This is a genomic window from Pseudomonas sp. NPDC090233, assembly GCF_044772285.1.
In the GTDB taxonomy this organism is placed as follows: domain Bacteria; phylum Pseudomonadota; class Gammaproteobacteria; order Pseudomonadales; family Pseudomonadaceae; genus Aquipseudomonas.
The window spans coordinates 56,861-112,977 of sequence record NZ_JBIVYQ010000010.1 but is presented as its reverse complement, the minus strand read 5'-3'; the positions used below and the strand labels follow the sequence as shown (position 1 = coordinate 112,977).

Sequence of the window (56,117 nt, the reverse complement as noted above, 5' to 3'; positions counted from 1 at the left end):
GCCAAGGTCGATGCACATCACTTGATGTTCAGCATCTGGGCGGCGACCCAGACCTATGCCGATTTCGATTGGCAGATTTCGGTGATCACCGGCAAGGACAAGCTGGCCGACAGTGATTATGAAGCGGCGGCCGAGACCATCATTCGGCTGGTGCTCAAGGGCTGCGAGCCTGAGGCGGCCTGAGCCTCGGCGGTGCCTGCTTCGCGGATGAATCCGCTCCTACCGGATCCGTGTAGGAGCGGATTCATCCGCGAGAGGCCAGTACAACCAATAGAGATTTAGGCAGCCACCCCCGAATCCGCCTTCAACCCCACCTCCTCGATCGCACTGATCGCACACTGCTCGTCGATATCCGACGTATCGCCGCTGATCCCGACCGCACCCAGCACCTTGCCGTCCTGATCGCGAATCAGCACGCCACCCGGCGCCGGCACCACCGGCCGCTCTCCCAAACCATTCAACGCAGCAAAAAACGCCGGCCGCTGTTGCGCATCCAGCGCCAGCAGTCGCGAGCCCTTGCCCAGGGCAATCGCGCCCCAGGCCTTGCCCGTGGCGACTTCCGGACGAATCAGGCTGGCACCGTCTTCGCGCTGCAATGCCAGCACATGCCCACCGGCATCCAGCACCACCACCGTCAACGGCGCGGCATTGATCTTGCGGCCCGCCGCCAGCGCGGCGTTCACCAGGCTGACAGCGACTTTCAGGTTCAAAGCGTTCATGGAAAGGTCCTCTTCTTGTTGTGAGAAGCCCTGAGGGCAGGTGAAAAATGGATAAGCCAATAGAACACAACTGAATCTGTTTTTGTATACAATAAATTGAAACGATCGTATGCGAGTTCGCAAACAGCCGTTTTCACGGGCGCTCGAACGAAAGCATCCTTGCCCGACGAAAACCCGTTGACCTGAACCGCCAGCCGTGAATACACTCTGGCACAAAGCAAGTTGTATACAATTACAAAATCGATGAGGCACAACCCATGAGCAAAATGAGAGCAATCGATGCAGCCGTTCTGGTCATGCGCCGTGAAGGTGTAGATACCGCGTTCGGCATTCCAGGGGCTGCCATCAACCCGTTGTACTCGGCCCTGAAGAAAGTCGGTGGCATCGATCACGTCCTCGCTCGTCACGTTGAAGGCGCCTCGCACATGGCCGAGGGTTACACCCGCGCCAACCCGGGCAACATCGGCGTGTGCATCGGCACCTCCGGCCCTGCCGGCACCGACATGGTCACCGGCCTGTACAGTGCGTCGGCCGACTCCATTCCAATTCTCTGCATCACCGGCCAGGCGCCGCGCGCCCGTCTGCACAAGGAAGACTTCCAGGCAGTCGACATCACCAGCATCGTCAAACCAGTCACCAAGTGGGCAACCACCGTGCTGGAGCCGGGCCAAGTGCCATACGCCTTCCAGAAAGCCTTCTTCGAAATGCGCAGCGGCCGCCCAGGCCCAGTGCTGATCGACCTGCCGTTCGACGTGCAGATGGCCGAAATCGAATTCGACATCGACGCCTACGAGCCGCTGACCGTCAGCAAGCCGTCCGCTACCCGCGTGCAGGCTGAAAAAGCCCTGGCCCTGCTTAACGACGCCGAGCGCCCTCTGCTGGTTGCCGGTGGCGGCATCATCAACGCCGACGCCAGCGACAAGCTGGTCGAGTTCGCCGAACTGACCGGCGTTCCGGTTGTGCCGACCCTGATGGGCTGGGGCATCATCCCGGACGACCACGCACAAATGGTCGGCATGGTCGGCCTGCAGACCTCGCACCGCTACGGCAACGCCACCCTGCTCAAATCCGACATGGTGTTCGGTATCGGCAACCGCTGGGCCAACCGCCACACCGGTTCCGTCGATGTCTACACCGAAGGCCGCAAGTTCGTGCACGTGGACATCGAACCGACTCAAATCGGCCGTGTGTTCACCCCGGACCTGGGTATCGTTTCCGATGCCGGCAAGGCGCTGGACGTGTTCCTTGAAGTGGCCCGCGAGTGGAAAACCGCTGGCAAGCTGAAGTGCCGCAAGGCCTGGCTGGAAGACTGCCAGCAGCGCAAGTCGAGCCTGCAGCGCAAGACCCACTTCGACAACGTGCCGGTCAAACCGCAGCGCGTGTACGAAGAAATGAACCAGGTATTCGGCAAGGACACCTGCTACGTCAGCACCATCGGCCTGTCGCAGATCGCTGGCGCGCAGTTCCTGCACGTGTACAAGCCACGCAACTGGATCAACTGCGGCCAGGCCGGCCCGCTGGGCTGGACCATCCCTGCCGCTCTGGGCGTGGTCAAGGCCGACCCGAAACGCAAGGTTGTCGCGCTGTCGGGTGACTACGACTTCCAGTTCATGATCGAAGAGCTGGCGGTGGGCGCGCAGTTCAACCTGCCTTACGTCCACGTACTGGTGAACAACGCCTACCTCGGCCTGATCCGCCAGGCGCAGCGTGGCTTCGAGATGGATTACTGTGTACAACTGGCGTTCGAGAACATCAACTCGACCGACGCCGCCACCTACGGTGTCGACCACGTCGCCGTGGTCGAAGGCCTGGGCTGTAAAGCCATCCGCGTGTTCGAGCCAGGCGAGATCGCCCCTGCCCTGCTCAAGGCGCAGAAGATGGCCGAAGAGTTCCGTGTGCCGGTGGTGGTCGAAGTTATCCTCGAGCGTGTGACCAACATTTCCATGGGCACCGAGATCAACGCGGTCAACGAGTTCGAAGACCTGGCCCTGGTCGGCAACGACGCGCCAACCGCCATCTCGCTGCTGGACTGATCGCCTGACGCCCCCAGGCTTGCCTGGGGGCCTTCATCGCAAGGAGACACCTCATGCCTCGCTTCGCTGCCAACCTGTCCATGCTGTTCACCGAACAGGACTTCCTGGCCCGCTTCAAGGCTGCCGCCGATGCTGGTTTCAGCGGCGTCGAATACCTCTTCCCGTACGATTTCAGCGCCGCTGAAATCAAGCAGCAGCTCGATGCCCACGGCCTGACCCAGGTGCTGTTCAACCTGCCGGCCGGCGACTGGGCCAAGGGTGAACGCGGTATCGCCTGCCACCCCGACCGCGTCGAAGAATTCCGCGCCGGTGTCGACAAGGCCATCGAATACGCCAAGGTACTGGGCAACACCCAAGTCAACGCCCTGGCCGGTATTCGCCCGCAAGGCCTGCAGTGCGCCGACGTTCGCAAGACCTTCGTCGACAACCTCAAGTTCGCCGCCGACAAACTGAAGGCCGCCGGGATCCGCCTGGTCATGGAAATGATCAACACCCGCGACATCCCGGGCTTCTACCTGAACACCACCCAGCAAGCGCTGGAAATCCAGGCCGAAGTCGGCAGCGACAACCTGTTCCTGCAGTACGACATCTACCACATGCAGATCATGGAAGGTGACCTGGCTCGCACCATGGAAGCCAACCTGAAACTGATCAACCACATCCAGCTGGCCGACAACCCAGGCCGCAACGAGCCGGGTACTGGCGAGATCAACTACCGCTTCCTGTTCGAGCACCTGGACCGCATCGGCTACCAGGGTTGGGTTGGAGCCGAGTACAAGCCGCTGACCACTACCGAAGCAGGTCTGGGCTGGCTGAAAACCCATAACGCGATCTGAATCACCGCTCCCCTCGGGACCGCGAACAACTATAAAAGAGGTAATTTCTCATGGCTAAAATCGGTTTCCTCGGCACCGGCATCATGGGCAAACCCATGGCCCAGAACCTGCAAAAAGCAGGTCACAGCATCTTCGTTTCCACCCACCACGACGCCGCCCCGGCCGACCTGATCGCCGCTGGCGCAGTGGCCCTGGCCAACCCGAAAGAGGTTGCCCAGGAAGCCGAGTTCATCATCATCATGGTGCCGGACACCCCGCAGGTCGAAAGCGTCCTGTTCGGTGAAAACGGCGTCGCTGAAGGCGTAGGCCCGAACAAAGTCGTGATCGACATGAGCTCGATCTCGCCAACCGCCACCAAAGCCTTCGCCGAGAAAATCAAAGCCACTGGCGCCGCCTACCTGGACGCCCCAGTCTCCGGTGGTGAAGTCGGTGCCAAGGCCGCGACCCTGAGCATCATGGTCGGCGGTTGCCCGAAAGCCTTCGAACGCGCCCAGCCGCTGTTCGAAGCAATGGGCAAGAACATCACCCGCGTCGGCGGCAACGGCGACGGCCAGACCGCCAAAGTGGCCAACCAGATCATCGTCGCCCTGAACATCCAGGCCGTCAGTGAAGCCCTGCTGTTCGCCGCCAAGAACGGCGCCGACCCTGCCAAGGTGCGTGAAGCACTGATGGGTGGCTTCGCCTCGTCGAAGATCCTCGAAGTGCATGCCGAGCGCATGATCAAAGGCACCTTCGACCCAGGCTTCCGCATCAACCTGCACCAGAAGGACCTCAACCTGGCCCTGCAAGGCGCCAAGGAACTGGGCATCAACCTGCCCAACACCTCCAACGCCCAGCAAGTGTTCAGCACCTGCGTGGCGCTGGGCGGCGGCGACTGGGACCACTCAGCGTTGATCAAGGGCCTGGAGCACATGGCCAACTTCTCGATCCGCGGCGATAAATAAACTGATTTTCGGGGGCTGTTGCTCAGCCCCTGCACAGAGCAACACCCGCCCCTGGTTCGGCCTGCACGGAGGCAGTTCCAGGGGCGTTTTTGATTCTGCAGAACAACAATAATTGGGAGCCTGCCATGTCGGTCGATCCGCAAAAACTTCTCCGCGACCTGTTCGACACAGCCATCGCCGCCGCCCACCCGCGCCAAGTCCTCGAACCCTACCTGCCCGCCGACCGTAGTGGCCGGGTGATCGTCATCGGCGCCGGCAAGGCCGCAGCCGCCATGGCCGAAGTGGTCGAAAAAAGCTGGCAGGGCGAAGTCTCCGGGCTGGTGGTCACCCGTTACGGTCATGGCGCCAACTGCCAGAAGATCGAAGTGGTCGAAGCCGCCCACCCGGTCCCTGATGCCGCCGGCCTGGCCGTGGCCAAACGCGTGCTGGAGCTGGTCCGCAACCTCAACGAAGACGACCGCGTCATCTTCCTGCTGTCCGGCGGTGGTTCCGCCCTGCTCGCACTGCCGGCCGAAGGCCTGACCTTGGCCGACAAGCAACACATCAACAAGGCGCTGCTCAAATCCGGCGCCACCATCGGCGAGATGAACTGCGTGCGCAAGCACCTCTCGGCGATCAAGGGCGGCCGCTTGGCCAAGGCCTGCTGGCCGGCCACTGTCTATACCTACGCGATTTCCGATGTGCCTGGCGACCTCGCCACGGTCATCGCCTCCGGCCCCACCGTGGCCGACCCAAGTACCTCGGCCGACGCCCTGGCGATCCTCAAGCGCTACAACATCGAAGCGCCGAAAGCGGTCATCGACTGGCTCAACAACCCGGCTTCGGAAACCGTCAAGGCCGACGATCCAGCCTTGGCGCGCAGCCACTTCCAGCTGATCGCCAAGCCCCAGCAGTCGCTTGAAGCCGCCGCGGTGAAAGCCCGCCAGGCCGGCTTCAGCCCGCTGATTTTGGGTGACCTGGAAGGTGAGTCGCGCGAAGTGGCCAAGGTGCATGCCGGCATCGCTCGGCAGATCGTCCTGCACGGCCAGCCACTCAAGGCCCCTTGCGTGATCCTCTCCGGCGGCGAAACCACGGTCACCGTGCGCGGCAATGGCCGTGGCGGACGCAACGCCGAGTTCCTGCTCAGCCTTACCGAGAACCTCAAGGGCCTGCCGGGTGTGTTTGCCCTGGCCGGTGACACCGACGGCATCGACGGTTCGGAAGAGAATGCCGGCGCCTTCATGACGCCCGACAGCTACGCCCGCGCCGAGGCCCTGGGCCTGTCGGCCAGCGATGAGCTGGACAACAACAACGGCTACGGCTACTTCGCCGCGCTCGATGCGCTGATCGTCACCGAACCGACCCGCACCAACGTCAACGACTTCCGCGCCATCCTGATCCTCGAGACTGCACAACCATGACGCCTGATAAAAAAGTCAAAATCCTCGCCACCCTCGGCCCTGCGATCAACGGCATCGACGACATCCGCCAGCTGGTCGAAGCCGGGGTGAACATCTTCCGCCTCAACTTCAGCCACGGCGAACACGCCGACCACGCCCTGCGCTATCAGTGGATCCGCGAAGTCGAGCAGCAGCTGAACTACCCGCTGGGCATCCTCATGGACCTGCAGGGGCCGAAACTGCGCGTCGGCCGCTTCGCCGAAGGCAAGGTCCAGCTGCAACGCGGCCAGGCCCTGCGCCTGGACCTGGACAAGACCCCCGGCGACAGCCGCCGGGTCAACCTGCCGCACCCGGAGATCATCGCCGCGCTGGAACCCGGCATGGACCTGCTGCTCGATGACGGCAAGCTGCGCCTGCGGGTCACCGCCAAGCACAGCGACGCCATCGACACGGAAGTGCTGAACGGTGGCGAGCTGTCTGACCGCAAAGGCGTCAACGTGCCACAAGCGGTGCTCGACCTCTCCCCGCTCACCGAGAAAGACCGCCGCGACCTGGCCTTCGGCCTGGAGCTGGGCGTGGACTGGGTAGCCCTGTCGTTCGTGCAGCGCCCCGAAGACATCGTCGAAGCGCGCCAGCTGATCGGTGACCGCGCCTACCTGATGGCCAAGATCGAGAAGCCTTCGGCGGTCGAGCAACTGCAAGCCATCGCTGAACTGGCGGATGCGATCATGGTGGCCCGTGGCGACCTGGGTGTGGAAGTACCGGCCGAGAGCGTGCCGCAGATCCAGAAACGCATCATCGGCACCTGCCGCCAGCTCGGCAAGCCGGTGGTGGTGGCCACGCAGATGCTCGAATCCATGCGCTTCTCGCCGGCACCGACCCGCGCCGAAGTCACCGACGTGGCCAACGCCGTGGCCGAAGGTGCAGATGCGGTGATGCTATCGGCTGAAACCGCCTCGGGCGACTACCCGCTGGAAGCCGTGCAGATGATGAGCAAGATCATCCGCCAGGTGGAAAACGGCCCAGACTACCAGGCCCAACTCGACGTTGGCCGGCCAAAAGCCGAGGCCACCGTGTCGGACGCCATCAGCTGCGCGATCCGCCGTATCAGCGGCATCCTGCCGGTGGCGGTGCTGGTCAACTACAGCGAGTCGGGTGCCTCGACCCTTCGCGCCGCCCGCGAGCGACCACGCGCGCCGATCCTCAACCTGACGCCGAACCTGGTCACCGCCCGCCGCCTGAGCGTGACCTGGGGCGTGCACTCGGTGGTCAACGACCGCCTGCGCCAGGTCGACGAGATCTGCTCGACGGCGCTGGAGATTGCCCAGGCACAAGGCATGGCCAGCCGCGGCGACACGCTGTTGATCACTGCCGGTGTGCCTTTCGGCAAGCCGGGTTCGACTAATACGCTGCGGATCGAGACCTTGGTCTGAGATCAACGGGGGCACTCTGTGCCCCCTTCCAAACACCTGCGGAAAACCGAGGCCCAAAGAGGCCCACCGCTCTTCCATCAACCTTACCGACTGCCCATGTACACCAAAAATTTCGTCAACCCGTGCCCCGACTGGGCCACGGCGCTGCTCAACGGCTTCAGCCAGGTGCTGCTGCTGCGCAACCCCTTGTGCGGCCTGTGCTGCCTGCTGGCCATCCTGCTGACCGCCCCCAGCCTGGTCGGCGGCGCCCTGCTCGGCGCACTGGCGGGCCTGCTCACGGCCCAACGCCGCAACTACGACCGCACCGACCGCCAGGCAGGCCTGTACTGCTACAACGGCGTACTGATCGGCATCCTGATCAGCGCGGTGCTGCCCTGGTCGGCGATCATGCCGCCGCTGATCATCGCCGCTGGTGGCCTGTCCAGCATCATTACCCACCAGTGGCGCAAGCGCGGCGGCAAGCTGCTGATCGCCTATACCGCACCCTTCGTGCTGCTGGGGTGGGCCACGCTGCTCGTGGCCGAACCCGGCGCATCGGTAGTTGCGGACGCCGACCCGCTTTACGCCCTCGCGCGCGGCGTCGGGCAAATCTTTCTGCTCGACCATCCTCTGGCCGGGCTGCTGATCATCATCGGCATGTTCATCGCCAACCCTTTCGCCGCGATGTGGGCGGTGCTTGGTTCAGCCATCGGCGGTGGCGTGGCACTGCTGACCGACCAGGCGCCAGCGGCCTGGATGGGGCTGTACGGCTTCAATGCCGCCCTCGCGGCGCTGGCCTTCAGCCGCCAGGGCGAGCGGCCTTGGGTGACCTTGCTGGCCATCGCCCTGGCGCTGCTGCTGCAGCCGCTGTTCAAGCTGATGCCGATTGCCGGGCTTACCGCGCCGTTCGTGGTGGCCTGCTGGTTGATGCACCTTGGCAAGCACCTGGTATCGCTGAACCAAGGCGGCAATACCCGCCGCTTGCACAGCTGAAAGACAGCCCCTAGGCTCTGCCCATTGCACAACGGACCGAGCCCATGAACAACCCTGCGAGCCTGCGCGAGCGGCTCTACGTCATCGTCTTCCAGACCGACACCGAGGCTGGAAGACGTTTCGACAAGATCCTCCTGCTGATCATCCTGGCCAGCCTGGTCACGGTGATCCTCGACAGCATCAATGAAATCCATCAGAACTACGCCGGCCTGCTGGCGGGTATCGAGTGGGGCTTCACGGCGATTTTCCTGGCCGAGTACATCACCCGGCTTTATTGCTCGCCCAAACCCTTGCGCTATGCGTTCAGCTTCTACGGCCTGGTCGACCTGCTGGCAATCGTGCCGGGGATCATTGCCCTGTACTACAGCGACGCCCAGTACCTGTTGATCATCCGGGTGGTGCGGATGCTGCGGATCTTCCGTGTGCTCAAGCTCAGCCCCTACCTCAAGCAGGCCCACTACCTGCTGGAGGCCCTGCGCGGCAGCAAGCAGAAGATCATCGTGTTCCTGGTCAGCGTTTCGACCCTGGTCACCGTGTTCGGCACCCTGATGTACGTGATCGAAGGCCCCGAGCATGGCTTTACCAGCATCCCCAAAGGCATCTACTGGGCTATCGTCACCCTGACCACCGTAGGCTTTGGCGACATCGTGCCGAAGACGCCGCTGGGCCAGGTACTGTCGTCGCTGGTGATGATCACCGGTTACTCGATCATTGCCGTGCCCACCGGGATTTTCACGGCGGAGCTGGCCAATGCCATGCGCGGCGAACAGCTGCAGCATGACTGCCCGACGTGCCGCAAAAAGACCCACGAACACGGCGCGGCATTCTGTTCGCGGTGTGGCAACGTACTGTTCCCGAAAACCGAATAAGCAAAGAGCCATTTGGTCTTTAAGCGTCCAAGAACGAAACGCTATAGTCGCTGGCAAATTGCCAAACACTTGAACTAGAACAAGGAAGCATCGTGAAAAAACTCTTCAGCGCCTCGCTGCTCGCCGCCGGCCTGGCCTTGGGCAATCTCGCCCAGGCCGCCCCGACCCTGCTCAACGTGTCCTACGACGTGATGCGCGATTTCTACAAGGACTACAACCCAGCGTTCCAGAAGCACTGGGAAGCCGAGCACAACGAGAAGGTCAATGTGCAGATGTCCTTCGGCGGTTCGAGCAAACAGGCGCGTGCAGTGATCGATGGCTTGCCTGCCGATGTGATCACCATGAACATGGCTACCGACATCAATGCACTGGCCGACAACGGCAAGCTGGTACCGGACAACTGGGTCACGCGCCTGCCGAACAACAGCGCGCCGTTCACCTCGGCCACCGTGTTCATCGTGCGCAAGGGGAATCCCAAGGCGCTGAAAGACTGGCCAGACCTGCTCAAGGACGGCGTGCAAGTGATCGTACCCAACCCCAAGACATCGGGTAACGGGCGCTATACCTACCTCTCGGCCTGGGGCTATGTGCTCAAGCAGGGTGGTGACGAGACCAAGGCCAAGGACTTCGTCGGCAAGCTGTTCAAGCAGGCGCCGGTGCTCGATACCGGTGGCCGCGCTGCAACGACTACCTTCATGACCAACCAGATCGGCGACGTACTGGTGACCTTCGAGAACGAAGCCGAGATGATCGCCCGCGAGTTTGGCCGTGATCAGTTCGAGGTGGTCTACCCGAGCGTGTCGGCCGAAGCCGAGCCGCCGGTAAGTATTGTCGACAAGGTGGTGGCGAAAAAAGGCACTCAGGCCGTGGCCGAGGAATACCTGAAATACCTGTGGTCGCCAGCGGCCCAGGAAATCGCCGCGCAGAACTACCTGCGCCCGCGTGACGCAACGGTACTGGCCAAGTACACCGACCGCTTCCCGAAAGTCGATTTCCTGTCGGTGGAGAAGACCTTTGGTGACTGGCGTACCGTGCAGAAGACCCACTTCAATGACGGTGGGGTGTTTGACCAGATTTATACCGGCCAGTAATTGATGTAATCAGTCCCGGCCTCATCGCGGCTGAAGCCGCTCCTACAGGCTCCGCGCGGTACCTGTAGGAGCGGCTTCAGCCGCGATGAGGCCGACATTAACACCAGATACCATCGAACTTTCCACCCTCACCACCAATCAGTTCCTTGAGTAACCCTGCCCCGCTCACCCCGGCCCAAGGAGTACTCCAGTGCTGCGCTACTTATCCACCCTGCTGCTCGGCTGCCTGCTGAGCACCCACCTGCTGGCCGCAGACCCCGCCCCCACCGAAGAACAACCCACTGAACCGGAAGCGGTCCTGCAAGGCGGCCTGCTGGGTGCCCTGGCCGACGGCCTGGACAGCGCCGCCCAGGAGCTGGACCTCGACGCCCACCTGGTCGACGCCTGGCGCCTGCGCACCGACCGCGCCGCCAAGGAAATGGAACGCCTGGTCGACCGCCATTCGGCCACTGATTCGCTGCAACTGGCGGGCAACTTCATCCTGCTGACCCTGACCTGGGCCGCCAGCTTCGCCGTGCTCACCAGCCTTGGCCGCTGGCTGTGCAAACGCGTCACCGCCAACCCCTGGCTGCGCCAGCGCCAACGCGCCAGCAGCCTGCTCGGCTACCTGTTGCCGTATACCTTGCCGGCGTTGGCCAGCCTGCCGCTGACGCTCTATGCCAGCCGCTTCCTCGACCCGTCGGTGGCCCGTGCGCTGGGCCTGAGCCTGGCCTATGCGACCAGCAGCGGCCTGTTCTCGACCTCGATCATTCTGTGCCTGATCACCCTGTTCGATGCCGGCCACAAGCGCTCGGCCGTGGCCGTGATCAAGCGCCTGGCGCCGCGCCCGCTGTTCCTCATCGGCTTCCTCGCGGCCTGGAGCGACGCCCTGACCAGCCCGCAGATCGCCCGCCAACTGGGCGGCAACATCACCGCCAGCATCGCGGTATTCACCGGCCTCGCCGCGACCTTCATCTTTGCCAGCCTGGTCATCCGCCTGCGCCGCCCGGTCGCCCACCTGATCCGCAACCGCGATTACAAGGACCGCGTGCAGCACCGCGCCGTGCAGGAAACCCTGCGGATTTTCTCGGTGGTGTGGTATCTGCCGATCCTGCTGATGATTCTAGTGTCGGCCATTCACTTGATCGGCGCGGGCGAAGAAAGCCAGAAGGCGCTGCAGAACGCTCTGCTAACCACTGTGCTTCTGGTCTCCACAGTGTTCCTCAGCACTTTGCTGCAACACCTGCTGGCGCCACGTGAAGCCGAGGCCGGGCAACGGGTACGTCCCTACAAGGAATTGCTGCGCAGCCTCGCCCATGCGCTGCTGCGCATCGCCATGGCGATTACCTTCATCGAACTGCTGGGTCGCATCTGGGGCGTTTCGGTGATCAGCTTTGCCCTGAGCAACAGCCTGGGCCAGGCCATCAGCAATTCGCTGTCGAGCATCGGCCTGATCCTGCTGGTGACCTGGCTGCTCTGGGTGGTGCTCGACACCGCTATCCAGGAAGCGCTCAAACCTGCCGTCGGGCGCCGGGCATCGCGGCAACCGAGTACCCGGGTGCGGACCATCCTGCCGATGCTGCGCAACGCCATCAAGGTCATCCTGATCGTCATCTGCACCATCACCACGATGGCCAACCTGGGCATCAATGTCGCGCCACTGCTGGCCGGTGCCGGGGTGATCGGCCTGGCCATCGGCTTTGGTTCGCAACAGCTGGTGCAGGATGTGATCACCGGCCTGTTCATCCTGATCGAGGACACCATCTCGATCGGCGACTGGGTGGTGCTCGATTCCGGCCACGCCGGTACTGTCGAGAGCCTGACCATCCGCACCCTGCGCTTGCGCGATGGCAAAGGCTTCGTGCACTCGGTGCCGTTCGGTCAGATCAAGGCCGTCACCAACCAATCGCGGCAATTCGCCTATGCGTTCTTCTCGGTGCAGTTCACCTATGACAGCGATGTGGACGAGGCACTGGCGCTGATCCACGAGGTGGGGCAATCGATCAGCGACGACCCGCTGCTGCGCATCAACCTGCAGGGGCCGCTGCAGGTGTTCGGGGTCGACCGCATGGACTTGAACGGGTTCGTGCTGACGGCCCAGTTCCGCACCATTTCCGGTGGGCAGTATGCGGTGAGCCGGGCGTTCAACGAGCGGCTGAAAAAGCGCGTGGACCAGACGGAGAATGTGAGTTTTGCCCAGGTGTATCCGCTGCCGGTGCGCGCTGTTTCGGCTTGAATCAACTTTGGCGGAATACCAAAGCCTTCAACCCCCCCGCCGGATCCGCATCAGGAAACTCCGGCGGATTCTCCAGTCGCTCAATGAAGGCCAAGGTCGGCGCCTGCTCGGCCATCCCTTCGATCAAGAACTCCGGCCCGATGCCCGGGTCATTCACACACGCCAGCACCGTCCCTCCCTCGCTCAACAACTCCGGCAAACGCCGCAAGATCTTCGCGTAATCCTGGGTCAGTACAAAGCTCCCCTTCTGGAACGTCGGCGGGTCGATGATGATCAGGTCATACGGCCCGTACTTGCGCACCTTGCCCCACGACTTGAACAGCTCATGCCCCAGGTACGCCACCCGCGATGCATCGTGGCCATTGAGCCGGTGGTTGTCGCGGCCACGGGACAGCGCCGACTTGGCCATGTCCAGGTTCACCACCTGCTCGGCACCCCCGGCAATCGCTGCCACGGAGAAACCGCAGGTGTAGGCGAAGAGGTTGAGTACCCGCTTGCCGGCTGCCTGTTCACGCACCCAGCGGCGGCCGTAGCGCATGTCGAGGAACAGGCCAATGTTCTGCCGCACGCCCAGGTCGAGCAGGTAGGTCAGGCCATCCTCGACCACCTCGCGTTGCTGGCAGGGCTCGCCCCACAGCCATTGGCCGGGGCTGTCTGGCAGGTAGCGGTGCTGCAGCAGGATCGCCTGACCCGTCCACTGCGGGTGCTGGGCAAGGTTGCACAACATGGCTTCCAGTTCCGCGAGTTGGCCTTCTGGTGGCTCACGGAACAACGCCACCGACAGCACGCCTTGCAGCCAGTCCACGGTGACCTGTTCCAACCCCGGCCAGCAACGGCCGCGGCCATGGAACAGGCGCCGGGTCTCCTGCGGGGCGGGGTCGAGGGCGGTGAGCAGATGCTGTTCGAGGGTCTGGATCGGCGAAGTCATGGCGGGTCGCAAGCTGGTAAAAGGGAGCATTCTACCCTTTGACCATAACCTGCGCCGAACGGAACCACCAACCCTGCTGCATCCCCGCCGCCGCCAGCAGGATCAACGCCACGCCCAGCCACTGCAGCGGCGCCAGCCGATGCCCGAATGCGATCCAGTCGACCAGGATCGCGGCAATCGGGTAGATGAACGACAATGCGCCGGTCAATGCCGTCGGCAAGCGCTGGATGGCGCTGTACAGCAGCACATACATCAGCCCGGTGTGGACGATGCCCAGTGTCAGCAAACTGGCCAGCGCCGAGGGCTCGCCAGGCAGGCCACCGAGCTTGACCCATGGCGCCAGCAACAGCACTCCGGTGGCCACCTGAATCAGAGCGATCAGGTGGGGCGGCGTGCCTTTCAGGCGTTTGATGATGAGCGCGGCGACGGCATACAGAAAGGCCGCCCCCAAGGCCAGGCCGATGCCCAGCAGGTAGTCCTCACCACTGCCCTGCCCCGCGCCATGGGCGCTGACGATCGCCAGCATGCCGAGGAACGCCACGCTCAGCCAGGTGACTTTGGCAGCGGTGATCTTCTCGCCAAGAAACACTGCCGCCAGCCCCACCAGCATGAAAGGCTGGACGTTGTACACCGCCGTACCGATGGCGATCGAAGCCCGCGAGTAAGAGGCGAACAGCAGCACCCAGTTGCCGACGATGGCCACGCCGCTGACGATTGCCAGGAGGAAGGCCGTGCGGCTGATCACACCCGGTTTGAGAAAACCAAAGGCTGCGCAAATCACCAGCAAGGCGCCGGTGCCGAACACGCAGCGCCAGAACACCACCTCCAGCACCGGCTGCCCGGACACCAACACGAACCAGCCGATGGTCCCGGAAATCAGCATGGCGGCGACCATTTCCAGCGAGCCACGGCGCAATGAACTGTCCATCTCACACCTCCAATCGAAGATGGCCACAGTATGCAGAGGCTGACCGCCACCCTTCCAGCGGATAACCAAGGCGGTTTTGCCATTCAACCTTTACTATCAAGGCAAATCTCTGATTCAACCTGATGAGGCGCACATGACCGATGCCATCGACCAACTGCTGATCAATGCCCTGATGGAAGACTCCCGCCGCTCGCTGAAAGCGCTGGCGCAGATCAGCGGCCTTTCCGCCCCCAGCGTCAGCGAACGCCTGCGCCGTCTGGAAGAACGCGGTGTGCTGCGCGGTTACACCGTGGATGTGGACCCGCGCAGCTTCGGTTATCAGCTGCAGGCGATCGTGCGTATCCGCCCGCTGCCTGGGCAGCTGCAGGAAGTGGAGCGGCAGATCGTGGCCATTCCACAGTTCACCGAGTGCGACAAGGTCACGGGCGAGGATTGCTTCATCGCCCGGCTGCACGTGCGTTCGATGGAGCAGCTCGACACCCTGCTCGACCGTATCAATGTGCTCGCCGAAACCAACACGGCGATCATCAAGAAAAGCCCCGTTAAGCGACGTCTGCCACCGATGGACTGAACCGAACAGGAGCCTGACTATTTTTTGTACACATTAATGTCACCTTAGGTGCCATTTTTGTGTGCACGATTGCTAGCAATGCACCGATACGTTACACAACGTTTCCAACTAAATCTGACCGCAAGATCAAGTAAATCCATACTTAAAAATTAAACCTGTTCATTTGGTCAAGTTATAGTTATTTGATTTCATCGACTTATCTTCTAGCAGTGGAGATTCAGATTAGTGGCAGTCTGATTACTGGTTTCGGCCTGGCATGGAACTCGCTTTTGTGTGTTCGTGTTTTGTATACACGTCGAACAAAACATAAATACACAAGAACCCGCGGCGCTGGCCCAACCCCCGGCAGCCGCGCCCAGAACCCAGTGATGCCAACGCTGCACCGACGAGATGGCGAGCCCGTGCGCATGCCCGCTCATCGCAGTCCACGTGCATCAGGAGCCTGCAGGAATGAGCCTCGACCTTGCCCCTGAATTATCCGTCGCCAGCACCCATCCCTCCTCCCCATTGGCCGGCCATGCGCCACAACTTGAACTCAGCCCGCGCCTGCATAACCGCGATCTCGCCCCGACCAAGGTCGAAGGTCGCCGTTGGGGCGGTTACAGCATCTTCGCGCTGTGGACCAACGATGTGCACAACATCGCCAACTACTCCTTCGCCATGGGTTTGTTCGCTTTGGGATTGGGTGGCTGGCAGATCCTATTATCGCTAGCAATCGGTGCGGCGCTGGTGTACTTCTTCATGAATCTGTCCGGCTACATGGGGCAGAAGACCGGCGTGCCGTTCCCGGTGATCAGCCGTATCGCGTTCGGTATTCATGGAGCTCAGATCCCGGCACTGATCCGCGCGATCATTGCCATCGCCTGGTTCGGCATCCAGACCTACCTGGCCTCAGTGGTGCTGCGGGTGCTGCTCACGGCGGTGTGGCCGCACCTGGCGGCCTACGACCATGACAGCATCCTCGGCCTATCAAGCCTTGGCTGGGTCTGCTTCGTGGCGATCTGGCTGGTGCAGCTGGTGATCCTCGCCTACGGCATGGAGATGGTGCGCCGCTACGAGGCTTTCGCCGGCCCGGTGATCCTGCTGACCGTGGCCAGCCTGGCGGTGTTCATGTACTTCAAGGCCGATGCACGCATCGCCTGGTCAGTAGCCGAGCCGCTGACCGGTTATGAGATGTGGCGCAACATCTTTGCTGGCGGTGCGCTGTGGCTGGCGATCTACGGCACCCTGGTGCTCAACTTCTGCGACTTCGCCCGCTCTTCGCCGTGCCGCAAAACCATCCGCGTCGGCAACTTCTGGGGCCTGCCGGTGAACATCCTGGTGTTCGCGATGATCACCGTGGTGCTGTGCGGCGCGCAGTTCCAGATCAATGGGCAGATCATCGACAGCCCGACCCAGATCGTCGCCAGCATCCCCGACACCGCGTTTCTGGTCCTCGGCTGCCTGGCCTTCCTGATCGTCACCGTGGCGGTGAACATCATGGCCAACTTCGTCGCCCCGGCCTTCGTGCTCAGCAACCTGGCGCCGCGCCACCTGAACTTCAAACGCGCAGGCTTGATCAGCGCCACCCTGGCGGTGCTGATCCTGCCCTGGAACCTCTACAACAGCCCGCTGGTGATCGTCTACTTCCTGTCCGGCCTGGGCGCACTGCTCGGCCCGCTGTACGGGGTGATCATGGCCGACTACTGGCTGTTGCGAAAAGGCTGCATCAACGTCCCGGAGCTGTACAGCGAACACCCGGCCGGCGCCTACCACTACAGCAAAGGGATCAACCTGCGTGCCGTGGCCGCCTTCGTGCCGGCTGCGCTGCTCGCCATCGTCCTGGCGCTGGTGCCCAACTTCCATGCCATCGCGCCGTTTTCCTGGCTGATCGGCGCCGGGATCGCCGCCGCGCTGTACCTGCTGATCGCCCCGCGCAACCGCCAATACGCTGATGTCAGCGGCGAATGCATCGCCGTCGACCACAGCAGCCACTGATCAAGGAGCAGAGCCCATGCGTATTCTGATCGCCAACGTCAACACCACCGCCGCCATCACCGACGCCATCGCCGAACAGGCCCGCAGCGTCGCGTCGCCCGGCACCGAGATCATCGGCCTGACGCCGTGGTTCGGCGCCGAGTCGGTGGAGGGCAATTTCGAGAGTTACCTGGCCGCCATCGCCGTGATGGACCGGGTGCTTGCCTACGAAGGGCCGTACGACGCCTTGATCCAGGCCGGCTATGGCGAACACGGCCGCGAAGGCTTGCAGGAGCTGCTCAACGTGCCGGTGGTGGACATCACCGATGCCGCCGCCAGCACCGCGATGTACCTGGGCCACGCCTACTCGGTGGTGACCACCCTGGACCGTACCGTGCCGCTGATCGAGGACCGGCTGAAGCTTTCCGGCCTGTACGACCGTTGCGCGTCGGTGCGCGCCAGCGGCCTGGCGGTATTGGAGCTGGAGGAAGATCCGCAGCGTGCGGTCGAGGCCATCGTCGAGCAGGCTGAGCGTGCAGTGCGCGACGACAAGGCTGAAGTGATCTGCCTGGGCTGCGGCGGCATGGCCGGGCTGGATGAACAGATCCGTCAGCGTACCGGGGTACCGGTGGTGGATGGCGTGAGTGCGGCGGTGACCATCGCCGAGTCGCTGGTGCGGATGGGCTTGAGTACGTCCAAGGTGCGGACCTATGCCACGCCAAGAGTGAAGAAGGTGGTGGGTTGGCCGATGCAGTTCGGGCGGTAGAGGTAGTTCGCCAATACCGGCCCTTTCGCGGGGCAAGCCGGATCGCCCCGCGAAGAGGCCGGTACAGTCAGCCCATCATCCTGGCCAGCCGCTGCGCGCTGCCACAGGCCAAGGTAAACCCCAATGCCCCATGCCCCAGGTTCAACCAGAGGTTCTGGTAAGCCGTACCGCCAATGATCGGCACCCCGGTCGGCGTCGCCGGCCGCATCCCCGCCCACTCCACCGCCTGGCCATAATCCGCCGCATCCGGCAACGTCTCCCGCGCCAGCCGGCGCATGCTTTCAAGCCGCCGCGCATCCACCGACTCATCGAAGCCGACAATGTCCACCATCGCCGCGACCCGCAGTTGCTGGTCCAGGCGTGCATAGACGATCTTGCGCTCGTAATCGGTGATGCTGACCTCAGGCGCCCGATGTGCCGTGCTGATCGGCGCCGTAAGGCTGTAGCCCTTGAGCGGATAGACCGGCAGGTTCAAGCCGGGTAATGCCAGCGCTGCACTGCGATGCCCGGCGCACACCACCAGGCGCTGCACATCGACACGCTCGTCGCCGCGCTGCAACGCCACGACCTGATTCTGCTGCGTGTGCAACCGCGTCACCGCCTTGCCCAACAGAAACCGACACTGCCCGGATGCGCGCAAACGCTCGGCCAGGCGCTCGCAGAAACGGTGACAGTCGGCAACTTCTTCATCGGGCGTGAGGACGCCACCCACGAACGGCGACTCGGCCAACGCTGGCTCCAAAGCTCTGAGCTCGGTGGCATCGAGTACCCGCTGGCTGAGTGGATCCAGCAAGCGCTCACGCCCACGGACAAACGCCCGCTCACTGCGAAAAGCAACCAGTTTGCCGTTCCGCCGCCAGGCAAAGTCGCCTAGCCCATCTTCCTCGCGCCAGCGCGACAGCGTGGCCTGACTTTCCAGCGCCAACGCCAGCAGGTGTTCGCTGTTACGCCGGTTGACACGGCTGCGGCACGCCAGCATGAACGCCAGTAACCAACGCCACTGCGCCGGGTCCAGGCGCAAGCGCAAACGCAGCGGCGAATCCCCCTGCAGCATCCAGCCCAGGGCCTGCCACGGCACACCGGCATCGGCCAGTGGCGCCACATAGCGGTACGACAACTGCCCGCCATTGGCAAAGCTGGTGGCGGAGGCCAGGCTGTCGCGCGCCTCGATCAGGTCAACTGACAGGCCCTCGCGTACCAGCGCATAGGCCGTCGTCAGGCCAATCACTCCACCACCAATGACCGTTACGTTCTGCTTCATGCATTGCCCCTGTTTCGGCTTCCTTGCCGAGACAGTAACAGCGGATCAGGTCGGGCAGCTATGCTCGCCGCCATTGAGGCCCTGGCGCACGTTGCGACTGAGCAGGCTGGCCTTGCCGTCATGCCAGGTCAGGGTGAGCACATACAGGGTGTCGAAATCATCGCCGCTCCAGTCCTCGGTGATCACCCGCTCATCGCCCAGGGCCTTGCCAGCCACGGTATTGATCAGCTCGGGCAGATAGCCGTGGGACCAGGCCGTATAGACGGTGGCGTTGCGGTATTTTTCGCTGAGCAATTCGTCAGCGAGGTCTTCCGTATCGTTGGCGCCGTAGTCGATGTTCACCGGCAGGCCCAGGCGAATGGCGCTGGGGGTGATGGTCATCAGCGGGCGGATGTAGCTGTAGCTTTCGTCGTTGCTACCTTCCTCCACATGCCGCGACGGGTTGGCAGCGAACACGTAATCGGCGTTGCCGAAGCGCTCCGGCAATAATGTGGCCAAGTCCAGGGCGCGGTTGAGCCCCTGGCAGTTCAACTGCCCCAGGCCCTCGCCGGGTTTTTCGGCATGACGCAGAAACACCAGCGTCTGGGTGCCGTCGACCGGCTCCGCGCGGCTTTCGACCACATCCAGTGCCAGGGGCACGGCTGCTGCGATGAGCGCGAAGCTCAGCAGCAGGTGGCGACGGCGTCGAAGGAATGTTGGCAACTTCATGTAGGCAGGCTCTTTGGCAGACAGTTTCGGGTTGTCCCGCAGCGGGCTGTCCCTGCTGTGGATGCCATCCATGGCCAACGAGTAGGTGTCAGAGTGCCTCCAACCCGTTTGGTTCCTCCGTGAGTGCATATGCCGTTCCCTGGGCACGCCACAGAGTAGGGCCGCTGTGTTGCTGAATAATGTCCGCCGAAGTATGCGCGGGGCTTAGCGCATCTGCTCGGCCCAGCACTTCTCTATCCAGTCGCCCAGTGCCCGCACGCGTTTGGCTTCGTAGCGATTGTTCAAACGCACCAGGTGCACTGGCAGCCCGACCAGCCCCCACTCCGGTAGCAGCTCGACCAATTCGCCGCAACGAATGCCCTCTTCGAACAACCAGCGAGGCCCTGGGTGGATGCCGGCACCTTGGCGCACCGCCTCGAGGATCGCCCCGGCATTATTGAGGTAGAACACCCCGTGAAGCTCGACGCACATTTCCTTGCCATTGCGGCTCAAGCGCAAGCGGGTGCGATGCCGTTCCTGGCCCAAGGAGTAGAGGATCGCCCGGTGGCCAATCAGCTCCTGTGGCTTGGCAGGCCGCCCGTGCGCCTGCACATAGCTGCGGCTGGCGCACAGCACGTTGGGCATGTCGCCGATCTTGCGGGCGACCAAATCTGAGACCGGCAATTCCCCTACCCGCAGCGCCAGGTCGATGGCCTCCCCGCTCAGGTCCAGTCGCGAATCGGACAGCACCAGGTCGATGATCACCTGTGGGTGCAGTTGCTGGAACGCCGTCAACCAGGGCACCAGGTGCCGTTCGCCGAAGTTGACCGGAGCGGTCATGCGGATGGCGCCAGCGATCTGCGGCGAGCCACCGTCGAGGTCTGCGATAACCCCTTCCATCTCGTCGATCAACGGCCTCATCTGTTCATACGCCCGCGACCCCGCCTCCGAGAGCGTGACCTGCCGGGTGGTGCGGTTGAGCAGCCGAACGTTCAGGCGCTTTTCCAACGCAGCGATGCGTCGGCTCACCGAGGAGGGTTCCAGGTCGAAGTCATCGGCGGCCTTGGTCAGGCTGCCGCGCTCGACGATACGGAAAAACAAGCGCCATAGCGAAATGTCATCATTCATGCACGAACCGCAATTCTCTTTTGAATATTGTTCCCTTCAAGTGCATTTATCCCTCAAATACCATCGCCAAGTCCAGGAACAGACAAGTTAAGGAACCAAGGAATGGCGGCCCGGAACGACTCCATTCGGCGTGCGCTGGTATTACTGGCAGTGTGCACGGCCGGTTTGATATTGCCTCTCGAATACACCGGGCCGGCGATGGCCCTGTCGGCGATCGGCAACGACCTGGGCGGTAGCGCGATCGCCCTGGCATGGGTGGTCAATGCGTTCGCCCTGAGCTTCGGCAGTGCGATCATGGCGGCCGGCACGCTCGCCGACCTGTACGGCCGCAAACGCATGTTCTGCTGGGGCATCGGCAGCTTCACGATCCTCTCGGTCATCGTCAGTTGCGCCCAGGATGTGGTGTTCCTCGACGTGCTGCGAGGGCTTCAAGGCATCGCAGCAGCGCTGACCATGGCCGGAGGTTCGGCAACCCTGGCGCAGGAATTCGAAGGCCATGCCAGGACCAAGGCCTACGGCCTGCTGGGCACCGCGTTCGGCCTTGGCCTGGCCTTCGGGCCGGTGATTTCGGGCCTGCTGGTCGAGTTCTTCAACTGGCGTGCGATATTCCTGTTAGGCGCCGTGTTCGGCGGGCTGGCCTGGCTCCTGGCAGCGCCACGGATGCGCGAAACCCGCGACCCTGGCGCACGCCATCTGGACTGGGCAGGCGTGCTGGCCTTCAGTGCCATGCTGGTGGTACTGACCTTCGCCATCATGCAGATTCCGGCCCATGGCTGGTACAGCGTCACCGTGCTTGCCCTGCTCGGCGCCGCGGTCCTGCTGTTGTTGCTGTTCATCCGCATCGAGCAGCGCCAACCACGCCCGATGCTCGATCTTTCGCTGTTCGGCGACCGGCGTTTCGTTGGCGTTCAGTTGCTGCCCATCGCCACGGCCCTGAGCTTCATCGTCTTGCTGATCCTACTGCCGCTGCGTTTCGTCGGTGTCGAATCGCTGGGTACCGGGCAGGCCGGCCTGCTGATGATGGCGCTGTCGCTGCCGATGCTGATGGTGCCGTTCCTCTCGGCGATGCTTGCCCGCCACATCGCCGCCGCCAACCTCTGTTTCGTCGGTTTGTTGCTGGCCGGGCTGGGCCTGATCTGGCTCGCCACCGTCGATGTCGGCAGCCACTGGCTTGTGTTCTGCTGGCCGATGCTGTTGATCGGTGTCGGCTCGGCGATCCCCTGGGGGCTGATGGACGACCTGTCGATCAAGGTGGTATCGGTCGAACGCGCAGGCATGGCGACCGGCATCTTCACCACCATGCGCGCCTGCGGCGAGGCGATTTGCGTGGCGGCGGCACTTGCCGTGCTCAACAGCCTGCTGCAAGGGCAGCTCGCGGGCGCCCTGCCAGGGCAGGACGTTGCAATCGTCGCGGCGGAGCTTGCGACCGGCAACTTCGCGGCGGCGCAGTCGAGCAGCCAGCCCCTGCCCCCTTCCGGGCTCATGAGCCTTTACTCGCAGGCGTTCCAGACACTGTGCTACGGCCTGGCCGCGCTGACCCTCACCGCCGCCTTGGTCAGCCGCTGGGCGCTGCGTGAAATCGCCCCTGTGCCCACCCCCCATACCGCGCCACGCACCGGCCGGTAAAGGTCTGCAAGTTCACCGACCTGTTAAGGAAGTCATGATGGAACGTGACAACAACGCTTGTGGCCAGCTCACCCTGGTCCCGATTGCCCGTGCCTTGGAAGGCATATCCGATGCCTGCTCCGAGCAGATGGCCGAGATCGCCCAGTGGTGTGTCTCGTACCTGTGCAACCCGCATCCGGAACTGGGCCGCACAGGGGCCGTGTGCCCGTGGACGCCGCCCTCGATCAAACGCGAAACCTTCTGGCTGGTCGATATCGACTTCACGGGCCGCACGGAGCAGGCGGTGTGTCGGGACATTCTCGGCCTCATCGAAAGCTTCAAGCAGCATGCGCCCCAGGATGGCAACGCCAGCCAGTTCAAGGCGATCGTCGGTGTGCTGCATGGCCTTGAGGACCCCGAGCGGGTGAACCACTTTCATTCCCTGCTCAAGCCTCAGTTCCTCGAAGCGGGCCTGATGCTGGGCGAATTCTATTCGCTGTGCCCCAAGCCCGGGTTGCGCAGCGACACCTTCAATCCGCTTCGCTCACCAGTGCCGCTGCTGGTCATTCGGGAAATGGTCGAACTCGACATCGCCTTTCTCGCCGACCAGCCACAGTTCGTCGAAGCTTACCTGCGTGCCCATGGCATGCGCGCGAAAGTCGGCATCAACGCCGTCCTGCACCAGCAAAGCCGCCTGTGCCTGAGCCCCGAGCAGGTGGATGTGCTGCGGCGCATCGTCGCCAGCTGAGTACCTTGGACACTATCAATCCCATAGCCATGGAGGCCTGGAAATGCCCGTTCGCATGCCTGAACCGTTTCGAATCAAGATGGTTGAACCGCTGAAGACCACCACCCGCGAATACCGCGAGCACGCCCTGCGCCAAGCGGGCCTGAACCCTTTCCTGCTGCGCGCCGAAGATGTGTTCATCGACCTGCTCACCGACAGCGGCACCGGTGCCATGAGCGACCGCCAATGGGGCGCGATGATGACCGCCGACGAGTCGTACGCCGGCAGCAAGAGCTTCTTCCGGCTCAGCGACACCGTGCAGCGCCTGTTCGGCTACCCCTACACCATCCCGGTGCACCAGGGCCGTGGTGCCGAACAGATCCTCTTCCCCTGCCTGGTGGAGCGGGCAAGGTCGCGTGGTGCATCGACGCCGGTGTTTCTCTCCAATCATCATTTCGATACCACCAAGGCGCATGTGGAGATCGCCGGTGCGCAGGTCCGGAACCTGATCTGCCCCGCCGCCCTGGACACCGCCCGGCACGATGACTGGAAAGGCAATTTCGATCTCCAGGCGCTGACGACCGAGATCGAACTGACCGGTGCTCACCAGATCGCCGCCGTGGTGATCACCATCACCTGCAACAGCGTAGGAGGCCAGCCGGTGGCGATGGACAACATTCGTGACGCCGCTTCGATGGCACGCCAGCATGGCATCCCGGTGGTCATCGATGCCGCCCGGTTCGCCGAGAATGCCTACTTCATCAAACAGCGCGATGCCCGCTACCGCGACCACTCCATCACCCAGATCGTCTGGGAGATGTTCCAACACGCCGATATCTTCACCATGTCGGCGAAGAAGGATGCGATGGTCAACATCGGCGGCTTGTGCTGCTTCCGTGAAGACCAGGCGCTGTTCGCCGAGGCGCAGCTGCGTTGCGTGCCCATGGAAGGTTTCATTACCTACGGGGGCCTGGCCGGGCGTGATATCGATGCCATGGCCGTCGGTCTCGAGGAAGCCTGCGACGAACACCACCTGGCGAGCCGCATCCACCAGGTGACCTACCTGGCCGATCGCCTGCAACAGGCCGGCGTGCCGATCCAGACGCCAGTGGGTGGCCACGCCGTGTTCGTCGACGCCGGCAAGATTCGCCCGGACGTAGCGGGCCATCACTTCCCGGCGCAGATGCTGGTCAACGCGCTGTATCTCGAAAGCGGTGTCCGGGCCACGGAGATCGGATCGCTGATGATGGGCCGGCATCCCGTGACCCGCGAGCAGGAACCGGCGCTGTTCGAGCTGATGCGCCTGACCATTCCGCGCCGGACCTACACCGACAACCACATGGACTTCGTCGCCGACTCGCTGATCGAGGTGGTCGACCGCGCGGCCTCGCTGCGCCCGCTCGACTTCGTCTACGAGCCTGCGGTACTGCGCCAGTTCACCGCGCGCTTCAAGGAAGTCTGAACCCCAGCCAACGAATCAGGAAGATTCCCATGGGCCAACCGAATACCCGTTTGACCACCGCCTTCGCTGCCAACCGCACGGTCGAGGAGTTCATCGAGCTGGCGCGGGAAATGCGCCACAAGCTCCGTGAAGAACAGGAGGTGAGCGACGCGCAAGGCACCTACAGCCCAGCCCTGGACGAATGGTTCCGGGAGCATGGCTTCTATCGGTTGCTGCAACCGAAACGTTATGGCGGATTCGAACTCAGCCTGGCCGATTTCTACCGGATCATGATCGAGATATCCCGCGGCCACCCCGCCCTGGGCTGGAACCTGACGCTGGGCGCCGCCCATAGCCTGACCTTCGCCTCCCACTGGCCGAAGGAGGTACAGGATGAAGTGTTCGGCGCCGATGGCCATTTCGTCGCACCTCACCGGGCGTTTCCCGGCGGCACCTGCCAGCGGGCACGGGGTGGCTACCGGCTCAGCGGCACCTTCAACTACTGCACCGGCGTGACCTATTCGACGCACGTCATCGTTACCGTGGTCGACGTGGATGCCGGCCCCGCTGCGCCTCACCTCAACTGCCTGGTGCCGCGCTCCGACTACAGCATCCTCAAGGACTGGGGCGGCAGCGAAACCTTGGGGATGCGTGCCAGTGGCTCGAACAGCATCCGCCTCGATGATGTGTTCGTGCCTGAACGCATGGTGACCGCCTTCTCGGGTTTTTTCGCCGGCCAGGATGTCACCACGGGCACCCACGGCACACGGTTGCATGGCAACCCGTTGTACCTCGGCTACCTGATGTTGCCTTACCACGCCAACCTGCTGGCTCCGGTGATCGGCGCCGCTCGTGCCGCGCTGGACGAATACAAGGCCCTGATCAAGGCCACCCCGCAACCGTTCGCACCGCAGCACAAACGCGCCGAGGACCCGAACTTCCAACGCGCCTACGGTCAGGCCATCGTTCTCACCGAGGCGGCCGAAGCCACCTTGCTGCAGATCTGCGAACAGCATCAGCGCCTGGCCTACCGTTGGCGCGAACGCGGGCAAGGCATTTCGGTCGCAGAAAACGTCAGGGCCTGGGGCACGCTGCAGCAGGCCGGCAGGCAGGCCTGCGAAGCGGTCGAACTGCTGTTCCGAACGGCCGGCACTTCGCAGGCGCGCTGCGATTCCAGATTACTGCGCTACTTCAGCGACGTGTCGATGTACCGCGGCCACGTCGGCGCGCAGTGGGAAACCTTTGCAACCTATGTCGCCCGCGCCGAACTGGGAATGCCCCTGGAGTTTCTTCAGCTATGAACACTGCACCTACCCAAGGAGCGTCGATGTCTCGAACCGGCAAGCAGTACCTGAGCGCTGTAGACGACGGGCGCGAAGTCTTCATCAACGGCGAATGCATCACCCGCCACAGCCAGCACCCGGCCTTCCGTGGGGCAGTCGAATCGGTGGCGCAACTCTACGATTACCAAGCCAGCAACCCGCAAGAGATGACCTTCGAGACCGATCAGGGGCTGCAGATCAGCAAGGCCTGGGAGCTGCCTGAACGGGCCGAGCAACTGGTCGGCCGCGCCCACGCGTCGTTGGCCTGGGCACGTCAGAGCATGGGCTGGCTGGGCCGCAGCCCCGATCACGTGTCGGCGGCCCTGGCGGGCATGATGACGCACCTGGAAGTGTTCGAGGCTTACTCGCCAGACCGCGCGGCGGCGCTGAAGGCCTATTTCGAATACGCCCGCGACCGTGACCTGTACCTGACCTATACCATCGTCAACCCGCAAGGTGACCGCTCACGCAGCCCGGGTGAACATGAGCGCAACCTTTACCACACGCTGGGCGTGGTCAAGGAAACCGACGCCGGCATCATCGTCAAGGGCGCCAAGATGCTCGGCACCGCGGCGGTGCTGGCGGACGAATTGCTGGTGGGCGTGCAGAACCCTTTGAAAGCGGGGGTCGATGACCGCTATGCGCTGTCGTTCGCCATGCCGCTGAATGCCCCCGGCATCAGGATCCTCTCGCGCAACTCCTACGCCGAAGGCAAGAACAGCTTTGATCACCCACTGAGCAGCCGCTTCGACGAAAACGACGCCTTGATCTACTTCGACGATGTGCTGGTGCCCTGGGAACGGGTGTTCGTCTACCGCGACACCGCGATGTGCCGCCGCCAGTTCCACGGCACCGCCGCCGAAGTGCTGATGGATACCCAGAGCCTGGCGCGGCTCACGGCCAAGCTGCATTTCCTCACCGGCCTGGCCCAGCGCATGACGGAAATCACCGGGGTCAGCGACTTCCCGGCCGTCCGCGAAATACTCGGCGAACTGGCCTGCAACACCCTGATGATCGAGGGGCTGTTCAAGGCGTTGGTGCACTGCCCGGTGCAGCATGGCAAATATCAGGTTCCGGATAAAAAGCACTTGTACATGTGCCAGGCGGTCGCGCAAACCGTGTACCCGAAATTTATCGAAGCCATTCGCAAGCTGGCGGGCGGTGGCGTGATCATGCTGCCGTCGAGCATCCACGACCTGTCGCACCCGCAGGCCCGTGAGCTGATCGAGCAAACCCAGTATTCATCGATAGCTACGCCCCTGGAACGAGTGCAGTTGATGAAGCTGGCCTGGGACGCCATTGGTTCGGAGTTCGGCTCGCGCCATCTGCAGTACGAAATGTTCTACTCAGGGCCGCATTTCGTGGCACTTTCCCGGGTCCACAGCGAGTATGACTGGGAAGCCGCCAAGGAACTCGCGGTGTCGGCCCTGGCGGACGCTTCAACCTACCAGTAAGTCCTCAAGACGCGGGCTGATCAGTCATCCCGCGTCAACACTTCGAGCAACTCGATCTCGAAGGTAAGGTCCGAATTCGGCGGGATCGCCCCCATGCTGCGTTCACCATAACCAAGGTGCGCCGGCACCTGCAGCTTGCGCTTGCCGCCCACGCGCATGCCCATCAGGCCTTGGTCCCAGCCCTTGATCACACGGCCGGTGCCGATCACGCACTGGAAGGGCTTGCCGCGCGACCACGACGAATCGAACTCGCTGCCATCGGCCAGCCAACCGGTGTACTGGGTGGTGATCAATGCACCTTTGACGGCAGCCTTGCCGTCGCCCTCGACGAGGTCGGTGATCTGCAGTTCGCTGCTCATGGGCATGCTCCAACGATTAAATTCAAGGCCGCCCTTTTCTCAGGAATGCACAGGTTTGGCAAGCTCGCGTAGGGTTCCGTGCTGGCGCATAGACCACAGCACCCCGCCGATCACCAGGACGATCGCCGCCGCTTCCAGCAGGCTCGGCCCGGCTTGGCGCCAGAGAAAGGCATACAACAGCGCGAACAAGGTTTCGAACACGATCAACTGGCCGCTCAAGGTCAACGGCAACCGCTTGGACGCGGCATTCCACAGCGCGGTGGCCAGCCACGAGCCAAGCACCGCGCACCCCAGGCAGGCAGCCCAGAACAGCCCCCAACGGGCCACCGGCGCCTCGACCTGCAGTTGCTGAGGCTGCCACAGCGCCAGCACCGCCATCATGACCACGCTGGCCAACCCCGTCATTACCCCGATCAACACCGACCACTGATGGCTGTCGAAATGCCCGCACTGTTTGAGACAGCGGCTGTTCTGCGTGGCGTACCAAGTCCAGCAGGCGAGCGCGGCAAGGGCGTAGAGCAGCCCCATGAACTTCTCGGCGATATCGCCCGGGGCGAACGCGAAGGTTTCCAGGTTGATGCACAAGATGCCTGCCAGGATCAGCGCCAAGGGGCCGACAAGGCGAGTAAGTGGCACCGCGCCGCTGTCGTTGCGACCGTACAAGGTGATGGTCAGCGGCAGCACCCCGACGATCAGCGACGCGGGCGCCACACCGAGGCGCTGAATGGCTGCCACCAGGCAAACGAAGTACACCAGGTTGCCGACCACTGCCAGGCGCAGCAGCATCCAGGCATCACGCCAGGTGAGCTGGCGCAACTGCCGCGCCATGGGCACGGCCAGCAGCAGCGAAATGATGCCGACCAACCCATAGCGCACGCTGCTCAAGAGCATCGGGTTGAACTCCGGCAACAGCGCTGGAACCATCAGCACCAGGCCCCACAACGCACCGGCCCCACCGGCATACATCACACCGCGCTTCACGTCTGTGCTCCCATTCGATGATCAGCGCAGGCTACCGTTGTGCGAGGTGCCAGGCAAAGAATCTTTCAGCCGAGTTGCTCGAAGGCTTGTTGCCCTGTCAGCTCGGTGGTCTGGTTAGCGAAGCAGTACCAGGCAGGTTTCTGCTCGACGAAGATCTGCAGGTCGAAATCCCAGGACTCGTCGCCATCCAGCAGGCCCACTGGCACCGCGTAAAAATCATTGGCTTTGAGCCGATAATAGAGGTGTGTGCCACAACGACCACAAAAGCCGCGCTGGGCCCATTCGGAAGAGTCGTGAACGCTAGGCGCAAGCCCTTCGAACAGCGGCGGTGTACTGCAGTGCACGACCAGCAGCGGCCCGCCGCCCCATTTCCGGCACATGCTGCAGTGGCAGGCACCGACACTGCGGCTGTCGACATTGGCAACGATACGGACAGCGCCGCACAGGCATTTGCCATGCACAGTGGGAGAAAGCATCGCGTAATCCTCTATATATCAGCATTACAAACAACAGTAGCACTGCTGAACAAACGTATGCCGTCACCTGGTATTTTTGCCAGTTGTCTGGGGCCGAGTTTGTTGAATACGCTGACCACTCCCATCCTACTGATCTCACGGTGGTCCCCATGCGCGTACAAGCCACATCGTCCAAACCCTTGCTCTTTCGCGTGATGCGCCCCGCCATCGTTCCTGGAATACCGCTCGTTCCCAAAGCGCTTGCCGGTAGGCTCAACTTTCACCAGAGTATGTATTACGACGATTATCTCGACGTTCAAGTACCTTCATTTCAGGGCATGTCCGGACAATCGATCAGGGTGGAATGGGTTGGCCGCGCCATCACATGGACCAGCGATCCGCAGCCCCCCCCCACACCACAACTCCTCACATTCCAGGTTCCCCGACTTGAAGTCATAGACAGCATTGGGCACACGGTAACTATCAGGGCTGTCGTCAATGACACAATCCGTTCGCAGGCCTTTGCGCTCATCATTGAGCCTCAAGTTTTAGTCCTGCCAGAACCCCAATTTCACGCGCAGCCTAACGAGGCCACTGACGCCGTATCGCTGCTATATTCAGGCCAACAAGATCGCCACACAGGTCGTGTACGATGGCACGGCAGCATCATTAGGGACACTGATGAAGAGGACTTGCAAGAAGGCCGCCGGGAATATTTCCAGATCAATAGAAGCTGGATCCAAGAGAATTTAGGAAGGGAGGTCCTCATCAACTACACCGCCCGCAGGCCGGGAGATTCGCAATCCTGGTTCTCCCAAGTGCTTCGAATGAATTTTTAAATATTTCCTGCTGACCATCTACTTCCTCACACGCACAGCCATTACAAACACGGGGAACTTATCGGTTCCCCGTGCTCATGAAACAACACCAAAACCTAGCATTTTTGTCAGTTGCACACCCCCATCGATCTTCTTAACCTGTTCGCAACCCGGGCCAATTTATCAACGCTTTGCCGATGCTCTAACGATCACTTGGAGCACGCGCCAACACGCCCGAGGTTCTAACTGATGAACAGATTGTTGCTGCTGCTCCCTTCCCTGCTGCTGGTCGCCTGTACCACGCAGGAGCCCGCTGCACCGCCACCCACACCCCCGCAACTACCCGTTGTCACCGTGATTGATGGCGCTGCTACTGCAAAAGCATTGACCGAGCGTTATCTCAAAACGCCCAGGAACTGTGGTAGTGACTCACAACCGGCATTTCTGTGTTCCGGCATCATTCTGCGAGCCACCACTTACAGTTCTGCCTTCGACCCGTGGGACCCAAACCCTAAAATAACGAAAGGCAGTGTTTCGTTTTCCTACCTGCGCCTCGACAACAACTTCAAAAGCTTCGCCTGGAACTCGCAGAGGCCCAACGGCTTTGTTTTCTACCCCATCCTGGGTACACCGGAAGGCAAGCTCGACATCCCAGTTTTGTGCCACTTCCCCATGGATGGCTGGACCAATAATAGGGTTGAGCGTTTAGGCTGCGGTGTATACCCAGGCGTCGCCGGAAGCCAGGCTTGCCATCAACAAGGTATCATCACCGGCGAACTATGGAGGAAGGCATACCCACCGGGTGTTTCAGGCAACAGAATCTGCGGCTTTGATGTCCGCGATGAGCTCAACAACTATGCTGGCCCCAACTTCTACGCCGCCATGCAAGCCAAATGGCAGGACAGCAGGTATTTCGTCGAGCACAACGAAATGTTGCTGAAGGATTGGGGGCAAGGCAAGGGCCCGGTGCTGCCGATCCAGGCGTTCTTCTATGCGCCGGGGGGGCTGGAAGACGCACGCGCCAGCAAGCGGCGCTACCTCGCCAAGTACTCGATTGATGTGCCGGTCATCAGGATTACATTGCCAACCGTGGCGAACGGCACCGCAACGTTCCAGTATCTGTCCAGCGATCAATGAAATTCGGGGCCGGTGTACCTCGTCTGCCTTGAGGTACACCTCCCCGGGTCATAGGTACACCAAGCCCCGCAGGAACAAAGCCGCTCGGCCACTGATGATCACCCGGCCATTGCCGGGCACCTGGCACTGCAACTGCCCTTTGCGCGCCCCACCTTGTTCGCAGCTCAACACGCTGCTGCCCAACAAATCGGCCCATATCGGCGCCAGTGAGGTATGCGCAGAGCCAGTGACCGGATCTTCGTTGACCCCGACCCGTGGTCCGAACCAGCGGGTAACGAAATCGAAACCACGGCCAGCCGCAGTCACCGCGACCCCACGCACATCGAACGCCGAAAGCGCGACGAAATCGGGTGTGAGCGTATCGAGCAGCGCCGCGTCATCGATCACCACCACATAGTCGTCAGAGCGGTAGACCCCCTTGGCAGTCCGCAAGCCCAGCGCTTCCAACAACCCGGCCGGCACCTCGACGGCCAGCGGCTGCTTGGCCGGGAAGTCCATGCTCAACAGGCCATCGGCGCCTCGACTGACGCGCAGTTCGCCGCTGCGGGTGTTAAAGCGCAGCACCTGGGTTTGCTCACCCAGCTGTTCGAACAACACATAGGCCGACGCCAGGGTGGCATGACCGCACAAGTCGACTTCGACTGTGGGGGTAAACCAGCGCAGGTCGAAACATTCACCGTTGCGTACGAAGTAAGCGGTTTCCGACAGATTGTTTTCTTCGGCGATGCGTTGCAGCACGGCGTCCGGCAGCCAGCTGTCCAGCGGAATCACTGCAGCAGGATTGCCACCGAAGGGTTCGGCGGAAAAGGCATCGACCTGGAAGATTTCGAGTTGCATGCAAACGCTCCTTGTAGCCCGGGCAGCGCCGGGCGGGTTCGAAAAGGGTTATGCGTAAACGGGCGTGAGCACCGGCTCACCGGCAAAAAACGCCTGCAGGTTACGCAGCACCAGGGTCACGGTATCGCGCGCGGCTTCCGGCGACTGGCCGGCCACGTGGGGGGTGAGCACGGTATTGGCGAGGGCCTTGAGGGCGTCGGGTACTTGCGGCTCGTCATCGAACACGTCGAGCGCGGCACCGGCGAGCTGGCCGTGTTGCAGGGCGGCAATCAGGGCCTGGGTATCGACCACACTGGCCCGGGCGATGTTCACCAGGTAACCCTCGGCGCCCAGTGCGTCGAGCACCTGCGCATCGACCAGGTGACGGGTATTCGCGCCGCCGGGGGTAGCCACGACCAGGATGTCGACGGCATCGCCCAGGTGCTGCGGGCTGTCGTACCAGGTGTAGGGAACGTCCTGGCGCGGTGTGCGGCTGTGGTAGCTGATGTGCATGTCGAAGCCGAGGCTGGCACGTTTGGCGATGGCCAGGCCGACGGCGCCCAGGCCGAGAATGCCCAGGCGCTTGCCACTCACCGAAGGGCTGATCGCCCGATTCCACTCGCCTCGACGGGTGCTGGCATCGGCGCTGGGGATGTTACGCAACAGCGCCAGCAACATTGCCAGGGTGTGGTCGGCCACGGCGGCGGCATTGGCGCCGGCGCCATTGGTGACGGTGATGCCACGGGCTGCGGCGGCAGCCAGGTCGACCTGCTCGTAACCGGCGCCGATGACGCAGATGATCTGCAGCTTTGGCAATGCTTCGATTTCGGCAGCCGTCAGACCCAAGGGGCCACGCGTGAGTACGGCATCGATTTCAGCGGCGTGGCGCGCAATGGCGTCGGCACGCAGCTGGGGGGAGGGAGCGCGGATCAGACGGTAGCCGGCCTGTTCGAGCAGGGGCAGGTAATCGTCGACGGTTTCTACCAGTACCAGGACTGTTTTGCTCATGCCGCTCCTCCTTGGAGATCAGAGGGCATTATGCGCAATCTGCGGGTGCATGCCGATGGGTTTTTGGCGCTCTTGAGATCGAGCGCCGCCCGCGCGGCGCATCGCGGATGAATCCGCTCCTACCGTTTGTTGCAACGTACCATGGCCTGATAGGCCATGGTTGTCAGCCTTGTTGGCAATGACCTATTGCGCGAACGCCCGGCCCAGGCCGCCCGGCACACCACTGCTGTCGGTCTCCTGCCATGGACCCTCCGGGCTCAGCGACCAGCTCCAGCCGTTATTCTCATAGCGGTAATAGGTGCGCTGCCGGTAGAAGGTGTTGGGCTTCTTCTCAAGCACATAAACACCCAGCTTCGGGTCCCAATGGCTGGCACCGCCCGGTGGCGGTGCAAAGCTCGCGGACGTCCGTGGCATCGGTTTCGGAATGGCCGCTGGCTTGCTCGGCTGCGTGGAGGGCTGGCCGCCGGGCAATGGCTTGACCACCGGTCCCTTCTGCGGCGGCACCGTCTCGATTGGCGGCGCCGGCTGTTCGTATGGCTCACGCACGGTACACGCGGACAAACCCAGGGCCAGGGTGATCAGGGTCAGGCGGACGGCGTTTCGCATGGCAGGGTTCTCTTACAGGTCTGGGCTGTCGATGGTCAGGTGCTGGGTGCCCTGGGTGCTGGTGGCCAAGGGTGCGCCCTGGCCGATCCACTCGCCACGAGTGGGTTGGCCGGCGCGCGATACACGTGCAACCAGTTGGACTTCGGCGAAGTCGGACAGTTTCATCTGCGGCATCATCGCATCGGCGTCAGACAGCTCGACCTCCAGCGGCAGCTGCGCCACGGTCACCCGCTTGGCTGCCAGCGGCATCGGTGGGCCATTGCTGGCGCGGGCGAAGATGAACACCGTGTCGTCGGGTTTGACCTTGTCCTTCAGCGCCGCCGCCAGCTCCACGCGTACTTTCAGGCGCGCGGCAACCGAGGCCGCAGGTTTGCCCAGGCGCTCGGCCGCTCGGTCGATGCCGCCTTGCAGCGCCGCACGCGAAGCGTCGCCCGCGGGCAGTTGCGCCAACAGACGCTTCCAATAGTCGATGGCCTCCTGATAGCGCTCGCCTTCAAATGCGGCGATGCCCCGCAGGCCAAGGCTGGTGACTTCGTTCGGATCGGCCTTGAGCGCCTCGTCGGTCAGCGCCTGCACCTGCGCGCTCCATTGCTTGTTGGCAGCGAAATACAGGGCTTGGGCCAACTGGCCCAGCAGTTCGGGCTGACGCCCGGCCAACGCCAGGGCCCGTTCATACGCCTTGGCCGCATCCCCCGGGCGCTGCTCGGCCATGTAAGCACGGCCGAGGAAGTACAGGCCTTCGGCGGAGTCCGGCTGGGCCTCGACGGCGCGCTCCAGGCGCGTGGTCATCTCTTCCATCGACTTGGGCGCGGCGGCAAACTCCTGGGTCAGCTCGACCTTGTCGGCGGCGCCAAAGTGCAGGTACAGCCCCAGCGCCATCAGCGGCACCAGCACGGCGGCCAGCAACGGCAGCACCTTGCCCAGGTGGCCCTGGCGCGGCGCCTCGGCGCCTTCGGTGTCGGCCAGCAGTTCACGAGCGGCTTCGTCGCGGCCACTGGCCAGTTGCGTGTCGTCCAATACACCGGCGGCCTGCTGGGCAGCCAGCTCGGCAACGCGTTCCTGGTACAGGGCGACGTTCAGTGCGGTACGGTCTTCTTCCTGCTGACGGCCACGGCCGCGCAGGATCGGGATCAGCAGAAAGCCTAGGGCGGCGAGCAGCAAAAGGCCCGCGCTTAGCCAGAATTCAGTCATGATTGCGTTCTTTTTCCAGCAGTTTGGCGAGACGCTCGCGTTCTTCGACGGACAGCTCATGGGAGCCTTGGGCAGCCGGGGTGCGGCGCCTGCGGACGATCACCGCCAGGGCCACGAAGCCGCCGACCAGCAGCAGACCTGGGCCGAACCAGAGCAGCCAGGTACGCCCACTGAGCGCCGGCTTGTAGCGCACGAAGTCGCCATAGCGATCAACCATGAAGTCGACGATCTGCTGGTTGCTCTTGCCTTCGCCGAGCATGCGGAAGATTTCACGGCGCAGGTCGGCGGCGATCGGTGCGTTGGAATCGGCGATGTCCTGGTTCTGGCACTTGGGGCAGCGCAGTTCCTTGGTCAGTTGCTGATAACGCTCACGCTCGGCGTCGTCGCGGAACTGGTAGGTATCGATGGCCGCCCGGGCCATGCCAGCCAGGCTCAAACCGAGCACGGCGGCTGCAAGCCAGCGCTTCATGGCTTGGCCTCGTCGACCAGGCCCTGATACAGCGGCGCCAGCTGCTCGCGCCACACCGTGGCATCGACGATGCCGACGTGCTTGTAGCGAATGATGCCTTTGGCGTCGATCAGGAAGGTTTCCGGCGCGCCGTACACGCCCAGGTCCAGGCCCAGGCTGCCCTGCTCGTCACGGATGTCCAACTGGTACGGGTTGTGGAAATCGGCCAGCCACTTCACCGCTGCGGCATTGTCGTCTTTGTAGTTGATGCCATAGATCACCACGCCCTGCTGGGCCAGCTGATTGAGGTACGGGTGCTCGACCTTGCACGACGGGCACCAGGTGGCCCACACGTTGACCAGCGCCGGGCGGCCCTGCAAGTCGGCCTGGGTCAGGGTGCGGTCGCCCTGGGTCGAGGCCAGGGAAAACGCCGGGAACGGCTTGCCGATCATTGCCGAAGGCAGCTCGTCGGGCTTGAGGAACAGCCCTTTGTAGAGGAAGACCGCCATCAGCAGAAATACCGCCAAAGGCACCACCATGATCCAACGCTTCATGCAGCTGCTCCAGATACGCCCAGGACATCACGCACCCGGGTCTTGACCTTGACGCGGTAGCGCCGGTCGAAGGCCGCCAGCAAACCGCCCAGGCCGGTCAGCAGACCGCCCAGCCAGATCCAGCGAACGTAAGGCTTGATATGCACGCGCACGGCCCAGGCGCCGTTGTCCAGCGGCTCGCCGAGGGCGACGTACAGGTCGCGGGTGAAGCCGGCATCGATGCCAGCCTCGGTCATCATCGACTGTTGCACCGTGTACAGGCGCTTCTCCGGATGCAGCGTGGTCACTTCACGGCCGTCGCGGCTGACCACGATGGTGCCTTTGTCGGAAATGAAATTTGGGCCTTCGAAGTGCTTGGCGCCCTGGAACAGGAACTGGTAACCGCCCAGTTCCACGCTTTCGCCCGGGGCCAGACGCAGGTCGCGCTCGGCGCTGTTGTTGCTCGACAGCACCACGCCCAGGGCACACACCGCCAGGCCCAGGTGCGCCAGCTGCATGCCCCAGTAGCTGCGGGAGAGGCCGCGCACGCCTTTGGCCAGGCCTTTGTGGCGGGTCTTGTCAAATATGTCGCGCAGGCCACTGAGCACCACCCAGGCGGCCAGGGCGAAGGCGGTGAGCGTTGGCCAGTCGAAATCGTCGACGATGAAACCAGCTACCGGCGCCAGCACCGCGCTGCCGATCAGCACCGGGGTCAGCATGCTGGCCAGCCATTTGCCGGGTGTGTCCTTCCAACGCACGACCACGCCGACACCGAGGACGATCATCAGCAGCGCCATCAGCGGCAGGAACAGCGCGTCGAAGTACGGCGGGCCGACCGACAGCTTGGCTCCGGTCAGGGCATCGAGCACCAGCGGGTAGAGCGTGCCGAGCAGGATCATCGACGCCGCCACCACCAGCACCAGGTTGTTGGCCAGCAGCAACGTCTCGCGCGACCACAGGGCAAAGCCGACCTGGCTCTTCACCACCGGAGCGCGCAGGGCGAACAGGGTTAACGAACCACCCACCACGAACAGCAGGAAGATGAGGATGAATACGCCGCGCGACGGGTCTGCGGCGAAAGCGTGTACCGAGGTCAGCACGCCGGAACGCACCAGGAAGGTCCCCAGCAGGCTCAGCGAGAAGGCGGCGATGGCCAGCAGCACGGTCCAGCTTTTGAACACCCCGCGTTTTTCCGTCACTGCCAGTGAGTGGATCAGCGCGGTGCCCACCAGCCAGGGCATGAACGAGGCGTTTTCCACCGGGTCCCAGAACCACCAGCCGCCCCAGCCGAGTTCGTAGTAGGCCCACCAGGAGCCCAGGGTGATGCCCACGCCGAGAAACGCCCAGGCGACGATGGTCCAGGGTCGCGACCAGCGTGCCCAGGCGGCATCCAGGCGCCCACCCAATAGCGCGGCGATGGCGAAGGCGAAGGCCACCGAGAAGCCCACGTAGCCCATGTACAGCATCGGCGGGTGAACGATCAGGCCGAAGTCCTGCAGCAGTGGGTTGAGGTCGCGGCCATCGGTTGGCACTTGTGGCAACAGGCGCTGGAACGGGTTTGAAGTAATGATGAGGAAGCTCAGGAAGCCAACGCTGATCATGCCCATCACCGCCAGCACTCGCGCCAGCATCACTTGCGGCAACTGCCGCGAGAATACCGACACGGCAAATGTCCAACCGCCGAGGATCAGCGCCCACAGCAGCAACGAGCCTTCATGCGCGCCCCACACGGCGCTGAACTTGTAGTACCAGGGCAAGGCGCTGTTGGAGTTGCTGGCCACATAGGCGACCGAGAAGTTGTCGGTCATGAAAGCGTGGGTGAGGCAGGCGAAGGCGAAGGCTAGAAAGGCAAACTGCCCCCAGGCCGCCGGGCGCGCCAGGCTCATCCACAGGCTGTCACCGCGCCAGGCGCCGAGCAGCGGCACCGTGGCCTGCACGACGGCGAAGCAGATCGCCAGGATCATCGCCAACTGGCCAAGTTCGGGGATTACCAAAGCGGCGTTCATGGCTTGGCCTCCGCCTGGCCGCTCTCTTTCAGGGCCTTGGTGACCTCTGGCGGCATGTATTTCTCATCGTGCTTGGCCAGCACCTCATCGGCCACCACCACGCCCTCGGCATTGAGCTTGCCCAGGGCGACGATGCCCTGCCCTTCGCGGAACAGGTCGGGCAGTATGCCACGGTAGGTGATCGGCACCGATTTGTTGAAATCGGTGACCACGAAGCGCACGTCGAGCGAATCGCCCGAGCGTTGCAGCGAGCCCTTCTCGACCATGCCGCCAGCGCGAATGCGGGTGTCCAGCGGCGCCTCGCCATTGGCGATCTGCGTCGGGGTGTAGAACAGGTTGATGTTCTGTTGCAGGGCGCTCAGGGCAAAGCCGACGGCCACCGCGACCCCGGCCAGCAGGCCGAGGATCAGGAACAGGCGTTTCTTGCGCTGCGGATTCACAGGTTGTTCTCCCGGCGCAAACGGCGCGCCTCTTCTTGCAGGTAGCGACGGCGGGCCAGCAAGGGCGCGGCGACATTGACCGCCAGCACCGCCAGGCAGATGCCATAGGCCGACCAGACGTACAGGCCATGGTGGCCCATGGCGAGGAAATCGCCGAATGAAGAAAAGCTCATCACGCGGCCCTCCGACCCAGGCTGTTCATCACTTCTTCTTTGACCCAGCTGGCACGCGCTTCGCGCTTGAGTACTTCAAGGCGCATGCGCAGCAGCAGCACGGCGCCAAAGAAACAATAGAAACCCAGCGCCGTGCACAGCAGCGGCAGCCACATCTCGGCGGGCATCGCCGGCTTTTCGGTCAGGGTGAAGGTGGCGCCCTGGTGCAGGGTGTTCCACCACTCCACCGAAAACTTGATGATCGGGATGTTGATCACCCCGACGATGGCTAGCACCGCACAGGCCTTGGCCGCGCTGTCGCGGTTACTGATCGCCTGGCCCAGGGCAATGATGCCGAAGTACAGGAACAGCAGGATCAGCATCGAGGTCAGGCGTGCGTCCCACACCCACCAGCTGCCCCAGGTCGGCTTGCCCCAGATGGCACCGGTGACCAGCGCCACGGCAGTCATCCAGGCGCCGATAGGCGCTGCGCATTGCAAGGCGACGTCGGCCAGCTTCATCTTCCACACCAGCCCCACCACCCCGGCCACCGCCAGCAGCACGTAGCAGGACTGCGCGAGCATCGCCGCCGGCACGTGGATATAGATGATGCGGAAACTGTTGCCCTGCTGGTAATCCTCAGGGGCAAAGGCCAGGCCCCAGACCACCCCGGTGACCAGCAGCAGGATGGCGGAGACGGCCAGCCACGGCAGCATGCGGCCACTGATGGCATAGAACCATTTCGGGGAGCCCAGCTTGTGGAACCACGTCCAACTTATTTTCATCAGGGTACATCCAGGGTATTTGCCGGGCTTGATAGCCCAGGACTCGTTATTCGCCGACGCTGATCTTCAGGCCGGCCGCTATCGCAAAGGGTGCCAGGGTGACCGCAAGGGCCGTGAGGCTGGCCAGCCAGAGCAGATGGCCGGTGGCCGGCATATTCTGCAATGCCGCCTGCAACGCACCACTGCCCAGGATCAATACAGGGATATACAACGGCAGAATCAGCAACGCCAGCAGCAGGCCGCCACGCTTGAGGCCAACGGTCAGCGCCGCGCCGACCGCACCCAGCAGGCTCAGCACCGGGGTGCCCAGCAGCAGCGAGCCGAGCAGCACCGGCAGGCAATGGCTCGGCAACCCCAGCATCAGCGCCAGCAGTGGCGCCAACAATACCAGCGCCAGCCCGGAAAAGATCCAGTGTGCCAACACCTTGGCCAGCACCAGCAAGGCCAACGGATGTGGCGACAGCATCCACTGCTCCAGCGAGCCGTCCTCGAAATCGCTGCGAAACAGGCCGTCGAGCGACAGCAGCACGGCCAGCAAGGCCGCTACCCAGACCAGTCCAGGTGACAAGGTTTGCAACAATTGGCTTTCCGGCCCAACCGCCAGCGGGAACAATGCAACGACGATGGCGAAGAACACCAGCGGATTGGCCAGCTCGGCCGGGCGGCGGAACAACAGGCGCGCCTCGCGGCGCAGCAACAGGATGAATACGCTCATGCCGCCCACTGCCCCAGGTTCAATTCACGGTAGCCAGAGGGCTTGCGGCCCAAGGTGTGGTGGGTAGTCAGCACCACCGTGCCACCCTGCTCGCAATGGGCCGCCAGGTGCGCTTCGAGTTGGGCCACGCCCTGCTTGTCAAGGGCGGTGAAGGGTTCGTCGAGAATCCACAGCGGCGGGCTGTCCAGATACAACCGAGCGAGTGCAACCCGGCGTTGCTGGCCGGCAGACAGGGTGTGGCAGGGAACGTCTTCGAAACCGCGCAGGCCGACGGCCGCCAGCGCCGCCCAGATCGCCTCGCCAGTCGCAGGCTGGTGCAAGGCGCAGAGCCAGGTGAGATTCTCTTCTGCGGTAAGCAGGTCCTTGATGCCGGCGGCGTGGCCGATCCACAGCAACATAGTGGCCAGGGCGTGGCGCTGCTCGGCCAGAGGCTGACCGCCCAGCAGGATCTGCCCGGCGGTCGGCTGCATCAAACCGGCCAGCAAACGCAGCAGGCTGGTCTTGCCACTGCCGTTGGGGCCGCTGATCTGCAGCATGTCGCCGGGCCGCAGCTCGAAATCGAGGTGCTCGAACAACAGGCGCCAGTCGCGCTCGCAGGCCAGGCCCACGGCTTGGAGGTGAAGGGTCACGGTTTCGCCTTATCTATATGCTTCTCAAGTCGTCCCCCGCGCTGCCGTTATACTGGCAGTGGCGAACGGCGGGCATTATTACATGCGCTGACACGCTGCCAAGAGGCTTGGCCCCACAGGTTGTATACAATCATGACTGAAATCAATAGTCTCGGCGCACAAACCGTCATCAATCCGCAGGCGATCAAGGCCGCGCTGACGGGTGAACTGCTGAACCTGACGCAAGCGCAACCCGGGTTGCTCAAACCGGGTGAAACCGCGCAAGCCGAAGTGTTGACGCTGCGCCAGGCGGGTAGCGAGTTTCAGCTGGTGCTGCGGCTGATGCAGGCCAACGGTAACCAGACCCAACTGCAGGCCACGACCAGCCAACCCCTGCCACAAGGTAGCCAGATCACCGTCAGCCAGCCGCAGAGCAACCGCCTGGCGGTCATGGTTCAGCAGGCCAACGCCAGTAACGTCACCACCCTCACCCAGCTAGACACCAGCAAAGTGCCGGTCGGCACCCTGCTGCAAGGCAAAGTGCTGACCAACCAAGCGCTGCCGGGTGACGGCGCCAGCTTCCGCTCCCTGGTCAGCCTGCTCAACAGTGCCCAGGCCGGCGCCATCCTGACCATCGACAGCCCGCGCCCGCTGCCAATCGGCAGCCTGCTCAGCGCCCTGGTACAGGGCGATCAGTCACTGCGCTTCGTACCCCTCAGCGGTCGCCAGGAACAGTTGAACATCGCTCAGCAGTTGCTCACTCAGCAAGGCCGTCAGGCGTCCCTGCCCGGCCTGCTCAATGCCCTTCAACAGATCGCCAGCAACCCAGCCAACGACGGCGAACTGCGCAGCACCGCCAACAGCCTGCTGGCTGGGCTTTCGGATGCCCGTCAACTCAGCGATGGCAAAGCACTCGCCCAGGCCCTCAACAACAGCGGTGCCTTCCTTGAGGCCAAGCTGATGGGCGGCCTTGGCGCCAGCGTAGCCACGGACCTCAAGGCACAGTTGGTCAGGCTGGTCGCCCAAGCCTCAGCGAACGCGCCAAGCCCGATGGTCGCGTCCGCCACCCTCGCCCAGGCCCTGCCGGCCATGGCCCGCAGTGCGTTGGGCATGCTCGACCGGGTCAGCCCAAAGACCGCCCCGGGCGCATTCCCGCTGCCCTCACGGCTGCTGCAGGCCATGGAAAACGAAGGTGATCTGCAGCAGCTGCTGCGCCTGGCCGCCGCCGCCATTTCACGCCTGCAGAGCCACGCCCTGAGCAGCCTGCAGCAGTCCGGCACACTGGATAACGGTAACCTGCAAACCACCTGGCAGACCGAGATCCCGGTACGCCACGGCCAGGAGTTCATCCCGCTGCAGGTCAAACTGCAGCGTGAAGAAACCCCTCAGCAGCAGGCCGAACGACGGCGCGAGCCGCAAGACGCTCCGCAGGCACTGTGGCGCATCGACCTGGCCTTCGACCTGGCGCCGCTGGGGCCGTTGCAAGTGCAGGCACAATTGGCCCAGGGGCGTCTAACCGGGCAGCTGTGGGCCGAGCGTGAGCAAACGGCGCGGCTCATTGACAGCCAGCTTGGCCAACTGCGCGAGCGTCTGTTGGCCCGCGGCCTGGATGTCGGCGACCTGGAATGCCACCCTGGCATCCCGCCACAGGGCCCGCGCACGCGGGTGGAACAACGCTGGGTAGACGAGACCGCATGATCGACAAACCTCCCCGTCAGGCCATCGCCCTGAACTACGACGGCCAGCAGGCCCCTACCCTCACCGCCAAAGGTGACGAGGAACTGGCCGAAGCCATTCTGGCCCTGGCCCGCGAGCATGAGGTGCCGATCTATGAAAACGCCGAGCTGGTCAGCCTGCTGGCACGTCTGGAATTGGGTGATCAGATTCCCGAAGCCTTGTACCTGACCATCGCCGAAATCATCGCCTTCGCCTGGCGGTTGCGCGGCAAAGCCCCCCAGGGCTTCAGCGATCAGGTAGCGCCCGTCAGGGACATCACACCGGCCAGCGCTTTGCTGACCAGCGACGTCGTTTCACCCGCACAGGACAAAGGCAGCGCTATATAACACCGCGCGTGGTTGCGCCTGCTCATGCTGCAAGCGTCCAATCCAACCCGGTATCCGCCATGCAGCAACTCCCCGACGCCACACCTGCGCCAATCCGTCAGGCGTTGAACGCCTTCCCTCGCCCCGACCAGACCGCCGAGACAAAGCTGAGCGCCTGGCTCGCCACCCAGGGCATTACCGAATCGCCGTTGCAACTCGACGTGATCACCTTTCACTATCAGGTCGAATTGCAGCCGGGTGGCGTTGTGCGAAACAACGCGGTGATCACCGGAAAAATGAACCTGGTCGAAGCGTTCCTCGCCAACTGGCGAGGTGAAACCGCCCACGGCATCAGCAACTTCCACTTTGGCGACTGGGCCGGCAGCGTGCCGACACTGGCATTCACGCTGGTTGACCGCCTGAAGCCAGCGAGCGTGATCTCCAATGCCTCTCCTTATCTGATTTTCAACGGCCTTTACCGGCGCACCCAGCCTTCCCGTTATGCCCCGGATACACGTGTGCCTATCCGCGCCGAGGCCCTGCAGGAATTCATCGCCCATCAGGATCTGCGCACCCAGTTTACTGCCAGTCTCGATGCTTACTGGGCTCGAAGCGAGGCGCCCTACCAGCAGGCGCTGAAAATCGCCTTCATCCAGGCCTGCAACCGCCAGGTGCACGACCAGATCCTGTCCGAAGAAGGCCGTGACCTTATCTGGCGTGCAGCCGGTCTGGTCGATGCGGGCGACCTTGAGCTGTCGATGTTGAACGTGTACGGATACACATCGACCAGCATCCTGCAGCTCAAACGTTCCTCAAGTCCGCTCATGCTGCTTTACATTCCGGGCAACAGTTCGCCGCTGCATGAGTTCGACAATGAAGCCGCCATGAAACGCTGGTTTGCCGAACAATGCCGCGACCCTGCCATTCGCGAGGTACTCCTGACCCACTTCGCCCGTGCCGACTGGCCAGACGGCCTGGACTTCAGCGGCCTGCGCACCGCGCTCGAAGGCTTGGGGCTCTACCCCGCCCCGCACCACTTGAGTACGGATCGTCCGGGCTTTGCCACCAGTGGCGTGTGGGACCCGCAGCACATCGTCGACTACCGCCCGCACACCTACAACCCGCGTATCACCGGCGATCTGTTCCACGCGCTGGCCCAACGCCAAAAACACAGGAGCTACGCAGATTCGGCGCAGCAGATCATCAGTAACGCAGACATCCGCCAGCAAACCTGGAGCCATTACCTGAACATCGCCACCACGCTTCTGGCGCCACTGGTCATTGTATTGCCCGAACTCGCACCCCTGCTGGTGATCGGCGGTTTGGCGCAGTTCAGTCTGGGCCTGGATGCCGCCGTCAATGGCAAAAGCGTCAGCATCAAGGAGCAAGGCGTGAGCACCCAGGTGTATGGCTTGCTCAACGCCCTGGCCTCAGCGCCCGCTGCCCGCCTTGCCCCGCCAACGACAGTGTTTCGTTACGCTCGGCCGGGTTTTTTCAGCGCCTGGCGCCTGCAAGAGGTTCTGGACGATGCGGTAGGCGCCGCGCCGATCGTGCCGGACGTAGAAATCGACGCTGCAGAACTGAGTTTTCGTGAGGCACCGGTCATCTCTGCGGACAACATGGCTATAGTCGTCACCCGCATCGACCACCGCCTGAATCATCGCTTCATGGCCTGGTTGCAGACCGACCATGGCGTGGTGGCTGATTGGGTAGCGTACGAGTTCACCGCTGACCGCTTCGTGCGTTCGAGCGAAATGGCTTCGCTCGACCCGCCCCGCTGGGAGCTCAATGCCAGCAATCCCCATGCCCTGGTGCCGTCGACCGGCAGCCGAGTGGCCTCGCTGGCGCAACGGATGGCAACCTTGAAGGCCTTGGGCATCGACCTGCAATTGCCGGTGACCTTCGACGCGTTCGCATCGCTGGAACGCACGCCGATCCCTGCCGTGGTGCATAGCGTCTGGCTGGGTGAACGCCTGTTGAGCGGCACCTACCTCGAGGCATTGGCGCACAACGCCGAGATTTTGCGCATCAGCCGCTACCGCTACCAGATCTACCTGTCCCGGCAGAACCAGGCCAGTTACCTGCACAACATCGTTTTGCTGCGCAAGCACGCCCCTGGCGCCTTTATCATGCCGCTGGAAGATCAAGGCTTCTTCCAGGAATTCAAACAATCGCCTTATTTCCCGCAGTATCGGACTGCAATCAGTGAGGACGACAGCGCCCGCAGAAACGCGGCTTCAGCCTGCGACATCCTGCGTTACCGATTGCTCAACAGCCAGGGTGGTCTGTATCTGGATGCCGATGACCGCCTGCTGCCCATCAGCACAAACCAGGTCATCTCACCTCTGGAGCGAATACCGCTCAAGGCATCACCCAATGACCTGATACTGGCACCACCGGTTTCCAATGACCGCTTGGGCATGTACATCAAGTACAACAACAGCATGATTGGCAGCCACCCACAGAACCCAACGCTGGAAGCGGTCTCGAACGAGATTCTTCGGCGCTTCGAATTGGACCCAGGCTTCTACGCCCGCCGCCCGAGTCGACAGCTGCCGTCCGCCGCCTTTCTCGACTATTCGCGCAAACTGAGCCTGATGACCGGCCCTGGTGTCCTCAACGCCGTCATCGATACCGAGCTGCCGGCGCTCAGGCAACTGCGCGAGTGCTGTTCCCTGCTGGTTTCACCGCTCTTCGACTTGCACAGCGTTTTTGATCTCTCACGCTTCAACAAGGTCCTGCGCGAATACGCCCCGCTTGATCTCGTAGCCCGTACCGGAAGCGCCCACAGTTGGGCTGAGGAGCTGAACGTTTGAGCCTGTTCACGCGGGCGGCCAGGCACGGCGCTAGATAAATACCGCAGCCTGGTCGTCAGCGCTACGCACAGTGGTCACTCTCCAACAACGCGGGTGACCTCATGAGCATTCCCTACCTCCAGAACGCAGGCGTGGACTTCGTTCGCGCCCACCTGGCCCACTTTCCTCGCCCGGACCAGGCGGCAAACCAGGCCATTGAGCGCTGGAGCGCCCAACAAGGCGTGAAGCTGGACATCGAACACACCGATGTAGTGACGCTCCACTACCAAGGCGACGGCCAAGGCGGCTGGAATGCGGTAGTGGCCCAGCGCATTACCCTGACCGAAGCACTGCTCGGCAACTGGCAAGGCGAGAGCGACAACAACCTGGTCGGCGACTTGCTGCACGAGCCCTGGGCCGGCCACTTGCCCGGCACGATGCACATCGTCGATCGCTTGCAAACGCCCGACACGCTGACCAACGGCGCCGGCTACGAAGTGTTCAATGGCCTTTTCCGGCGCGAGCCTGTGCAACGCTACAGCAACGAAACCCATGTTCCGATAGCCGCCGAAACCTTGCAGAAATTCATCTGGAACCTGGATTTTCACAGCGTCTACAAAAACATGCTTGACCGCTACTGGCAGGACCACACGCACGATCACAGCGTATGCGAGCGGGTCAACTTTATCGCGGCCTGCAACAAGCAGGTCGCCGAGGGCAGCCTGAGCCGCGACGCAGCGTTGCTGGCATGGCGAGCCGCTGGGCTGACAGCCGACGCCGCTGGCGTGCAGGCCTGGCCGCTGAACGTGTATGGCTATGCGGCAACCGATCTGATCTGTTTCAAGGACAGCGCCAACGACCTGACGCTGTTGTACATACCCGGCAACACCTCGCCTCTGCATGAGTTCGACACGCAAGAGGCACTCAAACAATGGTTCGCCAAGCAACTCAAGAAGGCAGACAAGCGCCTGGTTCTGGAGGCTCACTTCCCGGTTGACGAGCGCGCCGACGGGCTCAGCTACAGCGGCCTGCACACGGCGCTTGAGGGCCTGGCAGCGTACCCCAAGCGCAATCACCTGTCGTCTGATCGCCCGGGGTTCACCACCGAGGGTGTCTGGAAGCCCGCCACCTATATCGACTACAAGGCCGCCAAGTACAGCCCGCCAATCTCCGGCGACCTGTTCCAGGCGCTGGCCGAACGACAGCGCCAACGCAGCTATCGCGATGCCGACGCGCTGATCACCACTGCCAGCGAGGTGGAAAAGGCCCGCTGGCTCGGTTACCTGCGCTCGGCTTGCAACCTGCTGGCGCCATTGGCGCTGGTGGTACCCGAACTGGCCATCGTCTTCGCCGTCGGCGGCGTGGCCCAGTTTGGCCTGGGGCTGGATCAGGCCATCAACGGCAAGACAGCGGAACAAAATGCCGCCGGGGTCAGCGACAGTGTCTACGGCCTGCTCAACGCCGCGCCGCTGGCACACGCGGTGGCCGGCGAGCGGTCGTTGCTGTTTCGCTTCAGGCGCAACGGTTTCGTAGCCCCCCGCGAAATCCATGGCCGCATGGGCTACCCGCTGAGCCCCCTGGAACCTTTTCATTTCGCAGAGCCGGAAGGCGCGGACTTTTTCGTTCGGGATAACAGGATCGAACCCTTGCCTGGGGCCGACCAGGCAACCGCGGACGCCGTGCAACGGGTCCCCAAATACACCCCAGAACCCGATACGCTGGGTGCTTCGATAGACGGCTACCTCGTCGATGTCATCTACGACGTGGAAGCGGACGCGTTCCTTTCAGCAGAACAAGCGAACAGCGTGACGCCCACTTACTACCGGGCCTCACTCAACGCCAGAAACTTACTGCCGGTCAGCGCCGAACGTGAAGTCAGCGACCAGACGCGCATGGCCACCCTCCGTGCCCTGGGTATCGATCTGCATTTGCCTGTCGACCTGCGACTACCAGCCGCCGAAGAAGCCACTGATGTGCCCACGCTCATCTCGGGGATCTGGGTGGGCGACAAAGTCATGGGCACGCCTCTATTGGAAAACATCGGCAGGAACGCAGCGCTGGTCGACGGTACCCCCTGGACGCTTCGACTCTACCTGAGCAACGCCAGCGCCGAAGCCTACCAACAGAACCTGCGCCTGCTGAGTCAGCACGCGCCCAGCCTGCAAGTCCTCACGCTGGAGGATCAGCCGTTGTTCGAAAGCTTCCGGCAAACGCCCGGCCATGCTCAGTATCAGGCAGCGATCGATGGCAATGGTGGTATGGCCCGCAACTATGCATCGGCGTCGGATGTGCTGCGCTACCACCTGCTGTATCACGAAGGCGGCCTTTATATGGACCTCGATGACCACCTGCTGACGCCTGGTGAATTTCCCCAAGGCGAACGTGCAGGGCTCGCCGGCCGAGTCATCGCCGATCTGCGCCTGCCGTGCAGCGCTGACGGGCTACTGCTGCCTTACCCTGTCTCCAACGAAACCCTGGGTATGAATGGGCTGTTCAACAACAGCATCATCGGCAGCCAGGCAGGCAACCCAACGCTTCTGGCCATCAGCGCCGAGATGAACGAACGCTGGCTGGCAGAGCCGGATTTCTACTTGAGTAAGCCAAGCCAGTTGGAAGACCCTGAGGCGTTCGGCCGGTATGCCAAGACCCTGAGCCGTCTCACCGGCCCGCAACTGCTCAGCGACATGATCGACCGTCACTTGCCAGCCCTGGCACAGTTGCGCCAGTTGTGGAACCTGCACGGCATCAAGATGCTGAACAGGCGCTACATCGCTACACCTGAAGCCATGCTGGTAGCGTTCGACCACGGCTTCCCACTTAGCCGGGTAGCGCAGATTGGCGGTACCCAGTCATGGGTGCACACCTGACATTGAGGGTCGGAGGCGAGCCGCGCACGCGTGGCTCTACTCTCAGTCGGCTCGATGCAACTTGCTCATCAACTCCGCCTCTGCCTGGGTCAGGCCGCAGCTTTCGGTCAACTCCGACACGCTGGCGCCCATGCCCACCAATCTGGCCGCCTGGCTGAAGGTGACGCTGCTGGGGTCGCGCTGTTCCAGGCGCTCCAGGCGGTCTGGCACGCTGGCCACCGCCGCACGCAGCTCATGGATGGCCTCACCCATGCGCACGGTGCCGTTCTGGTAGTCATCCAGGCGCTTGGCCAAATCCTTGATGCGCTGGTCGCGCAGCGCATCACCCACGGCCTGCTGCGCGGCCAGTTCGCGCTGGCGTTTGCTGTAGTTGAGGAAAAACCACAGGCTCACTGCCCACAGCAGCGCCAGGAAGATGACAGCAACCTCGAAGATCAACTCAGATGTTCTCCAGCTCGGACCACTCTTCCTCGGTCATCATCTTGTCCAGCTCGACCAGGATCAGCAACTCGCCGTTCTTGTTGCACACGCCCTGGATGAACTTGGCCGATTCTTCGTTGCCGACGTTCGGCGCGGTCTCGATCTCCGACTGGCGCAGATAGACCACCTCGGCCACGCTGTCGACCAGGATGCCAACCACTTGCTTGTCGGCCTCGATGATGACGATACGGGTGTTATCGGTCACGTCCGACGGCATCAGGCCGAAGCGCTGGCGGGTGTCGATCACCGTCACCACGTTGCCGCGCAGGTTGATGATGCCCAGCACGTAGCTCGGCGCGCCCGGCACCGGAGCGATCTCGGTGTAGCGCAGCACTTCCTGCACCTGCATCACGTTGATGCCGTAGGACTCGTTGTCCAGACGGAAGGTTACCCATTGCAGGATCGGATCTTCTGAACCCTGTGCAGACGACTTTTTCATTCCCCTAGCCCTCAAAATCCGCCATTGGCGGTGTGTTCGCAGTTATTTGTGGTTGGCGTGCAGCTGCTTGACCGCGCCACTGGCGATCAGCTCGGCCAATTCGGCGACGTCGAGCAGTGCACACATGTGTTCGATGACCGTGCCGGCCAGCCACGGGCGCTGGCCACGCTGGCTGCGCCACTTGATTTCGGCCGGGTCCAGGCGCAGCGAGCGGCTGACCTGATGCACGGCCAGGCCCCATTCGTAGCCCTGCACGGAAATCACGTAGTTCAGGCCCTGGCGGAAGTCGTCCCGGTAACGGTCGGGCATCACCCAGCGCGCGGTGTCCAGCACCTTCAGGTTGCCCGCCTGGCAGGTCAGAATGCCGAGGAACCAGTCCGGCTGGCCGAACAGTGGTGTCAGCTCCTGACCTTCCAGGCTGTAGATCGAGCCCAGGCACACCAGCGGTACCGCCAACGTCAGCCCGGCGACGTCGAACAGCAGGCACTCGAACGGCTCGGCCGCCCACAGCGGCCGGCCATCGACCGTGGCTGGCGGGGCCGGCACGTTCGGCGCAGGCAGGTGCACCTCGACCAGCGGCGCAACCGGTTCGGGCGCCTGGATTTCGGCCAGCACCGGGATGCTGGCTTCGGCCACCACCTCGGCCTCGACCACCGCAACCACCGGTTCTTCGACCGGCAGTACGGTGGGCAGCACTTTCAATTGCGGCTCAGCAAAAGGCCTTGGCGCTGGAGCGCTGACAGGCGCTTCGGCGTGCTGGCGGGCGTCGCGGGCCTGTTCTTCACGCACCGCGTCGGCGAATTCGTCGCGGGCAGCCGGCGATGGCAAGTCGAGAAGATCCTCGGCTTCGGTAGCCTCCTGCAGCAGGCCATCGAGGTAGGACTGCAGGGCCAATTGCGGCCGGCTGCCGGTCTTGATCGTCATGACGCCACCTGCACGGCAGTCTTGTAAGTGAGCAGGTGTTTGAGCAGCGCCCGGTAAGCGATCACCCCACGGCTCTTGCCGTCGAACTGCGACGGCGTGACACCGCTGCGGCTGGCATCGCGCAGGCGCGTATCGACCGGGATATAGCCCTGCCACACCTGATGTTCATAGGTATCACGCAAAACCTTGAGCGTGCCCAGCGAGGCTTGCGTACGGCGGTCGAAGAGGGTCGGCACGATCTGATACGGCAAGGCCTGCTTGCGCGAACGGTTGACCATGGCCAGGGTGCCGATCATGCGTTCCAGGCCTTTTACCGCGAGGAACTCGGTCTGCACCGGCACCACCAGCTGCTGGCTGGCGGCCAGGGCATTGACCATCAACACACCGAGCAACGGCGGGCTGTCGATCAGGGCGAAGTCGAAATCCTGCCACAGCTGCGCCAGACTCTTGGCGATCACCAGGCCCAGGCCACTCTGCCCGGGCGACTGACGCTCCAGCACCGCCAATGCGGTGCTCGACGGCAGCAGCGAGATACGCTCGTGGCTGGTCGGCAACAACAGCTGCCCAGGCAAACCTTCCGGCACCTGGCCCTTGTGCAGGAACAGGTCGTAGCAGCTGTGCTCCAGGGCATCGGGGTTGTGCCCGAAATAGCTGGTCATCGAGCCATGCGGGTCGAGGTCGACGACGACCACGCGCTTGCCCGCCTCAGCCAGCAGGCCGGCCAAGGCGATAGTGGTGGTGGTCTTGCCGACCCCGCCTTTTTGATTGGCTACTGCCCAGACTCTCATAGGACAACTCTTGACTCGTTGATGCCGCAGGGTAGCGGTGACAGAGAATTGACGAGTTACTGCCCCGCCCCCATTGCTGGCGTTGCCGGTGCACTTTGTGTGCCAGCCCGACGCAGCGCGGCGTCCGGGCTGGCATTGGCAGTGCCGGAGCCCGTGAGGCTGCGGCGCACTTCGAGGTTGCGGGAAATCACCAGCACCACCCGGCGGTTGCGCGCGCGGCCCTCGGCGGTGTCGTTGCTGGCCAGCGGCTGGTATTCGCCGTACCCGACCGACGCCATGCGCGCCGGATTCACCCCTTCCATCGCCAGCAGGCGGACGATGCTTGCCGCCCGCGCCGAAGACAGCTCCCAGTTGGTCGGGTATTGCGCGGTGCGGATCGGCAGGTTGTCGGTGAAGCCTTCGACGTGCACCGGGTTGGCGAACGGTTTGAGTATGTTCGCCACCTTCTCGATGATGTCGAACGCCTTGTCACTGGGCATCGCATCGCCGCTACCAAACAGCAACGAAGAGTTGAGCTCGATTTCCACCCACAACTCGTTGCCGCGAACCGTCATCTGGTCAGACTTGATCAGGTCGCCAAAGGCATCGCGCACGTCGTCACTGATGGCTTTCAGCGGGTCGACGCTGCTCTGCGCCAGGCCCGCGTCAGTCTGTTCGCTGTCCTTGATCAACGGCTCGGCCGGCTTGACGCTGAGCGGCTGCTCATCGCCGATGGGGATTGGCTTCATGCTCCGCTCCGGGTCGTTGAACACCCCCAGCAGCGCTTGCGAAATGACCTTGTACTTGCCCTCGTTGATCGACGAAATCGAGTACATGACCACGAAAAAGGCGAACAGCAAGGTGATGAAGTCGGCGTACGACACCAGCCAGCGTTCGTGATTTTCGTGTTCCTCGGTATGGCGACGGCGACGCATGGGTTACTCCATGAAGCCTTGCAGCTTCAGCTCGATCGAGCGCGGGTTTTCACCCTCGGCAATCGACAACAGGCCTTCAAGCAGCATCTCGCGGTAGCGCGACTGGCGCATGACGATGGCCTTGAGCTTGTTGGCGACCGGCAGCAGGATCAGGTTGGCGCTGGCCACCCCGTAGATGGTGGCGACGAAGGCCACGGCGATGCCGTTGCCCAGCTGCGACGGGTCGGCCAGGTTGCCCATCACGTGGATCAGGCCCATTACCGCACCGATGATGCCGATGGTCGGCGCATAGCCGCCCATGCTTTCGAACACCTTGGCGGCCTGGATATCGCGGCCTTCCTGGGTCAGGAAGTCGACTTCGAGAATGCTGCGGATGGCCTCGGGCTCGGCGCCGTCGACCAGCAGCTGCAAGCCCTTGCGGGCATACGGGTCGGGCTCGCCATCGGCCACGCCTTCCAGGCCCAGCAGGCCTTCCTTGCGCGCCGTCAGGCTCCAGTTCACTACCCGGTCGATGCCACCGGCCAGGTCGACCCGTGGCGGGAAGATGATCCAGCGTGCAATCTGCATGGCACGCTTGAACGACGACAGCGGCGACTGCAGCAACGCCGCCGCCAGGGTGCCGCCGAGCACGATCAGCGCCGCCGGGCCGTTGATCAGCGCGCCGACGTGGCCGCCTTCGAGGAAGTTGCCGCCGATGATGGCGACGAAGGCCAGGATCAGACCAATCAGGCTCAGGACATCCATCAGACGCAGGCCTCGACCAGGTGCTTGCCGATTTCATCCAGGCTGTACACCGCATCGGCCAGGTTGGCTTTGACGATGGCCATGGGCATGCCATAGATCACGCAGCTGGCTTCATCCTGGGCCCACACGGTGCTGCCTCCCTGCTTGAGCAGGCGCGCGCCTTCTCGGCCATCGGCGCCCATGCCGGTGAGTACCACCGAGAGCACCTTGTCGCCGTAGGATTTCGCCGCCGAACCAAAGGTAATATCCACGCAAGGTTTGTAGTTCAGGCGCTCGTCACCGGGCAGGATCTTCACCGTGCCGCGGCCATCGATCATCATCTGCTTGCCGCCGGGGGCCAACAGCGCCAGACCGGGGCGCAGCAGGTCGCCGTCCTCGGCTTCCTTGACGGTGATCTTGCACAGCTTGTCGAGGCGCTCGGCAAAAGCCTTGGTGAACGCCGCCGGCATGTGCTGAATCAGCACGATGGGCGCTGGGAAGCCTGCTGGCAGCTGAGTCAGCACGCGTTGCAGCGCTACCGGGCCACCGGTGGACGTACCAATGGCCACCAGCTTGTAAGGCTTGCGCTTGGGCGCTGGCGAATGTGCAGGCGCCACTGGTGCAGTGCGGGCAGGCACCGCCGCGCGCGCCGGGGCGTGGCTGGCAAGGCTGCTGACCGGGGCCGGAGCGCTGCTGGCAGGTGCTGGCGCGGCGACCGGCGCCGGGCTTGCGTAACCGCCAAAACGGCGGTTGCTGCGCGAAATGGTATGCACCTTTTCGCACAGCATCTGCTTGACCTTCTCCGGGTTGCGCGAGATGTCTTCGAAGTTCTTCGGCAGGTAATCCACCGCGCCGGCGTCCAAGGCATCGAGGGTCACCCGAGCGCCTTCGTGGGTCAGCGAGGAGAACATCAACACCGGCGTCGGGCAGCGCTGCATGATGTGCCGCACAGCGGTGATGCCATCCATCATGGGCATTTCGTAGTCCATGGTGATGACATCGGGCTTGAGCGCCAGCGCCTGGTCGATCGCTTCCCTGCCGTTGGTCGCGGTACCCACGACCTGGATCGTCGGGTCGGCCGAGAGGATTTCCGAGACGCGGCGGCGGAAGAAACCGGAATCATCCACCACCAGGACCTTGACTGCCATAAACACTCCATTAGGCGGCGCAGCCCATCAGGCCGCGCCACCGAAATCAAATACGCCGCGCCGCGTAACGCTTGAGCATGCTCGGTACGTCGAGAATCAGCGCAATGCGACCGTCGCCGGTGATGGTGGCGCCGGACATGCCCGGGGTGCCCTGCAGCATCTTGCCCAGCGGCTTGATCACCACCTCTTCCTGGCCCACCAGCTGGTCGACCACGAAGCCGATACGCTGGGTACCCACCGAGAGAATCACCACATGGCCCTCGTGCTGCTCTTCGTGCACCTGGCCCTGGACCAGCCAGCGCTTGAGGTAGAACAGCGGCAGCGCCTTGTCGCGCACGATCACCACTTCCTGGCCGTCGACCACGTTGGTGCGCGACAGGTCGAGGTGGAAGATCTCGTTGACGTTGACCAGTGGGAAGGCGAATGCCTGGTTGCCCAGCATCACCATCAGGGTCGGCATGATCGCCAGGGTCAGCGGCACCTTGATGACGATCTTCGAACCCTGGCCCTTGGCCGAGTAGATATTGATCGAGCCATTGAGCTGGGAAATCTTGGTTTTCACCACGTCCATGCCGACACCACGGCCAGACACGTCTGAAATTTCCGTCTTGGTCGAGAAGCCCGGGGCGAAGATCAGGTTGTAGCAGTCCGACTCGCTCAGGCGCTCGGCGGCGTCCTTGTCCATCAGGCCCTTTTCCACGGCCTTGGCCCGCAGGATGTTGGGGTCCATGCCCTTGCCGTCGTCAGAAATCGACAGCAGGATGTGGTCGCCTTCCTGTTCGGCCGACAGCACCACGCGGCCGGTGCGCGCCTTGCCCGAGGCTTCACGCTCATCCGGCATTTCGACGCCATGGTCGACCGCGTTGCGCACCAAGTGCACCAGCGGGTCAGCCAGGGCCTCGACCAGGTTCTTGTCGAGGTCGGTCTCTTCACCGACCAGTTCCAGGTTGATCTCTTTCTTGAGCTGGCGAGCCAGGTCGCGGACCAGGCGCGGGAAGCGGCCGAAGACTTTCTTGATCGGCTGCATGCGGGTTTTCATCACCGCGGTCTGCAGGTCGGCGGTGACCACGTCGAGGTTCGACACGGCCTTGGACATGGCCTCGTCGCCGCTGTTCAGGCCCAGGCGCACCAGGCGGTTACGCACCAGCACCAGTTCGCCGACCATGTTCATGATCTCGTCCAGGCGCGCGGTGTCGACGCGCACGGTGGTTTCCGCCTCGCTGACGTGCTTCTCGGCAGCCGGGGCCGGAGTACGGGCCGGCGCGGCGGGCTTGGCCACCGCAGCGGGCGCCGGCTGGGCGACAGGCTGGCTTTGCGGCCTGGCGGCGACAGGCGCAGCAACGGCAGCCGGCGCTTCGGCGGTGACGGCATCGCCAGAGAACTTGCCTTTGCCATGCAGCTGGTCGAGCAGTGCTTCGAACTCGTGTTCGCTGATCTCATCGCCGCTGGCGGCAGCCGGTGCAGCGTTGACCTGTGCAGGCGCGGCAACCGGCAGCGCATCGGCCTGGAAGGTGCCTTTGCCGTGCAGTTGGTCCAGCAGCGACTCGAATTCTTCGTCGGTGATCTCGTCGCTGGCCGGCGCACTGGCGGCAACGGCAACCGGCTCGCTGGCAACGACTTCAGCCGAGAACTGGCCCTTGCCGTGCAACTGGTCGAGCAGCGACTCGAACTCGGCGTCGGTGATCTCGTCTGCTGCGCCGCTCACGGTTTCGCCCTGCAGCTGCTGTTCTGCAGCGGCAGCTTCGGCCTTGACCGCGTCGAGCGAGTCGAGCAGCTGTTCGAATTCGGTATCGGTGATGTCCGCCTCGGCGGCAGGCTCGGGCGCAGCCTCGACCACTGCGGCAGGGGCTGGCGCAGCGCCTGGTTCGGCCAGGCGCGACAAGGCCGCCAGCAGCTCGGGCGTGGCCGGAGTCACTTCGCTGCGTTCACGCACCTGGCCGAACATGCTGTTGACCGTGTCGAGCGCTTCGAGCACCACGTCCATCAGTTCCGCGTCGACCCGACGCTCACCTTTGCGCAGAATGTCGAACACGTTCTCGGCGATATGGCAGCACTCCACCAGCTCGTTGAGCTGGAGGAAGCCGGCGCCCCCTTTTACAGTGTGGAAACCGCGAAAGATCGCATTGAGCAGGTCGGCATCGTCGGGCCGGCTTTCCAGCTCGACCAGTTGCTCGGACAGTTGCTCAAGAATTTCGCCGGCTTCTACCAGGAAATCCTGAAGGATTTCTTCATCGGCGCCGAAGCTCATTAAACGTGCTCCTCAAAAACCCAGGCTGGACAGCAGATCATCGACATCGTCCTGACCGGACACGACGTCTTCACGCTTATCGGCATGAATCTGCGGACCTTCACCCCGAGCCGGATATTTTTCTTCATCTTTTTCAGCACGTAGCTGCTGGTGGTCATGTTCGATACCGGCAAAACGGTCGACCTGACTGGCCATCAGTACGAGCTTGAGCAGATTGCTTTCGACTTCGGTCACCAGCGTGGTCACCCGCTTGATCACCTGCCCGGTCAGGTCCTGATAGTCCTGGGCCAGCAGAATGTCATTGAGGTGGCCAGAGACCTTGCGGTTACCTTCGGCGCTGTGCGTCAGGAAACTGTCAACGCGCTTGACCAGGTCACGAAATTCCGGCGCAGCAACTTCGCGGCGCATGAAGCGCTGCCAGTCGAC

54 protein-coding genes (2 of these 54 running past the window's edge) are annotated in these 56,117 nt (G+C 63.1%); 24 read left to right on the top strand and 30 right to left on the bottom strand.

Annotated features, from left to right (window positions below):
• Nucleotides 1–183, top strand: the final stretch of a protein-coding gene (locus tag ACIQUF_RS24470; protein ID WP_400803662.1) for a TetR/AcrR family transcriptional regulator. 429 nt of this gene lie to the left of the window's left edge; 183 of the gene's 612 nt are visible here — the last part of the coding sequence; its start codon lies beyond the left edge, outside the window; the stop codon is at nucleotides 181–183.
• Between the two features lie 95 nt (nucleotides 184–278).
• On the opposite strand, the gene ACIQUF_RS24465 is transcribed toward ACIQUF_RS24470, so the two are convergent.
• Nucleotides 279–719 (bottom strand): heme-binding protein, encoded by a 441-nt coding sequence (locus ACIQUF_RS24465; RefSeq protein WP_403136238.1) that lies wholly within the window; start codon nucleotides 717–719, stop codon nucleotides 279–281.
• Nucleotides 720–976: 257 nt separating this feature from the next.
• On the opposite strand from ACIQUF_RS24465, the gene gcl reads away from it, so the two are divergent.
• From gcl to ACIQUF_RS24420, 9 genes are all read left to right on the top strand, one after another.
• The gene (gene gcl, locus ACIQUF_RS24460; RefSeq protein ID WP_403136236.1) at nucleotides 977–2,752 is read left to right on the top strand and encodes a glyoxylate carboligase; all 1,776 of its coding nucleotides are present in this window, start codon (nucleotides 977–979) and stop codon (nucleotides 2,750–2,752) included.
• Between the two features lie 53 nt (nucleotides 2,753–2,805).
• Nucleotides 2,806–3,588 carry a hydroxypyruvate isomerase gene (hyi, locus tag ACIQUF_RS24455; protein WP_403136234.1) on the top strand — a complete coding sequence of 261 codons (783 nt, stop codon included), beginning with the start codon at nucleotides 2,806–2,808 and terminating at the stop codon, nucleotides 3,586–3,588.
• 50 nt (nucleotides 3,589–3,638) lie between these two features.
• On the top strand, nucleotides 3,639–4,532 hold the full coding sequence (locus ACIQUF_RS24450; protein WP_400803670.1) for a 2-hydroxy-3-oxopropionate reductase: 894 nt from the start codon (nucleotides 3,639–3,641) through the stop codon (nucleotides 4,530–4,532).
• 125 nt (nucleotides 4,533–4,657) lie between these two features.
• Complete coding sequence (locus ACIQUF_RS24445) at nucleotides 4,658–5,932, top strand: glycerate kinase (protein WP_403136232.1); 1,275 nt, start codon at nucleotides 4,658–4,660, stop codon at nucleotides 5,930–5,932.
• On the top strand, nucleotides 5,929–7,344 hold the full coding sequence (pyk, locus tag ACIQUF_RS24440) for a pyruvate kinase (protein WP_403136230.1): 1,416 nt from the start codon (nucleotides 5,929–5,931) through the stop codon (nucleotides 7,342–7,344). Before ACIQUF_RS24445 ends, pyk begins: the two co-directional genes overlap by 4 nt.
• A gap of 96 nt (nucleotides 7,345–7,440) precedes the next feature.
• Complete coding sequence (locus tag ACIQUF_RS24435) at nucleotides 7,441–8,316, top strand: urea transporter (RefSeq protein WP_403136228.1); 876 nt, start codon at nucleotides 7,441–7,443, stop codon at nucleotides 8,314–8,316.
• 44 nt (nucleotides 8,317–8,360) lie between these two features.
• Nucleotides 8,361–9,185 carry an ion transporter gene (locus ACIQUF_RS24430; RefSeq protein ID WP_400803679.1) on the top strand — a complete coding sequence of 275 codons (825 nt, stop codon included), beginning with the start codon at nucleotides 8,361–8,363 and terminating at the stop codon, nucleotides 9,183–9,185.
• Nucleotides 9,186–9,277: 92 nt separating this feature from the next.
• Nucleotides 9,278–10,276, top strand: a complete 999-nt coding sequence (locus ACIQUF_RS24425; RefSeq protein WP_403136226.1) for a sulfate ABC transporter substrate-binding protein — start codon at nucleotides 9,278–9,280, stop codon at nucleotides 10,274–10,276.
• A 190-nt stretch (nucleotides 10,277–10,466) separates the two neighbouring features.
• Nucleotides 10,467–12,491, top strand: a complete 2,025-nt coding sequence (locus ACIQUF_RS24420; RefSeq protein ID WP_403136224.1) for a mechanosensitive ion channel family protein — start codon at nucleotides 10,467–10,469, stop codon at nucleotides 12,489–12,491.
• A gap of 1 nt (nucleotide 12,492) precedes the next feature.
• On the opposite strand, the gene ACIQUF_RS24415 is transcribed toward ACIQUF_RS24420, so the two are convergent.
• Complete coding sequence (locus tag ACIQUF_RS24415) at nucleotides 12,493–13,419, bottom strand: class I SAM-dependent methyltransferase (RefSeq protein WP_403136222.1); 927 nt, start codon at nucleotides 13,417–13,419, stop codon at nucleotides 12,493–12,495.
• A 31-nt stretch (nucleotides 13,420–13,450) separates the two neighbouring features.
• The gene (locus ACIQUF_RS24410) at nucleotides 13,451–14,347 is read right to left on the bottom strand and encodes a DMT family transporter (RefSeq protein WP_403136221.1); all 897 of its coding nucleotides are present in this window, start codon (nucleotides 14,345–14,347) and stop codon (nucleotides 13,451–13,453) included.
• Between the two features lie 133 nt (nucleotides 14,348–14,480).
• Between ACIQUF_RS24410 and ACIQUF_RS24405 the strand changes: the two genes are divergently transcribed.
• The 3 genes from ACIQUF_RS24405 (at nucleotide 14,481) to ACIQUF_RS24395 (ending at nucleotide 17,640) form a co-directional block, all read left to right on the top strand.
• On the top strand, nucleotides 14,481–14,918 hold the full coding sequence (locus ACIQUF_RS24405) for an Lrp/AsnC family transcriptional regulator (protein ID WP_403136219.1): 438 nt from the start codon (nucleotides 14,481–14,483) through the stop codon (nucleotides 14,916–14,918).
• Nucleotides 14,919–15,368: 450 nt separating this feature from the next.
• Nucleotides 15,369–16,895 (top strand): NCS1 family nucleobase:cation symporter-1, encoded by a 1,527-nt coding sequence (locus tag ACIQUF_RS24400; protein WP_403136217.1) that lies wholly within the window; start codon nucleotides 15,369–15,371, stop codon nucleotides 16,893–16,895.
• Between the two features lie 16 nt (nucleotides 16,896–16,911).
• The gene (locus ACIQUF_RS24395) at nucleotides 16,912–17,640 is read left to right on the top strand and encodes an aspartate/glutamate racemase family protein (protein ID WP_403136215.1); all 729 of its coding nucleotides are present in this window, start codon (nucleotides 16,912–16,914) and stop codon (nucleotides 17,638–17,640) included.
• A 67-nt stretch (nucleotides 17,641–17,707) separates the two neighbouring features.
• Here ACIQUF_RS24395 and ACIQUF_RS24390 read toward each other — a convergent pair whose 3' ends face one another.
• The 3 genes from ACIQUF_RS24390 to ACIQUF_RS24380 form a co-directional block, all read right to left on the bottom strand.
• Nucleotides 17,708–18,901: a D-amino acid dehydrogenase gene (locus ACIQUF_RS24390; protein ID WP_403136213.1), complete on the bottom strand. Its 1,194-nt coding sequence runs from the start codon at nucleotides 18,899–18,901 to the stop codon at nucleotides 17,708–17,710.
• A 45-nt stretch (nucleotides 18,902–18,946) separates the two neighbouring features.
• A complete protein-coding gene (locus tag ACIQUF_RS24385) occupies nucleotides 18,947–19,609 on the bottom strand; it encodes a histidine phosphatase family protein (RefSeq protein ID WP_403136211.1) in 663 nt (220 codons plus the stop codon).
• A gap of 204 nt (nucleotides 19,610–19,813) precedes the next feature.
• Nucleotides 19,814–20,716, bottom strand: coding sequence for a LysR substrate-binding domain-containing protein (locus tag ACIQUF_RS24380; protein WP_403136209.1), 903 nt, complete (start codon nucleotides 20,714–20,716; stop codon nucleotides 19,814–19,816).
• 102 nt (nucleotides 20,717–20,818) lie between these two features.
• Between ACIQUF_RS24380 and ACIQUF_RS24375 the strand changes: the two genes are divergently transcribed.
• The 5 genes from ACIQUF_RS24375 to ACIQUF_RS24355 are packed head-to-tail and all read left to right on the top strand — an operon-like array spanning nucleotide 20,819 to nucleotide 27,265.
• Nucleotides 20,819–22,342, top strand: coding sequence for an MFS transporter (locus ACIQUF_RS24375; RefSeq protein ID WP_403136207.1), 1,524 nt, complete (start codon nucleotides 20,819–20,821; stop codon nucleotides 22,340–22,342).
• Between the two features lie 37 nt (nucleotides 22,343–22,379).
• Nucleotides 22,380–23,069 carry a DUF6875 domain-containing protein gene (locus tag ACIQUF_RS24370; protein WP_403136205.1) on the top strand — a complete coding sequence of 230 codons (690 nt, stop codon included), beginning with the start codon at nucleotides 22,380–22,382 and terminating at the stop codon, nucleotides 23,067–23,069.
• A gap of 43 nt (nucleotides 23,070–23,112) precedes the next feature.
• Nucleotides 23,113–24,510 (top strand): tryptophanase, encoded by a 1,398-nt coding sequence (locus ACIQUF_RS24365; RefSeq protein WP_403136204.1) that lies wholly within the window; start codon nucleotides 23,113–23,115, stop codon nucleotides 24,508–24,510.
• A gap of 29 nt (nucleotides 24,511–24,539) precedes the next feature.
• Complete coding sequence (locus ACIQUF_RS24360) at nucleotides 24,540–25,790, top strand: hypothetical protein (protein ID WP_403136201.1); 1,251 nt, start codon at nucleotides 24,540–24,542, stop codon at nucleotides 25,788–25,790.
• A 26-nt stretch (nucleotides 25,791–25,816) separates the two neighbouring features.
• Nucleotides 25,817–27,265: a 4-hydroxyphenylacetate 3-hydroxylase family protein gene (locus tag ACIQUF_RS24355; protein ID WP_403136200.1), complete on the top strand. Its 1,449-nt coding sequence runs from the start codon at nucleotides 25,817–25,819 to the stop codon at nucleotides 27,263–27,265.
• A gap of 20 nt (nucleotides 27,266–27,285) precedes the next feature.
• Here ACIQUF_RS24355 and ACIQUF_RS24350 read toward each other — a convergent pair whose 3' ends face one another.
• From ACIQUF_RS24350 to ACIQUF_RS24340, 3 genes are all read right to left on the bottom strand, one after another.
• Nucleotides 27,286–27,624: an FKBP-type peptidyl-prolyl cis-trans isomerase gene (locus ACIQUF_RS24350; RefSeq protein WP_403136198.1), complete on the bottom strand. Its 339-nt coding sequence runs from the start codon at nucleotides 27,622–27,624 to the stop codon at nucleotides 27,286–27,288.
• 39 nt (nucleotides 27,625–27,663) lie between these two features.
• Nucleotides 27,664–28,605 carry a DMT family transporter gene (locus ACIQUF_RS24345; protein ID WP_403136196.1) on the bottom strand — a complete coding sequence of 314 codons (942 nt, stop codon included), beginning with the start codon at nucleotides 28,603–28,605 and terminating at the stop codon, nucleotides 27,664–27,666.
• 65 nt (nucleotides 28,606–28,670) lie between these two features.
• A complete protein-coding gene (locus ACIQUF_RS24340; RefSeq protein WP_403136194.1) occupies nucleotides 28,671–29,081 on the bottom strand; it encodes a GFA family protein in 411 nt (136 codons plus the stop codon).
• Nucleotides 29,082–29,230: 149 nt separating this feature from the next.
• Here ACIQUF_RS24340 and ACIQUF_RS24335 point away from each other — a divergent pair, with 149 nt between their 5' ends.
• Both ACIQUF_RS24335 and ACIQUF_RS24330 read left to right on the top strand, forming a co-directional pair.
• Nucleotides 29,231–29,899 carry a hypothetical protein gene (locus ACIQUF_RS24335; protein ID WP_403136192.1) on the top strand — a complete coding sequence of 223 codons (669 nt, stop codon included), beginning with the start codon at nucleotides 29,231–29,233 and terminating at the stop codon, nucleotides 29,897–29,899.
• 228 nt (nucleotides 29,900–30,127) lie between these two features.
• Nucleotides 30,128–31,015, top strand: coding sequence for a halovibrin HvnC (locus ACIQUF_RS24330; RefSeq protein WP_403136190.1), 888 nt, complete (start codon nucleotides 30,128–30,130; stop codon nucleotides 31,013–31,015).
• A gap of 48 nt (nucleotides 31,016–31,063) precedes the next feature.
• Here the strand turns inward: ACIQUF_RS24330 and ACIQUF_RS24325 are convergent, their stop codons facing one another.
• The 12 genes from ACIQUF_RS24325 to ccmA form a co-directional block, all read right to left on the bottom strand.
• Nucleotides 31,064–31,852 (bottom strand): PhzF family phenazine biosynthesis protein, encoded by a 789-nt coding sequence (locus ACIQUF_RS24325; RefSeq protein ID WP_403136188.1) that lies wholly within the window; start codon nucleotides 31,850–31,852, stop codon nucleotides 31,064–31,066.
• Between the two features lie 48 nt (nucleotides 31,853–31,900).
• Nucleotides 31,901–32,839, bottom strand: a complete 939-nt coding sequence (locus ACIQUF_RS24320; protein ID WP_403136186.1) for a 2-hydroxyacid dehydrogenase — start codon at nucleotides 32,837–32,839, stop codon at nucleotides 31,901–31,903.
• A gap of 183 nt (nucleotides 32,840–33,022) precedes the next feature.
• Entirely contained in the window at nucleotides 33,023–33,445 is a 423-nt protein-coding gene (locus ACIQUF_RS24315; protein WP_403136185.1) for a hypothetical protein, read from the bottom strand.
• A gap of 12 nt (nucleotides 33,446–33,457) precedes the next feature.
• On the bottom strand, nucleotides 33,458–34,636 hold the full coding sequence (gene ccmI / locus ACIQUF_RS24310) for a c-type cytochrome biogenesis protein CcmI (protein ID WP_403136184.1): 1,179 nt from the start codon (nucleotides 34,634–34,636) through the stop codon (nucleotides 33,458–33,460).
• Nucleotides 34,629–35,105 (bottom strand): cytochrome c-type biogenesis protein, encoded by a 477-nt coding sequence (locus tag ACIQUF_RS24305; RefSeq protein ID WP_403136182.1) that lies wholly within the window; start codon nucleotides 35,103–35,105, stop codon nucleotides 34,629–34,631. Before ACIQUF_RS24305 ends, ccmI begins: the two co-directional genes overlap by 8 nt.
• Entirely contained in the window at nucleotides 35,102–35,638 is a 537-nt protein-coding gene (locus ACIQUF_RS24300; RefSeq protein WP_403136180.1) for a DsbE family thiol:disulfide interchange protein, read from the bottom strand. Before ACIQUF_RS24300 ends, ACIQUF_RS24305 begins: the two co-directional genes overlap by 4 nt.
• Nucleotides 35,635–37,623: a heme lyase CcmF/NrfE family subunit gene (locus tag ACIQUF_RS24295; protein WP_403136178.1), complete on the bottom strand. Its 1,989-nt coding sequence runs from the start codon at nucleotides 37,621–37,623 to the stop codon at nucleotides 35,635–35,637. The genes ACIQUF_RS24300 and ACIQUF_RS24295 overlap by 4 nt, the downstream gene beginning before the upstream one ends.
• A complete protein-coding gene (gene ccmE / locus ACIQUF_RS24290) occupies nucleotides 37,620–38,063 on the bottom strand; it encodes a cytochrome c maturation protein CcmE (protein WP_400795069.1) in 444 nt (147 codons plus the stop codon). Before ccmE ends, ACIQUF_RS24295 begins: the two co-directional genes overlap by 4 nt.
• Entirely contained in the window at nucleotides 38,060–38,236 is a 177-nt protein-coding gene (gene ccmD / locus ACIQUF_RS24285) for a heme exporter protein CcmD (protein WP_400795071.1), read from the bottom strand. Before ccmD ends, ccmE begins: the two co-directional genes overlap by 4 nt.
• Entirely contained in the window at nucleotides 38,236–39,000 is a 765-nt protein-coding gene (locus ACIQUF_RS24280; RefSeq protein ID WP_403136175.1) for a heme ABC transporter permease, read from the bottom strand. The genes ccmD and ACIQUF_RS24280 overlap by 1 nt, the downstream gene beginning before the upstream one ends.
• A 46-nt stretch (nucleotides 39,001–39,046) precedes the next feature.
• Nucleotides 39,047–39,715: a heme exporter protein CcmB gene (ccmB, locus tag ACIQUF_RS24275; RefSeq protein WP_403136174.1), complete on the bottom strand. Its 669-nt coding sequence runs from the start codon at nucleotides 39,713–39,715 to the stop codon at nucleotides 39,047–39,049.
• A complete protein-coding gene (gene ccmA, locus ACIQUF_RS24270; RefSeq protein ID WP_403136173.1) occupies nucleotides 39,712–40,344 on the bottom strand; it encodes a cytochrome c biogenesis heme-transporting ATPase CcmA in 633 nt (210 codons plus the stop codon). The genes ccmB and ccmA overlap by 4 nt, the downstream gene beginning before the upstream one ends.
• A 132-nt stretch (nucleotides 40,345–40,476) precedes the next feature.
• Here ccmA and ACIQUF_RS24265 point away from each other — a divergent pair, with 132 nt between their 5' ends.
• The 4 genes from ACIQUF_RS24265 (at nucleotide 40,477) to ACIQUF_RS24250 (ending at nucleotide 48,027) form a co-directional block, all read left to right on the top strand.
• The gene (locus ACIQUF_RS24265; protein WP_403136171.1) at nucleotides 40,477–42,021 is read left to right on the top strand and encodes a flagellar hook-length control protein FliK; all 1,545 of its coding nucleotides are present in this window, start codon (nucleotides 40,477–40,479) and stop codon (nucleotides 42,019–42,021) included.
• The gene (locus ACIQUF_RS24260; protein WP_403136169.1) at nucleotides 42,018–42,386 is read left to right on the top strand and encodes an EscU/YscU/HrcU family type III secretion system export apparatus switch protein; all 369 of its coding nucleotides are present in this window, start codon (nucleotides 42,018–42,020) and stop codon (nucleotides 42,384–42,386) included. Before ACIQUF_RS24265 ends, ACIQUF_RS24260 begins: the two co-directional genes overlap by 4 nt.
• Before the next feature lie 59 nt (nucleotides 42,387–42,445).
• Nucleotides 42,446–45,181, top strand: coding sequence for a dermonecrotic toxin domain-containing protein (locus ACIQUF_RS24255; RefSeq protein WP_403136167.1), 2,736 nt, complete (start codon nucleotides 42,446–42,448; stop codon nucleotides 45,179–45,181).
• Between the two features lie 101 nt (nucleotides 45,182–45,282).
• A complete protein-coding gene (locus ACIQUF_RS24250) occupies nucleotides 45,283–48,027 on the top strand; it encodes a dermonecrotic toxin domain-containing protein (protein WP_403136165.1) in 2,745 nt (914 codons plus the stop codon).
• 42 nt (nucleotides 48,028–48,069) lie between these two features.
• Here the strand turns inward: ACIQUF_RS24250 and ACIQUF_RS24245 are convergent, their stop codons facing one another.
• The 9 genes in view from ACIQUF_RS24245 to ACIQUF_RS24205 are tightly spaced (at most 56 nt apart) and all read right to left on the bottom strand, a layout consistent with a single transcriptional unit that may run on beyond the window.
• Complete coding sequence (locus tag ACIQUF_RS24245) at nucleotides 48,070–48,465, bottom strand: DUF2802 domain-containing protein (RefSeq protein ID WP_403136163.1); 396 nt, start codon at nucleotides 48,463–48,465, stop codon at nucleotides 48,070–48,072.
• A 1-nt stretch (nucleotide 48,466) separates the two neighbouring features.
• Complete coding sequence (locus ACIQUF_RS24240) at nucleotides 48,467–48,946, bottom strand: chemotaxis protein CheW (protein WP_016393802.1); 480 nt, start codon at nucleotides 48,944–48,946, stop codon at nucleotides 48,467–48,469.
• Nucleotides 48,947–48,988: 42 nt separating this feature from the next.
• Complete coding sequence (locus ACIQUF_RS24235; RefSeq protein WP_403136162.1) at nucleotides 48,989–49,870, bottom strand: CheW domain-containing protein; 882 nt, start codon at nucleotides 49,868–49,870, stop codon at nucleotides 48,989–48,991.
• Nucleotides 49,867–50,658: a ParA family protein gene (locus tag ACIQUF_RS24230; protein WP_403136160.1), complete on the bottom strand. Its 792-nt coding sequence runs from the start codon at nucleotides 50,656–50,658 to the stop codon at nucleotides 49,867–49,869. Before ACIQUF_RS24230 ends, ACIQUF_RS24235 begins: the two co-directional genes overlap by 4 nt.
• Before the next feature lie 56 nt (nucleotides 50,659–50,714).
• Complete coding sequence (gene motD / locus ACIQUF_RS24225) at nucleotides 50,715–51,572, bottom strand: flagellar motor protein MotD (RefSeq protein ID WP_403136159.1); 858 nt, start codon at nucleotides 51,570–51,572, stop codon at nucleotides 50,715–50,717.
• A gap of 3 nt (nucleotides 51,573–51,575) precedes the next feature.
• Nucleotides 51,576–52,316, bottom strand: a complete 741-nt coding sequence (locus tag ACIQUF_RS24220; RefSeq protein ID WP_403136158.1) for a flagellar motor protein — start codon at nucleotides 52,314–52,316, stop codon at nucleotides 51,576–51,578.
• Complete coding sequence (locus ACIQUF_RS24215) at nucleotides 52,316–53,443, bottom strand: chemotaxis response regulator protein-glutamate methylesterase (protein ID WP_403136156.1); 1,128 nt, start codon at nucleotides 53,441–53,443, stop codon at nucleotides 52,316–52,318. The genes ACIQUF_RS24220 and ACIQUF_RS24215 overlap by 1 nt, the downstream gene beginning before the upstream one ends.
• A 46-nt stretch (nucleotides 53,444–53,489) precedes the next feature.
• The gene (locus tag ACIQUF_RS24210) at nucleotides 53,490–55,691 is read right to left on the bottom strand and encodes a chemotaxis protein CheA (protein ID WP_403136154.1); all 2,202 of its coding nucleotides are present in this window, start codon (nucleotides 55,689–55,691) and stop codon (nucleotides 53,490–53,492) included.
• Nucleotides 55,692–55,703: 12 nt separating this feature from the next.
• Nucleotides 55,704–56,117, bottom strand: the 3' portion of a protein-coding gene (locus ACIQUF_RS24205) for a protein phosphatase CheZ (RefSeq protein ID WP_403136152.1). 375 nt of this gene lie beyond the right edge of the window; 414 of the gene's 789 nt are visible here — the last part of the coding sequence; its start codon lies beyond the right edge, outside the window — the gene reads right to left on this strand; the stop codon is at nucleotides 55,704–55,706.

Excerpts from the sequence above, each read along its gene's own strand:
- ACIQUF_RS24325 (WP_403136188.1), bottom strand. The coding sequence starts at position 31,852 with ATGCAACTCGAAATCTTCCAGGTCGATGCCTTTTCCGCCGAACCCTTC.
- ACIQUF_RS24370 (WP_403136205.1), top strand. The coding sequence starts at position 22,380 with ATGGAACGTGACAACAACGCTTGTGGCCAGCTCACCCTGGTCCCGATT.
- ACIQUF_RS24390 (WP_403136213.1), bottom strand. The coding sequence starts at position 18,901 with ATGAAGCAGAACGTAACGGTCATTGGTGGTGGAGTGATTGGCCTGACG.
- ACIQUF_RS24220 (WP_403136158.1), bottom strand. The coding sequence starts at position 52,316 with ATGGATGTCCTGAGCCTGATTGGTCTGATCCTGGCCTTCGTCGCCATC.
- ACIQUF_RS24410 (WP_403136221.1), bottom strand. The coding sequence starts at position 14,347 with ATGGACAGTTCATTGCGCCGTGGCTCGCTGGAAATGGTCGCCGCCATG.
- ACIQUF_RS24375 (WP_403136207.1), top strand. The coding sequence starts at position 20,819 with ATGGCGGCCCGGAACGACTCCATTCGGCGTGCGCTGGTATTACTGGCA.
- ACIQUF_RS24380 (WP_403136209.1), bottom strand. The coding sequence starts at position 20,716 with ATGAATGATGACATTTCGCTATGGCGCTTGTTTTTCCGTATCGTCGAG.
- ACIQUF_RS24255 (WP_403136167.1), top strand. The coding sequence starts at position 42,446 with ATGCAGCAACTCCCCGACGCCACACCTGCGCCAATCCGTCAGGCGTTG.
- pyk (WP_403136230.1), top strand. The coding sequence starts at position 5,929 with ATGACGCCTGATAAAAAAGTCAAAATCCTCGCCACCCTCGGCCCTGCG.
- ccmI (WP_403136184.1), bottom strand. The coding sequence starts at position 34,636 with ATGACTGAATTCTGGCTAAGCGCGGGCCTTTTGCTGCTCGCCGCCCTA.
- ACIQUF_RS24230 (WP_403136160.1), bottom strand. The coding sequence starts at position 50,658 with ATGAGAGTCTGGGCAGTAGCCAATCAAAAAGGCGGGGTCGGCAAGACC.
- ACIQUF_RS24300 (WP_403136180.1), bottom strand. The coding sequence starts at position 35,638 with ATGAAGCGTTGGATCATGGTGGTGCCTTTGGCGGTATTTCTGCTGATG.
- ACIQUF_RS24265 (WP_403136171.1), top strand. The coding sequence starts at position 40,477 with ATGACTGAAATCAATAGTCTCGGCGCACAAACCGTCATCAATCCGCAG.
- ACIQUF_RS24360 (WP_403136201.1), top strand. The coding sequence starts at position 24,540 with ATGGGCCAACCGAATACCCGTTTGACCACCGCCTTCGCTGCCAACCGC.
- ACIQUF_RS24260 (WP_403136169.1), top strand. The coding sequence starts at position 42,018 with ATGATCGACAAACCTCCCCGTCAGGCCATCGCCCTGAACTACGACGGC.
- ACIQUF_RS24430 (WP_400803679.1), top strand. The coding sequence starts at position 8,361 with ATGAACAACCCTGCGAGCCTGCGCGAGCGGCTCTACGTCATCGTCTTC.
- ACIQUF_RS24435 (WP_403136228.1), top strand. The coding sequence starts at position 7,441 with ATGTACACCAAAAATTTCGTCAACCCGTGCCCCGACTGGGCCACGGCG.
- gcl (WP_403136236.1), top strand. The coding sequence starts at position 977 with ATGAGCAAAATGAGAGCAATCGATGCAGCCGTTCTGGTCATGCGCCGT.
- ACIQUF_RS24450 (WP_400803670.1), top strand. The coding sequence starts at position 3,639 with ATGGCTAAAATCGGTTTCCTCGGCACCGGCATCATGGGCAAACCCATG.
- ACIQUF_RS24305 (WP_403136182.1), bottom strand. The coding sequence starts at position 35,105 with ATGAAGCGCTGGCTTGCAGCCGCCGTGCTCGGTTTGAGCCTGGCTGGC.
- ACIQUF_RS24405 (WP_403136219.1), top strand. The coding sequence starts at position 14,481 with ATGACCGATGCCATCGACCAACTGCTGATCAATGCCCTGATGGAAGAC.
- ACIQUF_RS24250 (WP_403136165.1), top strand. The coding sequence starts at position 45,283 with ATGAGCATTCCCTACCTCCAGAACGCAGGCGTGGACTTCGTTCGCGCC.
- ACIQUF_RS24215 (WP_403136156.1), bottom strand. The coding sequence starts at position 53,443 with ATGGCAGTCAAGGTCCTGGTGGTGGATGATTCCGGTTTCTTCCGCCGC.
- ACIQUF_RS24315 (WP_403136185.1), bottom strand. The coding sequence starts at position 33,445 with ATGCGAAACGCCGTCCGCCTGACCCTGATCACCCTGGCCCTGGGTTTG.
- ACIQUF_RS24400 (WP_403136217.1), top strand. The coding sequence starts at position 15,369 with ATGAGCCTCGACCTTGCCCCTGAATTATCCGTCGCCAGCACCCATCCC.
- ACIQUF_RS24340 (WP_403136194.1), bottom strand. The coding sequence starts at position 29,081 with ATGCTTTCTCCCACTGTGCATGGCAAATGCCTGTGCGGCGCTGTCCGT.
- ACIQUF_RS24415 (WP_403136222.1), bottom strand. The coding sequence starts at position 13,419 with ATGACTTCGCCGATCCAGACCCTCGAACAGCATCTGCTCACCGCCCTC.
- ACIQUF_RS24280 (WP_403136175.1), bottom strand. The coding sequence starts at position 39,000 with ATGAAAATAAGTTGGACGTGGTTCCACAAGCTGGGCTCCCCGAAATGG.
- ACIQUF_RS24445 (WP_403136232.1), top strand. The coding sequence starts at position 4,658 with ATGTCGGTCGATCCGCAAAAACTTCTCCGCGACCTGTTCGACACAGCC.
- ACIQUF_RS24295 (WP_403136178.1), bottom strand. The coding sequence starts at position 37,623 with ATGAACGCCGCTTTGGTAATCCCCGAACTTGGCCAGTTGGCGATGATC.
- ACIQUF_RS24240 (WP_016393802.1), bottom strand. The coding sequence starts at position 48,946 with ATGAAAAAGTCGTCTGCACAGGGTTCAGAAGATCCGATCCTGCAATGG.
- ACIQUF_RS24395 (WP_403136215.1), top strand. The coding sequence starts at position 16,912 with ATGCGTATTCTGATCGCCAACGTCAACACCACCGCCGCCATCACCGAC.
- ccmB (WP_403136174.1), bottom strand. The coding sequence starts at position 39,715 with ATGAGCGTATTCATCCTGTTGCTGCGCCGCGAGGCGCGCCTGTTGTTC.
- ACIQUF_RS24330 (WP_403136190.1), top strand. The coding sequence starts at position 30,128 with ATGAACAGATTGTTGCTGCTGCTCCCTTCCCTGCTGCTGGTCGCCTGT.
- ACIQUF_RS24350 (WP_403136198.1), bottom strand. The coding sequence starts at position 27,624 with ATGAGCAGCGAACTGCAGATCACCGACCTCGTCGAGGGCGACGGCAAG.
- ACIQUF_RS24335 (WP_403136192.1), top strand. The coding sequence starts at position 29,231 with ATGCGCGTACAAGCCACATCGTCCAAACCCTTGCTCTTTCGCGTGATG.
- ACIQUF_RS24320 (WP_403136186.1), bottom strand. The coding sequence starts at position 32,839 with ATGAGCAAAACAGTCCTGGTACTGGTAGAAACCGTCGACGATTACCTG.
- ACIQUF_RS24355 (WP_403136200.1), top strand. The coding sequence starts at position 25,817 with ATGTCTCGAACCGGCAAGCAGTACCTGAGCGCTGTAGACGACGGGCGC.
- ACIQUF_RS24465 (WP_403136238.1), bottom strand. The coding sequence starts at position 719 with ATGAACGCTTTGAACCTGAAAGTCGCTGTCAGCCTGGTGAACGCCGCG.
- motD (WP_403136159.1), bottom strand. The coding sequence starts at position 51,572 with ATGCGTCGCCGTCGCCATACCGAGGAACACGAAAATCACGAACGCTGG.
- ACIQUF_RS24385 (WP_403136211.1), bottom strand. The coding sequence starts at position 19,609 with ATGAAGTTGCCAACATTCCTTCGACGCCGTCGCCACCTGCTGCTGAGC.
- ccmD (WP_400795071.1), bottom strand. The coding sequence starts at position 38,236 with ATGAGCTTTTCTTCATTCGGCGATTTCCTCGCCATGGGCCACCATGGC.
- hyi (WP_403136234.1), top strand. The coding sequence starts at position 2,806 with ATGCCTCGCTTCGCTGCCAACCTGTCCATGCTGTTCACCGAACAGGAC.
- ACIQUF_RS24210 (WP_403136154.1), bottom strand. The coding sequence starts at position 55,691 with ATGAGCTTCGGCGCCGATGAAGAAATCCTTCAGGATTTCCTGGTAGAA.
- ACIQUF_RS24235 (WP_403136162.1), bottom strand. The coding sequence starts at position 49,870 with ATGACGATCAAGACCGGCAGCCGGCCGCAATTGGCCCTGCAGTCCTAC.
- ACIQUF_RS24365 (WP_403136204.1), top strand. The coding sequence starts at position 23,113 with ATGCCCGTTCGCATGCCTGAACCGTTTCGAATCAAGATGGTTGAACCG.